Source organism: Pseudomonas sp. P7548, assembly GCF_013386585.1.
In the GTDB taxonomy this organism is placed as follows: Bacteria; Pseudomonadota; Gammaproteobacteria; order Pseudomonadales; family Pseudomonadaceae; genus Aquipseudomonas.
In genome coordinates this window covers 1-47,736 of the sequence record NZ_JACARO010000041.1, presented here as the reverse complement: position 1 = coordinate 47,736, position 47,736 = coordinate 1, and the positions used below count along the sequence as shown (strand labels likewise).

General features: G+C 56.5%; 53 protein-coding genes and 1 pseudogene. 48 read left to right on the top strand and 6 right to left on the bottom strand.

All coding sequences use genetic code 11. The features are described 5' to 3' along the window. Positions 1-104: 104 nt before the first annotated feature. Both HX803_RS17765 and HX803_RS17760 read right to left on the bottom strand, forming a co-directional pair. Positions 105-653, bottom strand: a complete 549-nt coding sequence (locus HX803_RS17765) for a DUF4863 family protein (protein ID WP_050572402.1) — start codon at positions 651-653, stop codon at positions 105-107. Between the two features lie 270 nt (positions 654-923). Next, positions 924-1,163, bottom strand: a complete 240-nt coding sequence (locus tag HX803_RS17760; RefSeq protein WP_256262539.1) for a dihydrofolate reductase family protein — start codon at positions 1,161-1,163, stop codon at positions 924-926. A gap of 149 nt (positions 1,164-1,312) precedes the next feature. Here HX803_RS17760 and HX803_RS17755 point away from each other — a divergent pair, with 149 nt between their 5' ends. The 26 genes from HX803_RS17755 (at position 1,313) to HX803_RS17635 (ending at position 24,844) form a co-directional block, all read left to right on the top strand. After that, a complete protein-coding gene (locus tag HX803_RS17755) occupies positions 1,313-1,963 on the top strand; it encodes a flavin reductase family protein (RefSeq protein ID WP_016978854.1) in 651 nt (216 codons plus the stop codon). A 753-nt stretch (positions 1,964-2,716) separates the two neighbouring features. Then, positions 2,717-3,838, top strand: a complete 1,122-nt coding sequence (locus tag HX803_RS17750) for a Re/Si-specific NAD(P)(+) transhydrogenase subunit alpha (protein WP_016978855.1) — start codon at positions 2,717-2,719, stop codon at positions 3,836-3,838. Positions 3,839-3,853: 15 nt separating this feature from the next. Further along, on the top strand, positions 3,854-4,177 hold the full coding sequence (locus HX803_RS17745; RefSeq protein WP_016978856.1) for an NAD(P) transhydrogenase subunit alpha: 324 nt from the start codon (positions 3,854-3,856) through the stop codon (positions 4,175-4,177). Continuing rightward, entirely contained in the window at positions 4,177-5,610 is a 1,434-nt protein-coding gene (locus HX803_RS17740; RefSeq protein ID WP_178922124.1) for an NAD(P)(+) transhydrogenase (Re/Si-specific) subunit beta, read from the top strand. Before HX803_RS17745 ends, HX803_RS17740 begins: the two co-directional genes overlap by 1 nt. A gap of 318 nt (positions 5,611-5,928) precedes the next feature. Beyond that, positions 5,929-6,675, top strand: a complete 747-nt coding sequence (locus tag HX803_RS17735) for a hypothetical protein (RefSeq protein WP_016978858.1) — start codon at positions 5,929-5,931, stop codon at positions 6,673-6,675. Between the two features lie 113 nt (positions 6,676-6,788). After that, positions 6,789-7,019, top strand: a complete 231-nt coding sequence (locus tag HX803_RS17730; RefSeq protein ID WP_016978859.1) for an AlpA family transcriptional regulator — start codon at positions 6,789-6,791, stop codon at positions 7,017-7,019. Between the two features lie 4 nt (positions 7,020-7,023). Further along, the gene (locus HX803_RS17725; RefSeq protein ID WP_016978860.1) at positions 7,024-7,866 is read left to right on the top strand and encodes a ParA family protein; all 843 of its coding nucleotides are present in this window, start codon (positions 7,024-7,026) and stop codon (positions 7,864-7,866) included. A gap of 85 nt (positions 7,867-7,951) precedes the next feature. Beyond that, on the top strand, positions 7,952-8,161 hold the full coding sequence (locus HX803_RS32960) for a hypothetical protein (RefSeq protein WP_080589277.1): 210 nt from the start codon (positions 7,952-7,954) through the stop codon (positions 8,159-8,161). A 14-nt stretch (positions 8,162-8,175) separates the two neighbouring features. Beyond that, the gene (locus tag HX803_RS17720; RefSeq protein WP_016978861.1) at positions 8,176-9,762 is read left to right on the top strand and encodes a ParB family protein; all 1,587 of its coding nucleotides are present in this window, start codon (positions 8,176-8,178) and stop codon (positions 9,760-9,762) included. Continuing rightward, a complete protein-coding gene (locus HX803_RS17715) occupies positions 9,759-10,307 on the top strand; it encodes a DUF2857 domain-containing protein (protein WP_016978862.1) in 549 nt (182 codons plus the stop codon). Before HX803_RS17720 ends, HX803_RS17715 begins: the two co-directional genes overlap by 4 nt. Beyond that, the gene (locus HX803_RS17710; protein WP_016978863.1) at positions 10,304-11,494 is read left to right on the top strand and encodes an STY4528 family pathogenicity island replication protein; all 1,191 of its coding nucleotides are present in this window, start codon (positions 10,304-10,306) and stop codon (positions 11,492-11,494) included. The genes HX803_RS17715 and HX803_RS17710 overlap by 4 nt, the downstream gene beginning before the upstream one ends. A gap of 219 nt (positions 11,495-11,713) precedes the next feature. Continuing rightward, on the top strand, positions 11,714-12,469 hold the full coding sequence (locus HX803_RS17705; protein ID WP_016978864.1) for a PFL_4669 family integrating conjugative element protein: 756 nt from the start codon (positions 11,714-11,716) through the stop codon (positions 12,467-12,469). After that, complete coding sequence (locus HX803_RS17700; RefSeq protein WP_016978865.1) at positions 12,466-12,984, top strand: DUF3158 family protein; 519 nt, start codon at positions 12,466-12,468, stop codon at positions 12,982-12,984. Before HX803_RS17705 ends, HX803_RS17700 begins: the two co-directional genes overlap by 4 nt. Continuing rightward, on the top strand, positions 12,981-13,451 hold the full coding sequence (locus tag HX803_RS17695) for a single-stranded DNA-binding protein (RefSeq protein ID WP_016978866.1): 471 nt from the start codon (positions 12,981-12,983) through the stop codon (positions 13,449-13,451). The genes HX803_RS17700 and HX803_RS17695 overlap by 4 nt, the downstream gene beginning before the upstream one ends. A 208-nt stretch (positions 13,452-13,659) precedes the next feature. Continuing rightward, positions 13,660-15,627, top strand: coding sequence for a DNA topoisomerase III (locus HX803_RS17690; protein ID WP_016978867.1), 1,968 nt, complete (start codon positions 13,660-13,662; stop codon positions 15,625-15,627). Between the two features lie 894 nt (positions 15,628-16,521). Further along, on the top strand, positions 16,522-17,103 hold the full coding sequence (locus HX803_RS17685; RefSeq protein WP_016978868.1) for an STY4534 family ICE replication protein: 582 nt from the start codon (positions 16,522-16,524) through the stop codon (positions 17,101-17,103). A gap of 71 nt (positions 17,104-17,174) precedes the next feature. Beyond that, a complete protein-coding gene (locus tag HX803_RS17680) occupies positions 17,175-17,432 on the top strand; it encodes a hypothetical protein (protein WP_016978869.1) in 258 nt (85 codons plus the stop codon). A 99-nt stretch (positions 17,433-17,531) separates the two neighbouring features. Further along, entirely contained in the window at positions 17,532-18,026 is a 495-nt protein-coding gene (radC, locus tag HX803_RS17675; protein ID WP_016978870.1) for a DNA repair protein RadC, read from the top strand. A gap of 52 nt (positions 18,027-18,078) precedes the next feature. Then, positions 18,079-18,825: a hypothetical protein gene (locus HX803_RS17670; RefSeq protein ID WP_016978871.1), complete on the top strand. Its 747-nt coding sequence runs from the start codon at positions 18,079-18,081 to the stop codon at positions 18,823-18,825. A 106-nt stretch (positions 18,826-18,931) separates the two neighbouring features. After that, positions 18,932-19,474, top strand: coding sequence for a PilL N-terminal domain-containing protein (locus HX803_RS17665; RefSeq protein WP_016978872.1), 543 nt, complete (start codon positions 18,932-18,934; stop codon positions 19,472-19,474). Beyond that, positions 19,471-20,142, top strand: a complete 672-nt coding sequence (locus HX803_RS17660) for a hypothetical protein (protein WP_016978874.1) — start codon at positions 19,471-19,473, stop codon at positions 20,140-20,142. The genes HX803_RS17665 and HX803_RS17660 overlap by 4 nt, the downstream gene beginning before the upstream one ends. 9 nt (positions 20,143-20,151) lie before the next feature. After that, on the top strand, positions 20,152-20,871 hold the full coding sequence (locus HX803_RS17655) for a TIGR03759 family integrating conjugative element protein (RefSeq protein WP_038848947.1): 720 nt from the start codon (positions 20,152-20,154) through the stop codon (positions 20,869-20,871). After that, positions 20,853-21,401 carry a lytic transglycosylase gene (locus tag HX803_RS17650; protein ID WP_178922122.1) on the top strand — a complete coding sequence of 183 codons (549 nt, stop codon included), beginning with the start codon at positions 20,853-20,855 and terminating at the stop codon, positions 21,399-21,401. Before HX803_RS17655 ends, HX803_RS17650 begins: the two co-directional genes overlap by 19 nt. After that, positions 21,398-21,913 carry an integrating conjugative element protein gene (locus HX803_RS17645; RefSeq protein WP_025999940.1) on the top strand — a complete coding sequence of 172 codons (516 nt, stop codon included), beginning with the start codon at positions 21,398-21,400 and terminating at the stop codon, positions 21,911-21,913. The genes HX803_RS17650 and HX803_RS17645 overlap by 4 nt, the downstream gene beginning before the upstream one ends. Before the next feature lie 8 nt (positions 21,914-21,921). After that, the gene (traD, locus tag HX803_RS17640) at positions 21,922-24,027 is read left to right on the top strand and encodes a type IV conjugative transfer system coupling protein TraD (RefSeq protein WP_178922120.1); all 2,106 of its coding nucleotides are present in this window, start codon (positions 21,922-21,924) and stop codon (positions 24,025-24,027) included. Positions 24,028-24,112: 85 nt separating this feature from the next. Next, positions 24,113-24,844: a TIGR03747 family integrating conjugative element membrane protein gene (locus HX803_RS17635; protein WP_038848945.1), complete on the top strand. Its 732-nt coding sequence runs from the start codon at positions 24,113-24,115 to the stop codon at positions 24,842-24,844. A 20-nt stretch (positions 24,845-24,864) separates the two neighbouring features. On the opposite strand, the gene HX803_RS17630 is transcribed toward HX803_RS17635, so the two are convergent. Continuing rightward, positions 24,865-25,446 (bottom strand): YniB family protein, encoded by a 582-nt coding sequence (locus HX803_RS17630; protein ID WP_025999941.1) that lies wholly within the window; start codon positions 25,444-25,446, stop codon positions 24,865-24,867. A 282-nt stretch (positions 25,447-25,728) separates the two neighbouring features. Here HX803_RS17630 and HX803_RS17625 point away from each other — a divergent pair, with 282 nt between their 5' ends. The 10 genes from HX803_RS17625 to HX803_RS17580 all read left to right on the top strand — a co-directional run bounded on the left by HX803_RS17625 (position 25,729) and on the right by HX803_RS17580 (position 33,590). Beyond that, the gene (locus tag HX803_RS17625; protein ID WP_025999942.1) at positions 25,729-26,064 is read left to right on the top strand and encodes an RAQPRD family integrative conjugative element protein; all 336 of its coding nucleotides are present in this window, start codon (positions 25,729-25,731) and stop codon (positions 26,062-26,064) included. Then, positions 26,061-26,300, top strand: coding sequence for a TIGR03758 family integrating conjugative element protein (locus tag HX803_RS17620; protein ID WP_016978882.1), 240 nt, complete (start codon positions 26,061-26,063; stop codon positions 26,298-26,300). The genes HX803_RS17625 and HX803_RS17620 overlap by 4 nt, the downstream gene beginning before the upstream one ends. Positions 26,301-26,317: 17 nt before the next feature. Beyond that, positions 26,318-26,689: a TIGR03745 family integrating conjugative element membrane protein gene (locus HX803_RS17615; protein ID WP_016978883.1), complete on the top strand. Its 372-nt coding sequence runs from the start codon at positions 26,318-26,320 to the stop codon at positions 26,687-26,689. A gap of 7 nt (positions 26,690-26,696) precedes the next feature. Beyond that, positions 26,697-27,110 (top strand): TIGR03750 family conjugal transfer protein, encoded by a 414-nt coding sequence (locus HX803_RS17610; RefSeq protein ID WP_016978884.1) that lies wholly within the window; start codon positions 26,697-26,699, stop codon positions 27,108-27,110. After that, positions 27,107-27,748, top strand: coding sequence for a PFL_4703 family integrating conjugative element protein (locus HX803_RS17605; RefSeq protein ID WP_016978885.1), 642 nt, complete (start codon positions 27,107-27,109; stop codon positions 27,746-27,748). Before HX803_RS17610 ends, HX803_RS17605 begins: the two co-directional genes overlap by 4 nt. Continuing rightward, positions 27,745-28,557: a TIGR03749 family integrating conjugative element protein gene (locus HX803_RS17600; RefSeq protein WP_016978886.1), complete on the top strand. Its 813-nt coding sequence runs from the start codon at positions 27,745-27,747 to the stop codon at positions 28,555-28,557. Before HX803_RS17605 ends, HX803_RS17600 begins: the two co-directional genes overlap by 4 nt. Further along, positions 28,547-30,064, top strand: coding sequence for a TIGR03752 family integrating conjugative element protein (locus HX803_RS17595; protein WP_016978887.1), 1,518 nt, complete (start codon positions 28,547-28,549; stop codon positions 30,062-30,064). The genes HX803_RS17600 and HX803_RS17595 overlap by 11 nt, the downstream gene beginning before the upstream one ends. Continuing rightward, positions 30,027-30,443, top strand: a complete 417-nt coding sequence (locus tag HX803_RS17590; protein ID WP_038848940.1) for a TIGR03751 family conjugal transfer lipoprotein — start codon at positions 30,027-30,029, stop codon at positions 30,441-30,443. Before HX803_RS17595 ends, HX803_RS17590 begins: the two co-directional genes overlap by 38 nt. Then, on the top strand, positions 30,443-33,193 hold the full coding sequence (locus tag HX803_RS17585; RefSeq protein WP_016978889.1) for a conjugative transfer ATPase: 2,751 nt from the start codon (positions 30,443-30,445) through the stop codon (positions 33,191-33,193). Before HX803_RS17590 ends, HX803_RS17585 begins: the two co-directional genes overlap by 1 nt. 124 nt (positions 33,194-33,317) lie before the next feature. Then, entirely contained in the window at positions 33,318-33,590 is a 273-nt protein-coding gene (locus tag HX803_RS17580) for an HU family DNA-binding protein (protein ID WP_016978890.1), read from the top strand. Positions 33,591-33,724: 134 nt separating this feature from the next. On the opposite strand, the gene HX803_RS17575 is transcribed toward HX803_RS17580, so the two are convergent. Then, positions 33,725-33,997: a LasR-specific antiactivator QslA gene (locus HX803_RS17575; protein WP_038848938.1), complete on the bottom strand. Its 273-nt coding sequence runs from the start codon at positions 33,995-33,997 to the stop codon at positions 33,725-33,727. 168 nt (positions 33,998-34,165) lie between these two features. Between HX803_RS17575 and HX803_RS17570 the strand changes: the two genes are divergently transcribed. The 5 genes from HX803_RS17570 to HX803_RS17550 all read left to right on the top strand — a co-directional run bounded on the left by HX803_RS17570 (position 34,166) and on the right by HX803_RS17550 (position 38,724). Next, on the top strand, positions 34,166-34,420 hold the full coding sequence (locus HX803_RS17570; protein ID WP_003174132.1) for a helix-turn-helix domain-containing protein: 255 nt from the start codon (positions 34,166-34,168) through the stop codon (positions 34,418-34,420). A gap of 104 nt (positions 34,421-34,524) precedes the next feature. Beyond that, entirely contained in the window at positions 34,525-35,481 is a 957-nt protein-coding gene (locus tag HX803_RS17565) for a TIGR03756 family integrating conjugative element protein (protein ID WP_025999943.1), read from the top strand. After that, a complete protein-coding gene (locus tag HX803_RS17560) occupies positions 35,478-36,860 on the top strand; it encodes an integrating conjugative element protein (RefSeq protein ID WP_025999944.1) in 1,383 nt (460 codons plus the stop codon). The genes HX803_RS17565 and HX803_RS17560 overlap by 4 nt, the downstream gene beginning before the upstream one ends. 3 nt (positions 36,861-36,863) lie before the next feature. Next, positions 36,864-37,172: a hypothetical protein gene (locus HX803_RS17555; RefSeq protein ID WP_016978894.1), complete on the top strand. Its 309-nt coding sequence runs from the start codon at positions 36,864-36,866 to the stop codon at positions 37,170-37,172. 10 nt (positions 37,173-37,182) lie between these two features. After that, on the top strand, positions 37,183-38,724 hold the full coding sequence (locus HX803_RS17550) for a conjugal transfer protein TraG N-terminal domain-containing protein (protein WP_016978895.1): 1,542 nt from the start codon (positions 37,183-37,185) through the stop codon (positions 38,722-38,724). Here HX803_RS17550 and HX803_RS17545 read toward each other — a convergent pair. Then, positions 38,713-39,111, bottom strand: a complete 399-nt coding sequence (locus HX803_RS17545; protein WP_038848934.1) for a DUF3742 family protein — start codon at positions 39,109-39,111, stop codon at positions 38,713-38,715. The genes HX803_RS17550 and HX803_RS17545 overlap by 12 nt on opposite strands. Positions 39,112-39,567: 456 nt before the next feature. On the opposite strand from HX803_RS17545, the gene HX803_RS17540 reads away from it, so the two are divergent. Both HX803_RS17540 and HX803_RS17535 read left to right on the top strand, forming a co-directional pair. Continuing rightward, positions 39,568-39,897, top strand: a complete 330-nt coding sequence (locus HX803_RS17540) for a hypothetical protein (RefSeq protein WP_016978896.1) — start codon at positions 39,568-39,570, stop codon at positions 39,895-39,897. A 131-nt stretch (positions 39,898-40,028) separates the two neighbouring features. Beyond that, positions 40,029-40,988 (top strand): ArdC family protein, encoded by a 960-nt coding sequence (locus HX803_RS17535; RefSeq protein WP_016978897.1) that lies wholly within the window; start codon positions 40,029-40,031, stop codon positions 40,986-40,988. 131 nt (positions 40,989-41,119) lie between these two features. Here HX803_RS17535 and HX803_RS17530 read toward each other — a convergent pair whose 3' ends face one another. Continuing rightward, a complete protein-coding gene (locus HX803_RS17530; protein WP_007901093.1) occupies positions 41,120-41,317 on the bottom strand; it encodes a hypothetical protein in 198 nt (65 codons plus the stop codon). 220 nt (positions 41,318-41,537) lie between these two features. On the opposite strand from HX803_RS17530, the gene mobH reads away from it, so the two are divergent. The 5 genes and pseudogenes from mobH (at position 41,538) to HX803_RS17510 (ending at position 47,426) form a co-directional block, all read left to right on the top strand. Further along, a complete protein-coding gene (mobH, locus tag HX803_RS17525) occupies positions 41,538-43,262 on the top strand; it encodes a MobH family relaxase (RefSeq protein WP_095013550.1) in 1,725 nt (574 codons plus the stop codon). 327 nt (positions 43,263-43,589) lie between these two features. Beyond that, positions 43,590-43,794, top strand: a pseudogene (locus tag HX803_RS32800) (hypothetical protein). 116 nt (positions 43,795-43,910) lie between these two features. Next, positions 43,911-44,987, top strand: coding sequence for a hypothetical protein (locus tag HX803_RS17520; protein WP_016978900.1), 1,077 nt, complete (start codon positions 43,911-43,913; stop codon positions 44,985-44,987). Beyond that, entirely contained in the window at positions 44,988-46,628 is a 1,641-nt protein-coding gene (locus HX803_RS17515; RefSeq protein WP_178922118.1) for a hypothetical protein, read from the top strand. A 156-nt stretch (positions 46,629-46,784) separates the two neighbouring features. Further along, a complete protein-coding gene (locus HX803_RS17510) occupies positions 46,785-47,426 on the top strand; it encodes a restriction endonuclease (RefSeq protein ID WP_200864542.1) in 642 nt (213 codons plus the stop codon). The last annotated feature ends 310 nt before the right edge of the window (positions 47,427-47,736 follow it).

Below are 47,736 nucleotides of genomic sequence, written 5' to 3'. Positions count from 1 at the left end.
CATGGTCATGGTCATGGTCAACACAGAGAGTAACGCGAACGCCGCGAACTTATTCATCACCTGTCCTTCTTTTATAATTATTGGGAGGCTATTAAATAAAATTATTACTTATGCCGTGGGGGATCCATGTATTCAATTTCTCCACCTGGGAGAAAGAACAGCATTGTGACTTTGCCACCTTTAACTGTTGGAAAATGCTGGCTGCCGGGTGCGAACACTTTCCATCCTGCACCGTTGCCACAGAAGGTTGCACCATCGTCCTCCGGTCCGATCATGTTGATCTCGCCTTGGGGGTGAAGGTGATAGTTGCCCAACACGTTCTTCAACATGCCGGTCTCTACGCTGTAACCATTAGCGTTCTCAGTCGACTTGGCCAGTTGCCCGCGGCGATAGTCCGGACCGTCGATTTCGGCGTAGCAGGCCCAGCCTTCCTCTATACCCACGCGCAACAGCCGAAGCAGCTCTGAATACACCTCAGAGGTTGCACCGAAACGCTGATTGAGCTCGATTTCCAACTGCTCATCCAACGGCTTGTCTTTAAGAAAGGACAATACCGAGGCGACTGCCGCCATCATCTCGGGCTTACTCGGCCCTGATGGCAGAACGTCCCCTTTTTCCTGCGAGCTTGGCATTGTCACTGGGGAAATGGACATAATGACTCCTTGCATTAAAAAGATTACCTTGCCATTAAAAGCTTTGTACATAAGGTTCCATGCAACGGTAAAGACAAAGGCAATTAGGCTGGCGAAATTCAGTTTATGGCGTTAAAAAAACAAGGACAAATCAAGATGTCGTGACCTACCATTACCAATGGTAATAGCCAGACCGCCTTTCACCATCAATGCACACAAATGAATCAAAATCACCAACCTGAGAATGCGCATACCGTAGCGCATGCGATACTTCTGACACGACAGAATCCATCACCCATGCCAATCATCAAAAAGGTAAGAATGATTTTCGATTGGACCAAAACTCCGGAGTGGCGATGAGAACGACGCCAGATGCGCTCCGCAGCCATCGACCAGGGGCAGAATCAGCACACTGATTTCATCTACCAGCCCGGCGTTCACGTACGAGCCACTGACGTGCGGACCGCCTTCGACGGTCAGGCGCTTGATGCCGACTCCAAACCTAGGCCTACCCAGACCGAAGGAACCCATCTCTGCTATTACCAATGGCTATATCAACTCCCTGCATTCTCATTGGAATTTGTAATATTCAAAAGCTAAAATCCAACCTAGTTGGTAATGTTGCTTCTTACAATAATTAGTTGATCGTGTGGCGCGAGAGCGCGAAACTGGAGATACGCATGACGCACATAGCCATGTCGGAACTGACCAATATGCAAAAATATTGGCTGATTACCGGGAGCGTGGGCCCCCGCCCCATTGCGCTGGTGACAAGTTTGAACAGCGAAGGGTTGTGCAATGCGGCACCTTATAGTGCCTTCAATTATATGGGCGAAGATCCCCCTCTGTTTGTTATTGCTGTCGATCACTATGGTGAGGAGAGTCATCGCCCAGGTGAAAAGAAAGACACTCTGAAAAATATCATCGAGCGCGAGCAATTCGTAGTCAACATGGTTGACGAGACCATCGCCGAACGAATGGTATTGTGCGGCAGTGATTTTCCCTCTCACATCTCAGAAGCAGACACGGTAGGTTTTGGCTTGACTCCTTCTACCTCGATTGATGTACCGCGCATCACCGATGCTCCCATCGCTTGGGAATGCAAGCTGTATAAAATTCTCGAGTTTTCGACACGGCGCTCCATCGTATTTGGTGAAATTGTCGCGATGTATTTTCGTGAAGACTTAATCGACGAAGAGAAACTTAGGGTTCGAGTGGATCGCTTTGAACCGTACGGACGGCTCGGCGGACCAAACTACTGCCGAACTACTGATCGTGTACGTCTAACCGTACCAACATTCTTGCCTTCAGCCGGTAAACCGAGAGAGTGACACCAGTCGTAAGTTTTTCGTCCAAAGTACCCGAACCGCATTACGCACCTTTTATCTTGCCCCTCTCTTGGCAAATACCTGATCCTACGCAGACTAAAGGCATTCTCAATACAACCTAAGAGTACCTTTTGTCTGCGTATCTCAAGAATACAACGGGCAACGACCTGCATGGGTTGGCTGCCCCTAGCCAGACTACAAATGATACGAACAGCGCCTAATGACTACGTCAACTATGCTCTCAACGGCCGTTGTAGCGGTTTTTTCCGATCAAGCAACCCGCATATAATTGATATTTTATCTCACCCATGTTCAGGTTTCATTAAACCGTATCCTTTTGGTTTTCGGTACTATCCTGTTGGTGTTGACCTCATGTCACAGGGGAAACACACGTTACACATACCACTATTACCAATAGTTATACACGACACCAGCCTTAGAATTGGAACATGTCAAATTTTTAGGATAACCTGCTACTGCTCATATTCCGTGCAACATAGACATCGGGCCGTGTCTAAAATGTCACCATTGGAATACTCATAAATCAAGCCCATCTTTAAGATCCCGATTCTTCATGTGAACATTACTTAAAATCGAATTGTTGTGTAAGTAAGAAACCAGAAAAAACATACTGCCTTTAAGAGGTTACGTCTGCCTGCATGCTGTGTCAGGGAAATTCAGCCCAGTCTCACCTCCAATACTGTTAGTCGCTGGCATCCCAAAATACAAGAAGATTAGCTCAACAGGAGATTTGACGTGCACATTGGTGTTCCTCTCGAAACCCAGACGGGTGAAACACGGGTTGCTGCAACCCCAGAAACCATCAAGAAGCTGATCGGCCAGGGTCATAAGGTCACTGTGCAAAGCGGCGCCGGCATTAACGCCAGCGTTGTCGACAGTGCCTATGAAGCGGCAGGCGCAACCATTGGCAGTGCCACTGATACCTTCGGCGCCGAGCTGATTCTCAAGGTCGTCGCCCCCAGCGACAGCGAGCTGACCCAGATCAAGAGCGGCACGATTGTCGTCGGCATGCTTAATCCGTTCAACAACGAGACCATCGGCAAAATGGCCGAGTGTGGAATTACCGCATTCGCCCTGGAAGCCGCGCCGCGCACCTCGCGCGCGCAGAGCCTCGATGTGCTGTCCTCGCAAGCCAACATCGCCGGCTATAAAGCCGTGCTGCTCGGCGCCCATCACTATCCGCGCTTCATGCCGATGCTGATGACGGCTGCGGGCACGGTGAAGGCAGCTCGCGTGCTGATTCTGGGTGCCGGTGTAGCGGGGCTGCAGGCCATCGCCACCGCCAAGCGTCTGGGCGCGGTGATCGAAGCCTCGGATGTGCGTCCTGCGGTGAAAGAACAGATTGAATCCCTGGGTGCCAAGTTCGTCGACGTGCCTTACGAAACCGACGAAGAGCGCGAGGCTGCGGTGGGTGTCGGCGGTTACGCCCGGCCCATGCCTGCCAGCTGGATGCAGCGCCAGGCAGTCGCGGTTCACGAGCGCGCCAAATTGGCTGACATCGTGATCACTACGGCGTTGATCCCCGGTCGAAAGGCCCCGGTCCTGCTCAGTGCCGAAACCGTTGCGCAGATGAAGCCAGGCTCGGTGGTGATCGATCTGGCGGCCGCGCAAGGCGGCAACTGTCCGCTGACCGTAGCTGATCAAGTGGTGATCGAGCATGGCGTGACCATCATCGGTCATACCAACCTGCCGGCCATGGTCGCCGCAGATGCGTCCGCGCTGTACGCGCGCAACCTGTTGGACTTCATGAAGCTGCTGTTCACCCCTGAAGGGCAGCTGCAGATCAACCTCGAAGACGACATCGTCGCCGCGTGCCTGATGTGCCGCGACGGCCAAGTCATCCGCAAGAACGCCTAAACAGGGATTCAGACGATGGAAGAGCTTATCTCCCCCGGTATCTACAACCTGATCATCTTCGTGCTGGCGATTTATGTCGGTTATCACGTGGTCTGGAACGTTACACCTGCACTGCACACGCCGTTGATGGCGGTAACCAATGCGATTTCGGCAATCGTGATCGTCGGCGCCATGCTGGCGGCGGCTTTGACCGTGACGCCACTGGGCAAGACCATGGGCACCCTGGCGGTGGCTCTGGCGGCGGTGAACGTGTTTGGTGGCTTCCTGGTCACCCGCAGAATGCTTGAGATGTTCAAGAAAAAAGCTCCGAAAGTCGCAAAAGAAGAGGCGCCGAAGTAATGAGCATGAACCTCGTAACGACGCTCTACTTGATCGCGTCGATCTGCTTCATCCAGGCCCTCAAAGGCCTGTCGCACCCAACCACGTCGCGGCGCGGCAACCTGTTTGGCATGCTCGGCATGGGCCTGGCGATTCTCACCACCGTGGGCCTCATCTATAAGCTGGGCGCTGAGCTCGCGACTGCCGGGATCGGCTACGTCATCGTCGGCCTGCTGATCGGCGGCACCGCCGGTTCGATCATGGCCAAGCGCGTTGAAATGACCAAGATGCCGGAACTGGTCGCTTTCATGCACAGCATGATCGGTCTGGCGGCGGTGTTCATTGCGATTGCTGCTGTTGTCGAGCCTCAATCCCTGGGCATCGTCAAGCAGCTGGGCGATTCGATTCCGGCGGGCAATCGTCTGGAGCTGTTCCTTGGCGCGGCCATCGGCGCAATCACCTTCTCCGGTTCGGTGATCGCCTTCGGCAAGCTCTCGGGCAAGTACAAGTTCCGCCTGTTCCAGGGCGCACCGGTACAGTTCAGCGGTCAGCACAAGCTCAACCTGCTGCTGGGTCTGGCGACGCTGGCCCTGGGCATCACCTTCATGTTGACCGGCAACCTCAGTGCCTTCGCGCTGATGCTGGCCCTGGCCTTCGTGATGGGCGTGCTGATCATCATCCCGATCGGCGGCGCGGACATGCCGGTGGTGGTGTCGATGCTCAACAGCTATTCCGGCTGGGCAGCGGCGGGTATCGGCTTCTCGCTGAACAACTCGATGCTGATCATCGCCGGCTCGCTGGTGGGTTCGTCCGGTGCGATTCTCTCCTACATCATGTGCAAGGCGATGAACCGATCGTTCTTCAATGTGCTGCTCGGCGGCTTCGGCAACACAGTCGATGCAGGTCCTGCCGGCGCCAAGGAAGCCCGTCCGGTGAAATTCGGTTCAGCTGACGACGCGACCTTCCTGCTGACCAACGCTGACACTGTGATCATCGTTCCGGGTTACGGCCTCGCGGTTGCTCGCGCGCAACATGCGCTCAAGGAACTGACCGAGAAGCTCACCCACCGTGGTATCACCGTGAAGTACGCGATCCACCCGGTGGCCGGGCGGATGCCAGGGCACATGAACGTATTGCTGGCCGAGGCCGAAGTGCCTTACGACCAGGTGTTCGAGATGGAAGACATCAACTCCGAGTTCGGTCAGGCCGATGTAGTGCTGGTGCTCGGGGCCAACGACGTGGTCAACCCGGCCGCGAAGAACGATCCGAAATCACCGATTGCCGGTATGCCGATCCTTGAAGCGTTCAAGGTCAAGACCATCATCGTCAACAAGCGCTCGATGGCCAGCGGCTATGCCGGTCTGGACAACGAACTGTTCTACCTCGACAAAACCATGATGGTCTTCGGCGACGCGAAGAAAGTCATCGAAGACATGGTCAAAGCCGTCGAGTAAATAACCTCTGCTTCATTTTCGCCCGATTTGTCGGGCGATATGAGGCCGATCTGCTTTCTTGAAAATCTCATTGGAGATGGTAGTAGCTTAGGTATCCCAGGCAGGTATGATCTATGGTACCGCCAACTGATTTGCGTATGCGCCGTCGACATTCTGGAGCTCCTCTGATCGGTTTGGTTTTTTTCATGCCATTCGATGAGACTCTGACTCCTACTGGCTGCATAAACCTGTTCGGCCCCGGTGGCGCGGTTATTCGCCACTCACTAAGGCGTCGGCTGACTTCTGCACCTTAAACAAGGAAGATAACTGGTACTGTCAATGGATGGGGACAATCAGGCCAACAAGAAACTTTTCTATCGTCCCATCGAGATTGCGATCAGATGGTGCGAAATGATGCCCGTCGAAGCAAAAATTCTTAGCAAAATCGAAGATTTGCTTCCTTTGGAACGGACGTTAGCATCATGGCCTGGCCTTTTAGAAAAATTAGAATTGCTAAACGATGCAATCCGTAACCAGGAGCTAGCTTATGGATGTATGGGGGTGACGGTTAGTTCAGGTGAAACGATAGAGCAGCCGCTACTGACAATTCGACATAATGATCTCAAACGTTGGCTTATCGAATACCATCCAGCAGAACAGCCGAACTTCATCTTTGACGAATCCGAAAAACAGTCAGTCTCACCGCACACCATCGAAGTTTATAAGGCGTTGCTCGTTGAGTTAGACATCTGTAAAGCTGAGCGTGAACGCACACGAGGCCTCCTCCAAGAATTAACGAAAGAGCGTGATTTGTTGCGTCGTGAAAACGCAAAATTAATACTGCACCGCAAAAGTGCCATGGAACCAAATGAACGATCTGAGCGTTCTTACCTGCGTCTCATCGGCGCGCTCATCAGCCTACTACTAGGTAAATCCCCAGGCGGCAAGTCTTACTCCAGCTTCGTCAGCCAAGCTTCCATTATTTCTGTTCTCACAGCACGAAATGAAGGCAAACCTGGGTTTAACAAGCGCACTCTTGAAGAAAGATTCGCAGCAGCCAGACGCACCGATGAAAACAACGATTAGGCACCGAAAATTGCGGTCCTGCTTATCGTAATTCGCGGTGCTTTTCATCTCATTGTGATTTTGAATGCCACTCACATCCTCATCAAGCCAATATTTGCTATGGAGTGTTTGTCATGAAAGATCCGTTGGTAACGTCCCCCAGTAGCGCCTCAGCTAGTACTGAACGCCACATTATGCGCCGAGACGAGGTGGAGCGAAAAACCGGCTTCAAGCGTGCGCACATTTACAATCTGATGAAGGAAGGCAAATTTCCTCAAGCCAAACGTATTGGCATGCGCGCAGTCGGCTGGGACTCAGAGGAGATCGAGCAGTGGATTGTTGAACGCTTAGGTCACCAGGCCTGATGCCATGCGTGTGGTATCGGTGGTTTCCACCAAAGGGGGCGTGGGTAAAACCACAGTAGCCGCCAATCTCGGCGGTCTATTGGCTGATGCCGGCGTCCGCGTCCTGCTGCTCGATCTGGATAGCCAACCCACCCTCTCCAGCTATTACGCCTTGAGCCAGAAGGCTGATGCAGGTGCGTACGAGCTCATCGCACTCAACCTAAGAACTCCTGCCCAGATTATTTCCAGGACAGTAATTGCAGGGCTCGATCTGATCCTCTCCAACGACGATCAAGGCCGACTGAATACATTGCTGCTGCACGCCCCCGACGGGCGATTACGTCTGCGCAATCTGCTCGACAATCTCCGTCTCAATTATGACCTGCTTTTGATTGACACTCAGGGCGCACGTAGCGTGCTGCTGGAGATGGCCATCCTCGCCTCCGATCTCGCCCTCTCTCCCATCACGCCGGAAATGCTCGCCGCTCGCGAACTGCACCGCGGCACCTTGAAGCTGCTCAGTGAGCTCGAACCGTTCCGCCTCCTGGGAATTACACCGCCCCCATTGCGACTGCTCTTGAACCAAGTGAATGCCATTCGAGTCGACAACCGGATGATCATCCGTGGCCTGCGCAAGACTTTCGCTGGGGCTACCAATATCTCGGTGCTAGACACCGTAATCCCGGACCGAGTGGCGTATCTCAATGCCGCTTCCCTCGGTTTGCCGGTCCACCGAATCGAGACGCGCCGATCACGTGAACGACGCTCGCCATCAGCGCTGGAAACCATGCAAGCGCTGGCCATTGAGTTGTTTCCGAAATGGCGCGAGGCGATCTCTACGATGACCAGATGCGCGGAGGCTCAGTGAGACGAAGCACCAGGCTGGCATTTCTCGCCAAGTCATTTTGTTTGTTCGACCTTGAGGCCAACAGCGGTTGGCTAGGAGTCTTTTAATGTTGGGTCAACTTCCCATCATCGTTCAACCATCTATTCGACCACACCCCTCACCTTGCGAGGAGTACTGCACTGTGGTCTTTCGCCTGCAGCGTGGACACTCGGCTATGGGTTGGTTCCTCGCAGAGCTTTCCCGACATTTCGAAGGTTCGGGGACTGCCGAGATCGTGAAATTCGAGGTCAGTGACCATTTGCGTAACTGGCGTTAACTGAGGCAGTTCAAATGAAGAAGCTCAGTCAGGAGGAAATCACCGACAAGCTGCACCAGGACCACTTCCCTCCGGGTCCAGAACTGGAGCGGCTGTCCGATCCAGTAATTGAGACACCTATGCTGGTCACCCTGGAGCAGTTGCGGCCCTACGAACACAACCCGCGTTTCATCCGTAATCCGCTTTACGACGATATCAAGGCCTCGATCCGTGAACGCGGGCTGGACCAACCGCCACCGATTACCCGTCGCCCGGGTGAAACCTATTTCATCATCCGCAATGGCGGTAATACCCGCTTGGCGATCCTCGGCGAACTGTGGCAGGAAACCCACGACGAGCGCTTCTTCCGCATTCATTGCCTGTTCCGGCCTTGGAGCAATGAAATCACCGCCCTACTCGGCCATCTGGCCGAAAGCGATCTGCACGGCCAACTCACCTTCATCGAACGGGCTCTGGCGGTGGCCAAACTCAAAACAATGCTCGAAGCAGATGGCGCTATGCTCTCGCAACGTGAACTGGCACGACGTCTTGCCGCTGGGGGTTACCCTATTTCACAGTCGCACATCAGCCGGATGCTCGACACCCTCGAACACTTATTGCCCGCCATTCCACAAACCCTGTATGCCGGTTTGGGCAAGCCCCAGATCGAACGCCTAATCGGTCTGCGAAGCCAGGCCGAACGAACCTGGAACCGTTATTCAACCGCTACCGTTGCGTTCGCCGATTTTTGGCTCGATACCCTGTGCTATTTCGATACCGACCCCGAGTCCTTCGACCTTGAGCAAATCCAGGATGAACTGCTGGAGCGCATGAGCCACTTGCTCGGACAGTCCTACCGTATGTTGGTCCTGGATCTGAGCGATACCCAGCGGGTCATCTCGACGCCGGCCGTTGTCCTCACCAAGCCCTCGGAGAACAGCCATCTGCCGAGCATTGATGTCGCCACGGCAGGAGCTCCCTCCTCCGAGCCCCATTCCCAATCAACGGATGCCAGACCCCAGACCGAACCAACGCGAGAGGAATTGCTTACACCGACTGGAACGAACGTCGTATCAGCGGTCAGTCCTCCATCACGCGTTCAACAGATTCGTGAACAGATCGATCGCGAGACAGCCACCGACACAGCATCTCCGGTCGACACCTATGCGATCGACGACATCTGGACCATCGCACCAGCACTGGATAGCCCCGAACAACTGCGATCCGCCATTGCCACACTGGCGCGGGAAATGGCCTCTTATGCCGGAGACCCCGAGAGCATCATCGGTCAGCCGCTTGGCTTGGGCTTCGCCCTCAACATCGAGCGAGTTGATCTTGGCACGCCTCGCGCAACCAGCGTTCACCTTCTGCTCCTGGCCCTGTCGCGCGCTCAAGACGACGTCAACTGGGAGGATCGCAAACAATTGCCCTCAGCCCTGTTCGGCCAGCTGTTGTTGGGGGTCTATCAACTCCCGCTGCCTGATCGTCCCGCTGTGGATGTGGGACTGGAACGACTGCCCGACGGTCTTCTCATCAAACTGTATCGGTTAATTCGTTTGGCCCGGCGCCTGATCGACTTAACGCTTACCCCTGAAGATGACTCGCCGAAGGAGCTGCCATGAACCTGTCCTTCAATGTGCTCAACCAGGCCATGCTGACCCAGGTGCTGCATGAGCTACGCCTGGGTAACCTGCAGCGCTGCAAGGCACTCGGCCTGGGTGAAGACGACATCTACTTGTTGCAATCCTTACCGCCCACCACCCTGTCGCGCCTGGCCCATGCCACCGTACCTTGGGTTGAGGTCAAGATTGACTCGCCGGTGCTGCACCGGTTGATTGAGCAAGCCGAACGTGACGAACAGAATGAGCGCTTGATCAACCGGGCGCTCAAGCTAGGCGCCAGCAGCACCATCATGTATCAGTGCTTCGGCTTGGCGCATTCGGAAACTGCCCTGCGCCGACGTCTGCTCAAGATAGAAACCCGTAAGGGCCGCCCTCAGCATTTGAGCGAAGCGCAGGAACATGCGCTCTGGCAGCGATGGTGCCAGCTACGCGCTCACTACGGTACCGAGGATCAGCTCGACGCCATGATGATGCTAGCGGAGGAGCAACAGATCAGCTTGACCATCGTGTGGCAGCAGATCGACCATTACAGCAACGAAACATGAACACTGTCCCTTCCGGCCGCTGGCAGCGTGTCCTGCAGCAATGCACCCAGCAGTTGAGTGAACGCTGGCCCGCACGCCCTACCGCCGAACCACCGTCTAACCAGGCTCTGCAGGCTGGCTTTATGTTCAGTGGCCAATCTCACGAAGTCGTGCCACGTCGCCTGCTGTTGGACAATCGGCTGACGCCGTTGGAACGGAATGCCTGGCAAGTGTTTCGCCTCATGCTGCAAGGCCAAGGCGTGGTCACGCCGCGCTATGAGGATTTGCAGCCCTACCTGTCGAGCGTGCCCTACAGTGCGTCATCCTCCCGTGAAACCATTGCTCGCGTGTTGACGATGCTCAGGTTGACACGCTGGCTCAGCTTGGTGAGTCGCGGACGCGATAAGCTCAGCGGACGCCTTCAAGGTTCTCTGTACGTTCTGCACGATGAGCCGTTAACCCCCGCCGAAGCCATGGAACTGGATCAGGATTACCTGGCGCTGGTCGGACATGCCCTCGGCCATGCAACCAAGGCTGTGCGCATTGTCGCCCAGCACATTATGGAAGAAATCCGCCAGGACACGGACATCGAGCAGGGTCGACTACCGACACGGCTCGACAGCTGGGGCGAACACTGGACGCAGCCAGAATTGGATCAGGCGACCGATGCCGCTCTGCACGATTCCGAACGGGGGGAAGATGCCCTCGTTCGGAATCGTGCAGGCCCTCGTTCGGATTCCGAACCGAGTCTGAACGCCAGTGTTTCCCGCACCGTTCGGAATCCGAACGCCGCCTGTACTGTATTAAAAGAAAGTATTTGTACTGTACCGCGCGCGACCCCAGCGGTGGATAACCTGCACTGGCCCGCTGCACTGCACCTGAACCCAAGCGAGCGTCAGGCCGTCGCCGTGGCGCTGAACAAGCTCAAACCCGCGGATCGTCAGGCGGTGCTCAACGAAGCGGGAGCACGCTGTTTGGCCGGCGGTATCCGCAAGCCAGCGGCGTATCTGATGGGCCTGATCCAGCGTGCGCTGAAAGGTGACTTTCGTCCTTGGGCAGGTCAGGCCGAACCGTCACCCATTGCAGAACCACCCCCACCCGCCCCCTCGCGGCCATCTCGACGACAGGGCGAACCCGCGTCAGCCCTGGCCCAAGCGTGCCTGAATGAACTGCGCCAACTGCGTGGCAAACACGGTGGACGTCAGTAGATTTGATGCCAGTGGCATCAAATCCATGGAGGTCCACTCTACGAACATGTCGGACCAAACTATGAAACTCTTCGGGAGAAGCTGAAACATCTCCTCCCACTGACGCCTCCATAGTTAGCCTTCTCAAACCAAACCGAACAGACCTCATTCAGCTTTTTGGCTGCCCTTAACCCTCATCTGTCGCAACGTTTCCGTCCAAGCCGATGCGAGGACACCACCGTGGCCGATCACTATCAACTCAATCTGGGTTCATTGCGCAGCAGCATCACCCTGACCCTGCACACTCACCACGCCGCGCGTATCTGGCAAGGTCGGGCCGCACGTGAAGGCGTCCACTCGATCATGGGCATGGCCGGCTACATCAGTGTCACCAACCTGATCAAACAAACCGCGGCCCAGGACGATCCCTATGCGGACTGGGCCATCGTGCAACTCGAAGAAAAACTGATGCAGGCCAAGGCTGGGATGCTGGAGCTGACCCAACAGCTGGACCGAATCAGACAGGACCTGCCGACACAGATCGACATGAGCGACAACCTCAACATCCACCCCGTCACCTTGCCGTTGTACATCGGCAGCCAGCTGGGTTTTCTGGCGGTCTACCTGCTGACCGACTACGACACCCTGGTGCGTCGTGCCCTGTTGTCTCATCACACCGCGTTGATCGGTCGCAGGGACATGGAAGCCTGGATCGATGATGGCGCCCATCTGCTGCGCAGCCTATTCGGCCAGGCCCAGCGCTATCGGCATGCCGGCGTCACACGCGATGACATGGCGGCGAACAACGCCCGAGCCATTGCGGCCATCGAGAAGATGGGTTTGCCCCCGATGGACATCCTGGAGGGTCATCGCCGCTCCCAGTTCGCGCCGCCAATCACTCGCCGTAGTGCGGTGGCAGTGGATGACGCCGACGCGTTGGCAGAGGACGTGGGAGCGTCGTCTGCGACAGTCAATGAGCCGGAGGACGACGCATGAATCCCATGATCCCGGCTCAACCAATGCCCTTCAAAGCGTTAACACCGGATGCCTATCGACAGCTCGAACACGCAGCCTCCCTAAAAGGCCTTTTAAAACCTTTTAAGGGTAAGGGGGAGTTGGAGCACCTGGCGCAGGTCGCGAGGGAAATCGAGGCGCAGTTACGTCACCTGATGGAGGCTGTGGTGCAGCAGGCCGGACAGCCCCCTTACTCGCTGCTGGACATTCGTTTAGTGCTGCAGAACACCAGCGCAGGCAGCACCTTTTTGCGTTGGCGCACCCGTGACTTTGCCCGTATGGGGGTGGCGGTCTGGGAACGCCAGGTGAGCAACAACGCCCTGCCGCTGGCCGTACACGAAGGATTGTACCGTTTCGAATGCAACCGCATTGCACTGAACCTGCAGATGAGCGTGGTGCATTCGCTCTACCGCCAGGCCTCGACCTGCGCGATCAATATGGCCAGTGCCGAACGGCTGCTGCGCCAGTTCACACCCGCAGTGGAGGTATCACAATGAGTACTTTTTTCGTTGGCGAAGGCAATATCGGCAGTGCGCCAGAGTTCCAGGAATTCGCCTCAGGCAATGACGAGCCACGGCGTTTGCTACGGCTGAATGTGTACTTCGACAACCCTATCCCACGCGAGGGCAGCTATGAAGATCGAGGCGGTTATTGGGCGCCGGTTGAGCTCTGGCACCGTGAGGCTGAACACTGGAGCACGCTGTACCAGAAAGGCATGCGCGTGCTGGTCGAAGGTCGTACCGTGCGCGATGAGTGGGAGGACAGCGAAGACAACGCGCGGGTAACCTTCAAGATCGAGGCCCGTCGAGTCGGTATTCTGCCTCACCGGGTACACGGCGTGGTCATGCGCGAGCGTTCCAGTGAACCGGCGGCCTCTCAAAATACAGAGCCGACCAGTTCACCGGCGTCGAAATCCAAGAAACGCAGGGGGCCGCCTACGTCTGACGGACAGACTCAGGCATAAAAATTGCACCTTTGCGCGAAGTTGCTGACCCGTCATTACACTCTGCTCGTGAAGCGCCATACTGCCGGTCAGTTGCAATGGGCTAGCAGCCTCGACCATTTAAGGCTGCCCTCTCCGACTAATATGAGGAACCTGCCATTCAGGTTTCTCATATCTCGCCACTGCTGTTTCCAATAACGCTGCTCCGAACTCAATCTGGAGCAGTTCTATGCTTCTCTTCCTCTGCGAGAAACCTTCCCAAGGTCGGGACATTGCCAAAGTACTCGGAGCCACCCGGCGCGGTGATGGTTGCCTGATCGGCGCCGACTCCACTGTCACCTGGTGTATTGGCCACTTGCTGGAGACAGCCCCACCTGAAGCTTATAGTGATCAGTACAAATCCTGGTCGCTGGATCATCTACCGATCATTCCCGTGCATTGGCAGGTCGAGGTCAAACCCAAGACAGCGGCACAGTTCAAGGTCATCAAACGCCTGCTCAGTGACGCTACCACCGTCATCATCGCGACCGACGCCGACCGCGAAGGTGAAATGATTGCCCGCGAATTGATGGAGCTTTGCAGGTATCGAGGACCCGTTCAGCGCCTCTGGTTGTCCGCCCTCAACGAGGCGTCGATTCGCAAAGCATTGTCCTCGCTGAAATCAGGTCAGGAGACCTTCCCGCTTTATCACTCCGCCCTCGCCCGCAGCCGCGCCGACTGGCTGATTGGCATGAACCTCAGTCGTTTATTTACCTTTCTCGGTCGGCGGGCAGGCTACGATGGCGTATTGTCAGTGGGACGCGTCCAGACACCCACTTTACGTCTGGTGGTCGATCGGGATCGTGCCATTGCCAGTTTCGTCCCGGTACCTTACTGGAATGTTGAAGTGCACCTATCGTCGAATGGCCAGCGATTCATCGCGTCGTGGTTACCGCCATGTTCAGGACGGGACGAGGCAGGTCGTTGCCTGCAGCAGGCGCTTGCCAGTCAGGCCGTCCAAGCGATCTCTAGCAGTAAGACCGCCACAGTGGTCTCGCTCCAGACTGAGCACTCCCGCGAACCGCCGCCCCTGCCCTTCGACTTGAGCACACTGCAAGAAGTCTGCTCACGCAAGCTGGGACTCGGCGCTCAGGAAACCCTGAACATCGCCCAAACCCTGTATGAAACCCACAAAGCCACCACCTACCCCCGCAGCGATTGCCGCTATTTGCCAGAGAATATGTTCAACGAGGCACCCACGGTACTTGATGCCCTGCTTAAAACGGATCCTGCACTCAGAACTGCATTTGGGTGCCTGGATCGATCATTACGCTCCCGCGTATGGAACGATACCAAGGTCACCGCGCACCACGGCATCATTCCCACCACCGAGCCGGCAAATCTGGTGCGGATGTCCGAACAAGAACGCCATGTCTACGAACTGATCCGTAGCCACTACCTCGCGCAGTTTCTTCCGCACCATGAGTTTGATCGTACCCAGGTCGAACTGGAGTGTGGCAAAGAGCGATTGGCTGCTGTCGGCAAACAAATCCTGGTCCAGGGCTGGAAAGGCTTGCTCACCGAAAACATCGAGGAGGATGAGCCCAGTCAAAAATCCCAAGTATTACCCATCTTGAAGCAGGGCACGCACTGCGCAGTGGACGATGTCGAACTCAAGTCCATGCGCACTGCCGCTCCCAAACCTCTTACCGAAGGCGATCTGATCAAGGCGATGAAAAACGTGGCCAAGCTGGTCAACGACCCACGCCTGAAACAAAAACTTCGGGACACCACCGGTATCGGTACCGAAGCCACGCGAGCCGGCATCATCAAGGGGTTGATTGAACGCGGCTATTTGCTGAAGAAAAAACGCGCTTTAATGGCCTCCGCAGCGGCCCATACTCTGATCGAGGCGGTACCCGCTGCAGTCGCGGATCCTGGTATGACCGCGATCTGGGAACAGGCGCTGGACGAAATCGAAGCGGGACGTCTGACCCTGGATGCGTTCGTCGCCAAGCAGGCGAACTGGATTGCGCAATTGGTCGCACACTACCGCTCGCTCACTTTGGCGGTACCGGTCGAAGCCGGCCCGGGCTGCCCCATGTGCAACGCCTCAATGCTTAGGCGAAAGGGAAAATCAGGGCCGTTCTGGTCATGCTCCCGCTATCCAGATTGCAAGGGCACTGTGTCGATCAGTAAAGATACGCGTCGCTCATGATGTGCCATGGGACGATCATCAGGAGAACGGTGAGTTCTCTGCCTTGACGTCGTCCCACCCTCTCTGCTGTAGTGCCCCAGGATCATCGCCAACGGCGACCCAAGACCGAATCGCTCCGGGCAGCTCGGTTGGACTCCTAGAGTTCGGAGCCTTCTTTTCTGCGGAATTTAATTCCCGTTTTGTGCTCGACCTGATCGTGGTGGCGGATGACCGCTGTTGCCTCTACCCGGCAATAGCGGTCATCCGCTTCGGCGATCGTATTCAGTCCCGGAGCCCACCGGGGAAACACGGGGCACCCTTTGTGCGCGGATGCGTGCCAGCATGTTCCGACCCAGGCCACGACAAGGGTCGGTTGGCGAATCATCGCGCAGTTAAACCAAGTTTTGCGAGGAGCTTGTGACTGCGTAAGACCGTCAAAGGTGGCTTTTCTGTTCCTCGCCTGGCGCCTCGCCAGGCCTACTCTTCATTTTTTCATTCCAGTGACTGCTACCGTATTCCAGGCGTAAAAAATCGGGTGGCAGCGCCTTGACGCTCCCCTGTGACAGGCTTATATAAAGGGCGTGGTTCGCTGTCGTTGACAGCCCAGCCCAGGTAGCTTGAACCTTCAAGGCTACGCCACGTTCGTGGTGGTTTACCCAAGTGCGATCAGCGTTCGGAAGCTCGCGCGATTACCGCTTCAGCGGTGATGAATGCCCACTACCCATGCCTGCGGATCACCACCGCAGACGCTCCTCTGCTGCACAGCTATTCCTCCAGACGCATCGTTCGGATCGTCATCGGCTTGCCGGTAGCGAGTCGTTCATTGCTCACCTTCACCTTACCCACCCTGACGGGGGCTCACTTCCCTGTTAGGGATTGTGCGTCGCCGTTTTCCCTTGAAACAGGAGAACCACCATGGCCCACGCCAACCACTCCCAAGAAGCGACCACTTACTTCAACCTTCACACCGTCGGTATCGGCTACCTCAATCGTGTTCGTGAAGTACAGGTCCGCCGCGGCCAACCCTTCATGGCCTGCGATATCGCCGCACTGCACGGAGCCACCGATGCGGTGGAGTACACCCGTTTCGACTGCAAAGTCGCTGGGGGTGAAGCTGAACGCTTGATTCGTCTCTATATGGACGCCGTCAAAGCCGAGAAAAAGGTCTTGCTGTCGTTCCGTATCGGCGATCTGTGGATCGATCCGTTTCTCTACGAGAAAGGCGATAAACAAGGCCAACCGGGCGCCAGCCTGAAAGGTCGTTTGCTGTTCATCGACTGGATCAAGGTCAGCGGCACGCTCGAGTACAAAGCACCCGCCAGGCAGGAAGCAACAGCACCTGCTGAGCAGGCGCCAAACAGTGAGCCATCCCCAACGTCGGCCGAAGCCGAAGCTGAGGAGATCGAAAGCACAACTGAGGCCCAGGTAGAACCTGACTCTCCACCCGCTCCCCGCACGGCCCGCCGTGATGCCTCCCGTACCGATCAGTCCGTCTGAACGGCCCACGATGTTCCTCATCAAGGCGCTCCCTCGAGCGCCTTTTCTTCAATCAGCACAGGAGAACCAACATGGAATCCTTCTGGCTTTGCGACGACTGCCTGTTCGCGGCTGCTTACGAGGACTACAGCACGTTATCGCTCTACTACACGACGGATGAAATCGAGAAACGCATCGCCGGTATCCATCGTGGACTGGTTCGGTTAATGCCCATCAGTGCCGACTTCGATCCCGAAACCGGCTGGGGAATAAAAGCCTTTTCCCCATTGCCCTGCGACGGTTGTGGTTCACACCTACACGGTCAACGCTACCGATTCACGCGGCTGTAACAGCGCGTCACCTGCTAACGCCCACAACTCTATACCTACCTCGGGGATACCACTCCCCTCGGGCGTGTACCCCCGATTGTTCCCTTCGGAGGTACCACCATGAGCACCCCACTCACTCTGATTGAGACCTCGGATTTCGAGGCTAATCGTATCGTCCAAGAAAACCAGGTGATCGACGAAGCACTGCATATTCTGGATCGTCGGCTGTTCGCCCGCGGCCCTAACCTGACGTCGCCTGACGCCGTGGCTTCATACCTAAAGCTGCATCTTGTGCAACAAGAGCATGAAGTCTTCGGTGTGATATTTCTCGATGCCAAGCACCGGGTGTTGGCGTTCGAAGCCCTCTTTCACGGCAGCATTGATGGCGCCAGCGTTTACCCCCGCCAAGTCGTTAAGCGTTCCCTAGCGCATAACGCTGCGGCGGCCATTTTTGTGCACAACCACCCTTCGGGGTGTACAGAACCCAGCCAGGCGGATCACGTCTTGACGGCACGGCTGAAAGAGGTCTTGGCCTTGATCGAAGTGCGCGTACTGGATCACTTCATCGTGGGTGAAGGTCGTCCACTTTCTCTTGCCGAACATGGCTGGCTTTAACCCTCACAGGCGTCTTCGGGCGCCTTGTCCATTATCATTCTGGAGAACCTTCATGAACCCCACACACCAAGCTGCAGCCCTGCTGACGGCCTCCAACCCATTTGCTCGCGGTTACGACAACCTTCATATCGAACGGCTGCTACTGATCACCTACGAAGACGACTGTCCTCCCTGCTGTCGACCCGTACACGACGCACAGGCCCATCTGCCCGACGACGAGCTGCAGCTGTTCCCCTGCCTGTTCAATGACGATTTCGCCGTGATCAGCGAAGGCCAATCCATTTCGGATGATTTGGATGAACGCTGCCAGTCCACCGGGCTAGTGCGCCAAGTAATCTACGCTGTGACGGGAGAAATGCTCAACGAGCGGCATCACCTCGGTGATCTGTACTCCCTGGAAGAGGCACAAGCCATGGTCCATCGCTTGAGCTTCGAAACGGGACACTACAGTCGAGCCTGGGAGATCAGTACCGCACACCTTCCTGAAGAAGCGATGCTTTATCTGGAGGGGTGGATCAGTCACTCCGCTCCGAGGCAAACCGGCCTCTTGTTCGAGTTTTTTACACTGCATGATTGCTCAGGCATAGGTTGCAAACTGATCGGCACGCCCTGGACCGACGATAACTTAGTAAAGATCGAGGGCCGTCCTTACTCATCACTGCGGCAAGACCAACTCGACGCCGGCACACCGGAAGCCTTGGTCAACGTACTGTATCTGGCGGCATTGGCGGATGTGCGCTTGTTGATCTTCGACCCCGACGCTGCCGTTTTGGATGGGCTCGCCATTTTTGATGAGTAGCAACGTGTTCAGCGTTAACACGACCCACGTTGAATCAACTTTCTCACTGAATCGCTCCTTCACCTCATGTCAGGTTCTGCACTGAATCTGACATGAGGTTTTTTCCATGGAGCGTTTTTTCACGCCTGTCTGCCTGCTGGGTTTGTTGAGCGCCTGCACCGCGCAAATCCCCAACCCTTTGCCGACCCATCCAGCGATCGACAGTGGCTCCAATCGGGCCCAGCACCCGAGGGGCATAGCCGAAGAAAGCCATCCGGCAGAGCTTCGTTATGGCCGCTACACGCTGGTCAGCACCGAGCCCACCACGGAACAACGCGATCTTCTTGCCCAAATCATCGAAGTGAACATCCCGTCCAGCCTGCACCCCTCGGTGCAGGATGCGTTGCAGTACGTGCTGCTGCGCTCTGGTTATGCGCTTTGCCCTGTTACTGCGTCGGTGAAGGTGCTGTTTACCCGGCCTCTGCCTGCAGCCCATTACCGGCTTGGTCCAATCCCTTTGCGCAGCGCGCTACAAGTGCTGGCTGGCCCCGCTTGGCAACTCACGACCGATGAAGTCAGCCGTTCGGTCTGCTTCGAACAGCAGAAAACGGAGGCCGGTGTCGCGCTGAACACACCCGTCGTGCCCCATCAATCGGAGACGCGGCCATGAAAGCCTCAACGTATCAAACCCTCATCATTGGGCTGCTTTGCCTGGCGGACGCCGGTCTGAGCGGTGGTTTGTATAACCAGTATCAGCGCGTGGCCGAACTACAGAGCACAAACACCCAACGCCTACAAACTCTGGACTCCCTGCAACGTGATTCAAGCGCCCTCAAGGACGCCCAGGAGAAGCTGCAGTACGCGCTGAAAGACCTGAAGCAGATGGTCGATACTGGTGAGCAACAGGCCAATACCCTCGATCCCATGCTGGATCAGTGGGCGCAAGAAATACAGGCGCTGCGCGATGGTCTGGCAGCCCGCGCCACCGTGGCAGACCTGACAGCGCTGCGCGCACGCCTTGAACAGGTCGAGCAGCAGTTCCAGGAGCACAAGACCCAGCCATCACCCCCACCGCCATCGCCTTCCGCGACCAAACCTAAACAGACCGCCCGCCCCAAGCCCGTCCCGCTCTCGCCACCGTTCTCGGTGTTGGGGGTCGAATCCCGTGGTGGTGAGCGTTTTTTGGCAGTCGCACCTCATGACAGTCGCTCTCTCATAGAAGTTCGGCTGCTGCATAGCGGCGAGCAGCTCGGAGCCTGGCACCTGAAAGTGCTGGAGCCGAACTCAGCCATCTTCGCGGTGGCCGCTCAGCCAGACCAGACCGTGCACCTCCCTTGAGAAACGATCATGAACAGAGCGCTACTGCCCACCGTCGTCTATCTCGCTTCGCTACTGGCCATGGGCGCTGCGATGGGCAACCCCATCACGACACAGTCACGGTTCCAGGACACGCAGTCCGCGCCCCTGGGACGCTCTGACTCTGAACAGGCTGCGAGCTGGGGGTTGACGGAACAGGAGTGGACGCGCTTCGAACAGATCCAAGCCGGCCCGCGTGGTTTCTGGAGCCCGAACCTCGATCCGTTGACTGCACTTGGAGTCGAGGCCCAGACCGACCAAGAGCGCCAGCGCTATGCCGAATTACAGGTAGCGCTGGAAGCCAAACGCGCCGAGCGTGAATTGGCCTACCAAAACGCTTACACCGCGGCCTGGACCAAGCTGTTTCCCGGGCTGCTGCCGATCCAAGGCATGGCATCTTCGTCCCCTACCAGCTCATCGGTCGCGCCGCGCCCAGCCCTTTTTGTGGAGGACCACTGCCCTGCATGCACCGCTGAAGCACAACGTTTGCAAAACAGTGATACGGCGTTCGATATCTACCTGGTGGGCAGCCAAGGCGAGGATGAACGCGTCCGTAGCTGGGCTCGGCAAGCGGACATCGATCCGGCCAAGATGCAACGACGGCAGATCACCCTGAACCATGACCGTGGTCGCTGGTTCAGCCTGGGTGCCCCGGGGCCATTGCCTGCCACATTTCAACAGGTGAACGGACAATGGCAACGCCTCGACTGAGTAGTCTTGCGCTGATGTTGGCGATGCTGGCGGCTCAGGCCGAGGAGCTCCCGCCTCCTGCCTATCAATTGGCGGCGCATGACGCCGACATCCCTTCGACGGTGCTGTTCGCGATTGCCCTGCAGGAGAGTGGTATCCGCGTCCGTGGTCGACTGCTGCCCTGGCCATGGACCCTGAACATCGCCGGTGGTCCTTTCCGCTTCGCCACTCGACAGGCTGCCTGTCACGCCTTGCTTCAGGCGCTCGTTCGGCATGATGCCAAGCGGGTCGATGTCGGTCTCGGGCAAACCAACCTGGGTTACCACGGGCAACGTTTTTCCAGTCCTTGCGAAGCCCTCGACCCCTACCGAAATCTCGCCGTGACCGCCGCGCTGCTGCAGGAGCATCACGCCACCACCGGTGATTGGGTGTTGGCTGCAGGACGTTATCACCGTCCGGCAGGAGGCGCGCCGGCCGCACATTACCGCGCAGGTTTTTCCCGGCAACTTGAACGGCTGCTGACTTCCTTCGAACAGGGCACACCACCATGAAGCGAATCTCCGTTGTCTGTTATTGCACCCTGCTCTTGGTACCGTTCGCTCAGCCGGAACTGAGCGTAGCTGGGGATCGGCCTAGCGACTTCAACCGACCCCATTTTCAGGTTGCCAGGCCGCCAATCAACAACAAGATCCGGCCTGATCGGGCCATGCATGCGGACCTGTCCACGTTTACCGATGAAGCCTGGATACTGCCCATCCGCAGCTCCTACTTGAGCCCCGGCCAGATCACGTCTCGCGCCCTGAACATGCCGGGCTTGCGGCCATTTTTTCTGGTCGGTGACGATCCCCAGTCTCTGACTTGGCTGCGTCAACGCGCGGCTGAACTGCAGGAACTGGGTGCAGCCGGCCTCGCCGTCGAGGTGGCCGATACTGAAGCTTTGGCCCGGATTCGAGCAGCCGCTCCGGACATCACCATCCTGCCGGTCAACGGCAACGACATCGCCACCCGCCTGCAGATTGAGCACTACCCCGTCTTGATCACCGCCACCTTATTGGAACAGTGAGTCGGGTCATGGCCGAGCATGCGATGGAGTCCAAGCTGCGGCCAGCGGTGGAGCTGTACACGGTAGCGATCTGCGTCGCTGCCGCAGTGTTGTGCGTGTACTCGCCCTGGGCCGTGGCCCTGTCACCGGAGATCGGTCTGATTGCGGCGCTGGCCTATACCCTGTTCGGCCTGATCCGCCTGCGACAAGCCTGGGAGGTGCTGCGCTATCGGCGCAATATCCGACGGCTCCCCCGCTACGAACTGACCAGCCGGCAGGTTCCGGTTAGCCGTAAGCGCCTGTTCACGGGCCGCGGCTTTCGCTGGACCCGCCTGCACACCCAGCGCCTGGTCGAAGCCCAGGATCCGGCGGTCGCCCACTATGTCGACCAACCGACCTGTTACCGCTTGGCCCGTGGACTCGAACGTCGTCTGGAGCATGTACCGTTTCCTCTCTCTACATTGGCGCGTGTCACCGCTTGGGACAGTGCCTTCAATCCGTTACGTCCTTTACCCCCAGTCGGTGGCTCGCCGCTGTTGCATGGGGTCGAGCCCAATGAAACAGAAGTCAGTCTGCCGCTGGGCGAACGGGTCGGACACACCCTGGTGCTAGGCACTACTCGTGTCGGCAAGACGCGACTCGCCGAGGTGTACATCACCCAGGACATTCACCGCGTCGAACATGAAGTGGTCATCGTCTTCGATCCGAAGGGCGATGCCGACCTGCTCAAGCGCATGTACGTCGAAGCCAAACGCGCTGGTCGGGAGAAAGAGTTTTATGTCTTCCATCTGGGGTGGCCAGAAATCTCGGCCCGCTACAATGCGGTAGGACGCTTCGGGCGTATCTCGGAAGTGGCGTCACGCATCGCCGGGCAGCTCAGCGGCGAAGGTAACTCCGCGGCCTTTCGCGAGTTTGCCTGGCGTTTCGTCAACATCATCGCCCGTGCCCTGATCGAGTTAGGCCGGCGCCCGGACTACCTGCAAATCCAACGGCATGTTGTCAACATCGACGCGCTGTTCATCGAATACGCCCAGCAGTTTTTCGCCAAAACCGATCCGAAAGCCTGGGAAGTGATCGTCCAACTGGAAGGCAAGCTCACCGAGAAGAACATTCCCCGGCATATGGTGGGCCGCGAAAAACGCGTGGTGGCCATCGAGCAGTACCTGGCGGTGAAACGGGTATTTGATCCGGTAATGGACGGACTGCGTTCGGCGGTGCGGTATGACCGTACTTACTTCGACAAAATCGTTGCCTCGTTACTACCGCTGCTGGAGAAACTTACCACCGGCAAGACCGCCCAGTTACTGGCTCCTAACTACACCGACCTGGATGACCCGCGGCCAATCTTCGACTGGATGCAGATCATCCGAAAACGCGGCATCGTCTATGTCGGCCTGGATGCGCTGACCGATGCCGAGGTCGCTGCCGCCGTAGGTAACTCCATGTTCGCCGACTTGGTCTCGGTCGCCGGACACATCTACAAACACGGCGTCGACCATGGCCTGCCCCAATCAGGTAACTACAGTGACAAGTTGCCGATCAACCTGCACGCCGACGAGTTCAACGAGTTGATGGGCGATGAGTTCATTCCGCTGATCAACAAGGGTGGCGGTGCCGGTATCCAGGTAACCGCCTACACCCAGACCCTTAGCGATATCGAAGCGCGAATCGGTAACCGCGCCAAGGCCGGCCAGGTGATCGGCAATTTCAACACCCTGCAGATGCTCCGCGTGCGCGAAACCGCCACCGCTGAACTGCTCACCCAGCAGTTACCCAAGGTCAATGTGCTGACCAAAACCCTAGTGTCGGGCGCCACCGACACCTCCGATCCTGAGGCCAATACCGACTTCACTTCGTCCTCGCAGGATCGCGTCAGCAGCACCAGTGTGCCGTTGATCGAGCCCGCTCACATCGTCAGTTTGCCCAAGGGGCAAATGTTCTCCTTCCAGGCCGGTGGCCAGCTCTGGAAAGTCCGTATGCCTTTGCCAAAACCCTCCAATGACGACGCCATGCCCAAAGACCTGCAGGAACTCACTCAACGCATGCGGGCGATCTACAACACGCAGGCGGGGCAGTGGTGGAGCGCCAGTGGTGGCGGCCCAACTCCCAACTTCGATTTAGATCAGGTGGGGTAGCCCTACCCTGATGGTTTCGATTCAGCAAAACATATACAGAAGGCGCGTTAACGCCATCAGCCATGTGGCACTAATGGAGTGAATGATGGTGACTTCCGTACAGAACACGCCGCCACAACCGATCCAGCATCCGGGGATGATCGTCTCGGCCATCAGCCTGGTCCTGCGCATCATCGGCTTGCTGGTTGCCTCACTGCTGTTCTCGATTCTGATTGAGTTCGCCGGTTTGCTGCTGTTCTGGAGCGATCAGGGCTGGCGGCACAGCCAAGCCATGCTGAATAGCGAATTGAGCTGGCTCAGCGAACACTTCAAATATTCACTTATCATCCAACAACCCGGACAGGCGATTGTCCAGTGGCTGGATTTCCTAAATCAGTGGCTGTTGGTCAAGACTGGATTTGCGGATTTTGCCCGGCAGGCGCGGGTATCGAGCCAAGGCAACGGCTTCTGGAGCTGGGCCAATCAGGTCTACGTGAGCATCGAAAATTTCGTGCTGGCCGCGGTCTACGTCACCTTCACCTTTGTGGTGCGGCTGATAATTCTGGTCCTAGCCTTGCCGCTGTTCTTGCTGAGTATGTTCACTGGCTTTGTCGATGGCTTGATACGCCGCGACCTTCGCAAATTTGGCGCGGGGCGAGAAAGCAGCTTCGTCTACCACCGCGCTAAGCGAGCTGTATTACCACTGCTGCTCGTACCCTGGATTATTTACCTATCCCTACCGTTTTCGCTCAACCCCATGGCGGTTTTTTTGCCTTGTGCAGTGATACTTGGAATAGCAACCGCTATCACCGCTGCGACGTTCAAAAAATACATTTGATAGAGCGCACTGCTGGCGTGCTAAACCATTCCGGTAAATTTAGCCAACACTGCGACGATATAACCGCCAATGATAGACAAACCAACGATACCCCACGGCCGCTGCCACCAATCACCGTTGGACGATTGCGGCATTGATTGCTGGTAAAAATTGATGTGGCCGATCTGGTTTGCGTTGACTTGGGTTGCGGCTCCATTCTGCATCGAGTTGCGCCACTGGGCCTCCTCAAGACGTTCGAGCTGGGCCTGAACACGCCCTCTGAGATGTCTAGCTGAAAGCAGCAATTGCTTTCCAACAATCATCACACCCAGCAACCCGAGAAACAGCAAATTCCCATAGCTGAGTGGTTTTTCCTGATTGAGAGTAGGCGCGTTGTTCCATACAAAACCGATGAAGGGCGATGTGATTTGATAAATATCAGCTACCAAGTTTTGCATCAGCCCACCCAGATGCCCAAAAATCTCTGACTCAGCGAGTTTCTCCGCTTGACGGTGTAGAGAAATCAACAACGAGACAAAATAAAATAACGCACCGAAGACCATCAATGAGAAGCCCACGCCCTGCCGAATACGATACCGCCGAATTGCTTGTTGAATGTTCACTCTTTGCACTCACTCTTCGTTAACTGATTCCGTTGGAGCTTATCTGCGCCCCGCTAGCGACGTTGTTAGCGGAATCAAACGTTAACGGCCACCGATCGTTTTTCATGAGCAATCGAGACAGTGCTTGCAGTGTAATCGCGTCACTTTTCCGTTTTTATAGCCTTCGATACGGTGCCCCAAAGAGCTGTGTCGAAATAAATGACGCAGCGTGTTTCATATTTCTTACTGCTGAGCCCTGGAGGTTAGTTGAATGCTGGCTCCATCTCCAAATGGGCTACCCACATGTCAACCAAATTTTTCAGAATCTGCCCACTGGTCGTACTGATGACGTTCCATAGGGGCAGCTATGCCGCCTCTACTCATGAGCAAGATCAGTTCAGTTTAATTCTGCAGCAACTCGACACTATCGAACGCCTTGCGACACGGGCCGAGACAGCCAACACGGCTGAATCAGTCGAGCGCTATCGGTTCGACTATCCCCGTCTGTCGCAAGACATCCAACGCATCCGCCACGGAGTGCAGGGCTACCTGTCTCCCTCCCGCGCTCAGCCCCGAGATCCCAGTGAATTAGTCGGCGATTACCGCCTCGACACGCCGCCCACGGAGCCGTCGCCATGAGCATGACCGACGCGCAGAGCGCTGCCTTTCAAAACGCTTCCGGCTTCTCGCCGCATAGCAGTTCGACGCTGTGGCAGTCCCTGGTTCTCGTTCTGGCGTTGCTTTGGTGTGCCTGGGTGATGTGGACGGCTTACCGAGGTTGGGCCACTGGCAGTGTGCGCTTTGGAGCCTTCGGCGGCAGCGCCGCCCGCGTGCTGCTCGCCTTGCTGGTTCTGATGTTCTTCACCCTGTCCTAACACCGGAGATCACCATCATGCTCAAGTGCCTTGCCCCCCTGAAAAACAACCTGCGTAATCGTGCCAGCCAGCGCTTGATCGGGCTGCTCCTGGTGCTCGGTCCAAGCCTGGCTTTTGCCGAGCTCCCCACCATGGAAGCACCTTCTCGTGGTGAAGGTTCCGGGTTGATCGAAACGATCAAAAACTACGCCTACGACGGCGGCATCCTGCTCGGTCTGCTGATTGCCCTGCTCGCTTTTTTAGGAGTGGCCTGGCATTCGCTGACGGTGTATGCCGACGTGCAGAACCAACGCAAGACCTGGAAAGACTTGGGTGCGGTGGTCGGTATCGGTGCTCTGTTGGTGGTGATCATCATCTGGTTCCTGACCAAGGCTGCCGCGATTCTGTGAGGTTGGCATGAACAACGCTATCGAACGCCTTGCCGACGGCACCTTGGTCTTTCTGCCGGAGCGACTCAATCGTGATCCCGCCGTACTGCGCGGGTTGACCAATGATGAGATGTGGATGGCGCTCGGTGCCGGCGCAATCATTGGACTACTGCTGGGCGTTCCTCTGGTGATCGCCACCGCCTCCATTGCCGTAGCGCCGACCAGCATGATCGCAGGCATGACGGTGGTGCTATTTGCCGGTGGCACACTACTGCGTCGGGCCAAACGGGCCCGCCCCGAGACCTGGCTGTACCGCAAACTCGAATGGATACTCGCCAGCCGTTGGCGCCTGGGTCGCGGCAGTCTGATTCTCCACTCCGGCGCCTGGACGGTTCGCCGTTCGCGTCGACTGCGCCCTGCCCTGTCTCGGTGGAAGTCATGAGCCGATTTCGAAACAAGGTCGATGCCCAACAGGCCCACATCTTCAGCCTGCGCCTGGCGGTAATGATCCTTGCCCTGGTCTGTGCCGGGCTCTGGTACGGCTGGCGTTCGGCACCGACCGATCTGACCGTGCATGTACCACCGGATCTGCGTTCGGGCAGCACTCGCAAGTGGTGGGATATCCCCTCAGAGAATGTCTATGCCTTTGCCCTCTACATCTTTGGCCAACTCAACCGCTGGCCCTCGGATGGCGAGCAGGATTATCGCCGCGCCATCTATGGCTTGCAGTCCTACCTGACCCCCGCCTGCAAGGCCTTCCTCGACGGCGACTACGAGTACCGCAAGGCCGCCGGCGAACTACGCCAGCGGGTGCGTGGCGTCTACGAAATTCTGGGCCGAGGTTACAGCGAAGATCCGGAGCTCAGGGTCAAGCAACTCGACCGCGACAGCTGGCTGGTCAAGCTCGACCTCAACGCCGATGAGTATTACGCCGCCGAACCGGTGAAGCGGGTGGTGGTGCGTTATCCATTACGCGTGGTGCGTTTTGATCTTGATCCCGAACGCAACAAGTGGGGACTGGCACTCGATTGTTATCAGGGCACTCCGCAAAAAATCTCCCTGCCTGGAGGTGAGCCATGAAGCGGATGTCTACCCTGGGACTCACCGTCGTAATGATGCTATGGGGAGTTGCGGCGCAGGCCGTCGAGCTGATGCACTGGGAACGCCTACCCCTCGCGATCCCTCTGATGATCAATCAGGAACGAGTGGTCTTTATCGATGAGGATGTTCGAGTCGGCGTGCCCTCAACCCTGACAGGTAAGCTGCGCGTGCAATCAACTGGTGGCACGCTGTACCTGCGCGCGTCGGAAGCCATTGCACCGACCCGACTGCAACTGCAATCAGTCACGACGGGCGAGATCATCCTTCTAGATATCGCGGCCACACCCGGCGATCAACCGCTGGAGCCCGTGCGTATTCTCAAAAATGCTCCGGTGCAGACTACCGAGACGGAATCTAGCACCGTCCCTGCTCCAGATCGTACGCCAATCCCAGTCGTTTTGACGCGCTACGCCGCACAGAGCCTATACGCGCCGCTGCGCACTGTAGAATCCCTGCCCGGCGTACGCCGCGTATCGCTCAAGCTGCGCACCGAACTGCCAACCCTGCTGCCGACCGAAAACGTATCCAGCACACCTATCGCCGCCTGGCGGCTCGGTGATTACTGGGTGACGGCGGTGAAGTTGCGCAATCGTGGTTCAGAGACGGTACAACTCGATCCGCGTCGGCTTCAGGCCAAGCTGTTCGCTGCGGCTTTCCAGCATGTTTTTCTCGGACCGGTCGGCAGTGCTGAAGACACCACGATCGCCTACCTCGTCACTCGCGGTGCCGGCCTCGAGCACGTCGTGCTGCTCTCACCCGTTGATCGAGGTGCGGACGATGAAAGCTAACGCCTTGCTCAAATGGCTGGTACCGGCTGCGCTGCTGGCCGTGGTGTTGATCATCCTGAAAACCTGGGTCGCGGGTGGCAGCACGCCTTCTCCAGAAAACCCAGTTGATCAGGACAACCTTCAATTATCCACCGAGCAAGCCAAGTCGCTCGGCATTGCTGGCGATACTCCCCGGGATACGGTCGCCACCCTGGTCGGCCAGGTGAAAGCCATGCGCAGTGACATGCTCGGTTTGAAGAAACACAATGACTCATTGCAGACGGAAAACAACCGCCTTCGCGAGCGGGAAAACAGTGTCGATTCGCGTATCCAGACTGCGCTTGGCAGCGTAACCCAGCAGGTCGACGAAGGCCGCCGCCAAGTCAACGAGGCCCGACTCAAAGCGGAACAAGACAGTCGTCAGGCTCGCGGCCTGCTGACGCAATTGCAGGAACAGTTGTCGGGGCTGACCGGCAAAAGCAAGGACATGCCGATCGGATTGGGGCTTGAGCCCGACGACGGCGCTCAGTTTGAAGGGCGACACTCTACCAATGATGCGCTGCAGTGGATTGAACCCTCGGACGTTCCGTCCACAGATGCCCAAGGCAAAACCAAGACCTCCCGAGCATTGAGTCTGCCTACTACCTTCAACTCACTGGAAGGCATGAAAGATAACGCCATTGATCGCAGCCAGAAACAACTACGTGCAGCAATCCAGGGTGAACGTGACCTGACGAGATCCGTGGATCGTACCGAAGGCGCGAAGCCGGTCTACACGATCCCCGAAAACGCGACGCTGATGGGCTCGGTCGCCATGACCGCGCTGATCGGCCGAGTCCCGGTGGACGGCACCGTGAATGACCCCTATCCCTTCAAGGTGCTGGTCGGCCCGGAGAACCTGACTGCCAACGGCATCGACCTGCCGGACGTCGCGGGGGCCGTGATGAGCGGCACGGCGTCCGGGGACTGGACCCTGTCTTGCGTACGCGGACAGGTCGAGTCAATCACCTTTGTGTTTACCGATGGCACCATCCGTACTGTGCCTCAGCCGAAGGCGGTAGCCAGCCGCAATGCCTCCACCACCCAGAGCTCGAACACCGACAAGATCCGCGGTGGACTCGGTTATCTGTCCGATCCGTATGGCATCCCGTGCATCGCTGGCGAGCGCCGCTCGAACGCCCAGCAGTACCTCGGCAGCCAGAGCCTGATCACTGCGGCCGGCACCGGTGTCGCCGCCTTGCTCGGGGATGAGCAGAACAACAGCAGCGTGATCAGTTCGGGCGGCAGTACGCTCGGGGTCACCAGCAGCACGGGCAACAGCGCGCTGAACTCAATCCTCAGTGGTGGGGTCAGCGACATCCGCGAGTGGATCAACAAGCTGTATGGCGAGGCCTTTGCTGCCGTGTACGTGCCACCGGCCGCACAGGTCGCACTGCACCTCGACCATGAGATCACCATCGACTACGAGCCCAAGGGCCGGAGCGTTCGCCATGAAAAAGACCATGTTTCCCTGCCTGACCTGGATTAGCGTGTTCTGCTGGGTCCTGACGGGGTGTTCCACCGACAAGGAGACACTACTGCCCCATGGCGAGCAAACCATGCTGGACATCTGGAACAGCGCCGGTTCGCAAGGCACTCAGCAGCAACTACTGGATGCTCGGCAGCAGTTACGCCGTCCGCTCGCCCAGGCGAATTTATCCGCTTATCGCCAAGAACCGTACACGCGCACAGCGACGAACGAGATCCAAAATTTGTTCCCTCGCCTGCCCAATCCTGATCTGGTGCTGTACGTGTATCCGCATTTGAGTGGTACCGAGCAGGCACCGGTCCCAGGGTACTCGACTGTCTTTCCGTTCTACCAACGGGTGCAGTACGCATTGCCGGGTGAACGTCAGGAAGACTTGTAGTGCGTACTGGCGATTCGGGCAACCGCACTGCTGCGTGGAAAACTTGGCGCAATCCATTGCGCCCTCGCGCCACCCTGGCTGATGAAGCCGCACTGTACGCGCACAACCCCAGCTTCACCGATCACCTGCCGTGGGTCGAATACCTCGACACCGAACAGTGTTTTCTGCTCGATGACAATCGCTCGGTGGGTGCGGTGTTCGAGTTGCTGCCTATCGGCACTGAAGGGCGCGAACCCGATTGGTTGATGGCCGCCCGCGACGCACTCGAAGACGCCCTGCAGGATAGTTTTGATGAGTTGGATCAAGCGCCTTGGGTGGCGCAGTTTTTCTGCCAGGACGACAACGACTTCACCCCTTATCTGAACCGGCTCACTAGCTATATCCAGGACAGCGCGCGAGGGACGGTCTTCACGGAAGCGTGCCTAGAACTCACTCGCCGTCATCTGAAGGCCGTTGCCAAACCGGGTGGGCTGTTTGAGGACAAGGTCGTCACACGCCTCCCCTGGCGCGGCAATAACCGACGGGTGCGCCTGGTGGTCTATCGCTGGCTTGAGTCTGACGCTGAGGAGACGGGACTCACCCCGGTGCAAGCCCTGCAACAGGCTTGCGAACGTATCGCGGCTTCGTTGCAGGCGTGCGGGGTGCAATCGACGCGAGTCGATGGCCGAGGTCTGTATGCCTGGTTAGTGCCCTGGTTCAATCCAGCCCCCACGCTCACCGATGAATCGCCCGAGGAGTTCTACCGCCGCGTGGCCTATCCGGAGTCGGGCGGCGGTGAGTCGCTGGAACTGCCCTTCGACCATGACTTCGCCGAGCGGCTATTTTTCAATGAGCCGCGTTCGGATGTGCAGCGCGGACTCTGGTTTTTTGACGATCAGCCCCACCGGGTCATGGTAGTGGACAAGCTGCGCCGAGCGCCCTTGATTGGTCAACTCACCGGAGAAACCCGCAAGGGTGACGCGGTGAATGCCCTGTTCGACCAGTTGCCCGAAGGCACGGTGATGAGCCTGACCTTGGTGGTCAAACCACAGGATGTGCTCGAAGAGCAGTTGAACCGCCTAGCGCGCAAAGCCATCGGTGAAAACCTGGCCTCGACTCAGACCCGCCAGGATGTTGAAGAGGCTCGCGCGATCATCGGCCGCCAGCACAAGCTGTACCGGGGAACCCTGGCATTTTACGTGCGCGGTCACGATGAACAGCAATTGCACCAGCGCTCGGTCAGCCTGGCCAACGCACTACTGGGTGCGGGCCTGCAACCGGTACGTGAAGGCGATGAAGTCGCCGCCTGCAACAGTTACCTGCGTTGGTTACCAATGGCTTACAACCCGGCCCGCGACACGCGCAACTGGTACACCCGCCTGATGTTCGCCCAGCACCTGGCGAACCTGGTTCCGGTGTGGGGCCGCAGCACGGGCACCGGCCACCCGGGGATCACCCTGTTCAATCGTGGTGGCTCGCCGTTGAGCTTTGATCCGTTGTCACGCCTGGACCGTGCCATGAACGGCCATCTGTTGTTGTTCGGCCCCACCGGTGCCGGCAAGTCGGCCACCCTGGTCACCCTGCTGATGCAGGTCATGGCGGTGTACCGCCCTCGCTTATTTATCGTCGAGGCCGGCAACTCATTCGGCTTGCAGGGAGACTACTTCGCGACACAAGGCCTCTCCGTCAACAAGGTCCAATTGAAACCTGGCGCCTCGGTCAGTCTCGCCCCCTTTGCCGATGCCTGGCGCCTGGTCGAGCAACCGGATCAGGTGGCGAGTTTATCGATCGATGAGCTGGACGATGAGGCGGTAGCCAGTCGGGAAGACCAGCGCGATGTTCTCGGCGAATTGGAAATCACCGCTCGCCTGATGATCACCGGCGGCGAGGCCAAGGAAGAGGCGCGCCTGAGTCGAGCCGATCGCAGCTTGATCCGCGAGTGCATTCTTGATGCGGCGCAGACCTGTGTCGCGGCGGGTCGCCAGGTACTGACCCGCAACGTGCGCGACGCCTTACTGCGCGTCGCCGCTGACACACACTTGCCGGAGAAGCGTCGCGAGCGTGCCCAGGAAATGGGTGAGTCCATCGACCTGTTTTGCCAAGGTTTCGAGGGTGAACTGTTCGATCGCGAGGGCACGCCTTGGCCCGAGAGCGATGTGACCATTGTCGATCTCGCCACTTACGCTCGCGAAGGCTACGAGGCGCAGATGTCCATCAGCTACATCAGCCTGATGAACACCGTGAACCACCTAGCCGAACGCGACCAGTACCTGGGAAGGCCAATCATCATGGTCACCGACGAAGGCCATATCATCACCAAAAACCCGCTGCTGGCGCCCTTCGTGGTCAAGGGCACGAAGATGTGGCGCAAGCTCGGCGCTTGGTTCTGGCTGGCGACGCAAAACCTTGCCGACTTTCCCACGGCCGCGCAGACCATGCTCAACATGATCGAATGGTGGATTTGTTTGAACATGCCGCCGGCGGAAATCGAAGAGATTGCTCGCTTCAAGAAGCTTTCACCGGCGCAAAAAGCCTTGTTGCTCTCTGCCAGCAAGGAGCCGGGTAAATTCACCGAAGGGGTCGTGCTGTCGAAGAAGCTCGAAACGCTGTTTCGGGCCGTGCCGCCCAGTCTTTATCTCGCCCTGGCCATGACGGAACCGGAGGAGAAGGCCGAACGCTGGACTTTAATGCAGGAATACCAGTGTTCAGAGCTAGAGGCGGCTTTTCGGGTAGCTGAGCGCATTGACCAGGCCCGTGGAATTTGGAGGTAAGTATCGATTTGAAGCCCCAATAGCGTTACATCTACACAGGGCTGGAGAGCGGTTTTGTGCTGGATATGCCCGAACTATCTGAGTAAATTACTCGTCACCATTCAGCCAGCAGAAGGAGTCATACATGAATAAAAACGATCTCGTCGAGGCCATAGCGAGCTCCGCCGACCTTCCGAAGTCCACTGCCGGACGCGCGCTGGAAGCCCTCACAACCATCATATCCACTGCGTTGCAAAGCGGTGAGAACGTCACCTTGGTTGGTTTTGGTACCTTTACGGTGAAAGCGCGTGCAGCGCGCGACGGCCGTAACCCTCAAACTGGGGCCACCATCAAGATCGCAGCCGCGAAGACGCCTAGTTTCAAAGCCGGTAAGTCGCTGAAAGACGCGGTTAACTAGACGTTGGTGGCGATTACCCAATACCAACTCTGCGAGGGCGCTGGTATTGGGGCTTCAGTAGCCGAAACGCTTGCTTGCTGAACTCCGGAAGCCGTTTAGCCATGAGTATGAACGCGTCTTAAACGTCGTTTTTCTCAGCTTTGATTGGGGCTGGGTGACACACCGCTTAGCCGCTGCTGAATCCTCAACAAGAATCCGGCTTCAAAGGCATCCTGGCAGTCACCGACAGGAAAGGTCTTACGTGTTTGCGCCAGCTCCCACCACAGCGGAATCTCGCCGGGCGTATCAAGCCAAACCTGAGCGCATTGCACGCCACGTTCGATCATCGGAGCAAATTCGTTGCCCCAAGGTGTCAGAAGACTTGGACAACCATCCGCCGCGGGAATTGAAATGTAGTTTTCGTCCATACACACCCTAGAGTTCTGATTTTATTGTTAGACGCTGGACCCAGCCTCGAAATCTTAACGACACCAAATGAACGCTCGATAACAGGCCTGAACACCAAATGGCTAGATCAATGTCAATGTAGACTATATCCCGTGGATTGAGAGTCCCTCAAGGCGCAATTTGCGCGCATGACTCAAGACTACGAACAACTTCGTCTGCAGCTGGCGGAAAACATCCGCTTGATGCGGCGCGTAAAGAACCTTACCCAAGAGCAGCTCGCGCTCATGGCGGAGGTGGATCGCACCTACGTCAGTCAAATCGAACGATGCACGGGCAATCCGTCGCTGTTAGTCCTGTGCAAGCTCGCCAATATTTTCGAAATTACCGCAGATCAGTTACTTGTGGAACCCGATATCCTGCGCAGCGCCCTTCACGTCAAATAATAGTCTCACTGCTCACAAACCCGATAGATCCGCCTTCATAATTTCCACTGACAGTCTTCAGTCTCTAACCGAACCTGCCCAGGCATACACCGAGAGCCTGGATCATGCCTGTTGTCTGCTCGTCAATCCCGCCCACAAAGTTACGGCCCTTAGCGCTAAGCATCCTGCTGACGTGCGGCCCAAGCGTGGCGCTGGACAGCGGCAGCATCACGTCCTCTGTGCTTTCTCCAAACTGTCTCGAATACAGGGTCGTCGGCATTTGTTTCTGGCTCCTCTGCACGCCCTTCGGTTGTACAGTCAAAACCTCGACCAAGGTGCGTCATTTCATTCCTGAACTCGTGGTCTCAAGCTACTCCACCACGGGCAATAACCCCTGGACCGAGATGGCCACCCTCTCCTCTCCCGTCAGCGGTGCGGAAGGTGGCGGCAACCTGATCACCCCAAACACCCACCGCGATAACCTGCCCCGCTTCAAGAACGTCGATGGCATCGGCCACCCCGGTGGCTGGCTCGCAACGCAACTGGCTTCGCAATCCGGCTACGCCTGCGCCAGCGGCGCAACTGCGGTCATGCCCTACTACCTGAGCACCCTGGACTCACTGGCCTGGCGTCATGGCATCCCGGAAAGCTTCTACCCCGAGTCGCTCATGCCGGGGACCCGTGAAGTCGGTCGTCCGGCTTCGGGAAACATGTGGGGCAATGTTTATCCCCGGCAGGGCTTTCTGGTACAGCCCGACGATTTCAAGGCGGCCGCCGTCATGGCGCAACGGGCCGGCGATGTGATTACCCGCAACGGGCAACCGCATGTGTACTTACCCCTCACGCCCGCCAAACGCGACGGCTACTGGCCGCCTAGCCCGATCGTTGAAAACGACGCTTCGACCCACAAATGGCAATTGCTCTACCCTCGGACTCAGCCTACGTGTGCCATCTTCCCCAGCGATCCGGTACAGAGTGCGGATGGAGGATACGCCTGGTCGCTGTGGCGTCCCTATAGCTGCTGCAAACGTGAAGGTCAGACCTTTCTGTTCAGCATCGACTTCGAAGGAGGTGCTTCATGAGTCGGCTTCTCGCACGACCATGGTTGGGCGTGATGAGTCTGTTGCTCTGCGGACTGCTCGTCATGGCCACACATGCCCACGCTGCCGAGGGCGATTACCGCCTGGGCACTCAAGGCGAAGTACTCGACGACCGAGTGATGTACACCATTGGTGGCGGCTCGGCAGTTGGCTCTCCGAGTTCGCTCTACCGACCCAGTGGTCTCGGAGTCGGCGGGTCATGGCGAGCGAACATGATGTGCGGAAACATGAGCCTCACCAACACCCTGCAAAACCAACTGAACGGTGCCACCGAAGGTTTCCAGCAGATCATGGGCAGCATCGTGCAGAACGCGACCCAAGCCGTGATGTCTCTGCCAGCATTGATCATCCAGCGCGCCAACCCTGGTCTCTATGAGTTGCTCAGTAACGGGGTGATGCAGGGGCGTATCGACTTCGACCGCTCCAAGCTGACCTGCCAGGCCATGGCCGAGAAGATGGCGGACAAGGTCGGTCAAGCCAGTTGGGGCGCGCTGGCCAAGAACCAGGAAATGCAGGGCAATCTGGAGCAAACCGGCGGTGATGCGGTGGCAGCAGTGAAAAACACCGAGGCCCATAACGGCAACAATGGGGTGGCCTGGGTCGGCGGCTCAAAGGCTGGTGGTGATGAGCAGACGCCCATTCGGGTGACCGCCGACGTGGTCCGTGCAGGCTATAACCTGCTGCATAACCGTATGGTGGATGACAGTGCCTCGATCAGTAGCAGTGATTGCCTGGGAGGGGCTATTTGTCAGACCTGGGCCTCACCGCAGGAAGAATCTGAGTGGGCTGTTCGCGTGTTGGGCGAGAGCGAAGTCGCGACCTGCGACAGCTGCGAAACCCTGCGTGCGACCGCTGGCAGCGGATTGACGCCGCTGATCCAGGAGGCCTACAGCGAACGCCTCAAGGCCCTGCAAGGTTTGCTGTCGGGCTCTCTGCCGCCTACCCCTGACAATCTGACTAAAGCCTCCAGCCCGATGCTGCCGGTGACCCGTGGTGTGGTTGAAGCCCTGCGCGACGATCCCGACCAGGATCTGCTGGCGCGACGCCTGGCCAGCGAGACAGCCTTGTCCAGCGTACTCGACAAGGCATTGCTACTGCTGCGCACGCTGCTGGCGGGCAGTCACGAACCGAACATCGCCTCCGCCGAGCCGGCTCAAACCGCCTTGACGAAAAACATCGACGCTCTGGAGCGCGAAATACGCCTGCTGCAGACCGAACTGCAGGTCAGGCAGATGCTGGCCACCAACACCGCCAGCCTGGTGCTCGATCGGCATGCCGGTGGTGCCGATGCTTCGCGTACCGTCGAGCAAGGAGATCCTGAGCCGGGCCGACTCAATGATGCTGACGCTAGGCGCAAGTGAGCCATGAAACGCTCACCGCGATTCACTCTGTTTTCAGGTCTGGGGATTGCCGCAGTGATGATGCTGACCGTCGCGCTGGTCGCCTGGACCGGCCGCACTGCGCTGGATAGTGTCGAGGTCTGGCAGCAGGCATTCGAATCCGCACGGCCTTATCTGCGGTGGTGGCGCGCCCTGCTCTACGCCGCTCTCTTTGCGCTCTGGTGGGATCTGCTTCGGCGCTACCGATATCGACCACAGGATCGACTGCGCGTGAAACGCATCGGGACATTAGGGCTCGTGCTCTTTACCTGCGTCGAACTCACCCGACTGTGAGGTCACCACCATGCTCATGAGCACCAACAGCTACCTGGAGTTTTACCTCTCCCTGCTGTCCTGGATCATCAACAACGGCCTCTGGAGCGTCCTGTCCGACACCGGGCTATTCGCTGCACCCTTTGGTGCGATCATCTTGCAGGAATGGCTATCGGCCCGTCAGCAAGGCGCGGATGAAGGTAACAAGGGACTGCTCTCAGTTCCGCGGATCGAGAACCGGTTGTGGCTGGCCTACATCGTGGTGTTGTTCGGCTGCGCGCCGGTCTTTCCGTTGAGCCTCTCGTCAATGACGTTCGATGATGCGGCGAGCCAGCGCTGCGGCGTGAGTGTGGCCCAACCGACGGAAACCGCCTGGGGGACGACCTTCAATACCATCGGCGAACGCTCCGCCAACGTTCCGATCTGGTGGTTTCTGGTGCATGCCTTGAGCAAAGGGGTAACCGCGGCGGCCACCGCTTCCATTCCCTGCACACCGGATATCCGACAAATGCGTATGGAGATCGACAGCTCGCGTATCGACAGTCAGGTACTGCTGCAGGAAGTCGCCGATTTCACTCGCGACTGCTACGGCTATTCCCGCTCTCGGCTATTCACCAACCGTCCGCTGTTGGACAAGGTACAAAGTCACGACGCCTCCTGGATCGGCTCAAGCTATTTTCTCGACACACCCGGCTACTACGATACGGATCGCTCACGCACACCGAGAGTCAGCTGGCCGTATGACGACAACCGCGATGTTTCCTTGCCGCGGCTGGAGAATGGCGCGGGCTACCCCACCTGCAAGCAGTGGTGGAGTGATAGCGGTGTTGGCTTGCGCGAGCGCTTGATCGAGCAGGTCGACCCCTCGCTGCTGACTCAGCTGAAAGGTTGGTTGACTGGGCGTTCGAGCAACGAGATCGAGGATGCCACCCTGCGCGAGCTGGTCAGCCCGCGCCAGCAATCGATGTCCATGTCGCCCGGACAGGTGTATCAGGACTACGGCTCCAGCGCTCGTGGCGGTTCGATCAATCAGGGGCTCAATAACCTAGCCACCAATACCGGGCTGGCCCTCGGTTCCTTCAGCAACTTCCCGGCAATGAATGCACTACGCGCCGCCTTGCCGATGGTGCAGGCGTTCCTGATCATGGGCGTCATCATCAGCTTGCCGCTGATCCTGCTGGTCAGTACCTACCAGTTGAAAACTGTCATGACCGTGACGTTCGCGCTGTTCACCTTACACATGCTGAGCTTCTGGTGGGAACTCGCTCGCTGGGTCGACTCCAGCATGCTCGATACGCTGTACAACCAGGTTTCGGCTTCCAATCAAGTGCTGTTATCGCTGCCCACATCCGGCTTCATGGATGGAACCGTCACGGCACAGGTGATCGAGTATGTGATGGGGGCGATGTTCATCGTGCTACCAATGCTGTTTCTAGGGGCCATGAGCTGGGCAGGATATTCAGTCGGCAACGGGATTCAGGGCATGTTGGCGAACGGTAGCAAAGCCGCAAGTGATTCAGCGAGCAAAGGTACGGATCAAATATTGGGTGCTGCTAAACGTTCAATTAGATGACTTGCTGTCGCCTATATAATGCCCATTGTCATCGAAGTCACCGATGTAGAGATCAGCACCTAGGTAGTCTGGTCCTGGACTTTCCTCTTGATGATCGGAACCAACAAAAGCCCTGAACCATAGCAAAGTGATGACAGCCAGCATCATCACAAAAAAAGTAACCAGCCAAACACTGACAAAGAGCAATCCTCCGATCAATGCCAGTTTGGCAATCAGAAAGCTCCCGCGAACAAGTAATTTACCTGCGGGCATACCTGCCGTCACCGCACGCTCAGCCAGGCGGGACTCAAACGCTTTCAATTTGCGATAACCACGCTTTACCGACGTGCCACATGCGTACGCCCAGCTGTGGCCACGTGAATTCTGAACAGGTTGCTGAGTCGGCATGCTCTCGCCCTCTTCTGAGCGTTTTCATGGTTGAGACAGGAGTAACAGCCTACTACTGAAAACTGTCTGTGCCTGACCGTTTATCAGTTTGCCCAGCCGAAAAAATCTTCACTGGAAGACAGAAGACAAGCCCCGTGAAAAAGCCTATCTACAGTGATTGACCCAGATAAATCGTCCAGCTAAATACAAGGTACGGATCGCTGTTATCGACAGCACTTTCCCAGGTAGCCAGAACCTTCAAGGCTCCGTCACTTCGATGATGGTTCTCCCCAAGTGCGATTAGCGTTCGGTGGCTCGCACGGTGACCGTTGCTACGGTGATGAACGCCTACTGCTCTCCTGAGCGCCTTTCGAGCGCTGCTCGTGAGATAAGCCCTCTTGATTTTCTTCAACCCACTGCGGGGAAATCTTTCCCCGCACAGGGCAGGTTTCTTCGCGTTTTCAACGGAGACATACCATGCCCGACTCACTTACACCGCAAACACTGAACACCCTTCGGTTGCCCATCGTGTTCACCCCTGGCGCGTGGCAACGCGCAGTACTGCTCGAGCAATCCGATCACGCTGAGAAGCTGCAGGTCGATCGGTTGAGCCACGTATTGCGCGCAGCCTTCGAAGCCCACCTGGCCTATCCACACAAGCCCTACGTGCTGTTCGAGGTAATCCACATTGAACCAACCGATCACTTACACCACGACCCGTTGCTGCAATTGAGTCTGAGCCTACTCCAAGAACCGGGTCAGCCTGCCGCCTTGCTGATAGCGCTTGCAGGAGAACACCAGCGCTAAGCGCAATGGGCGGCGCCCACCTCCACATTCGGGCGGCATGCAAGACCTGCATCAATCCAACCCATCACCCAACCGGGGAACCCTCCCCCGACGGGCAAGGCGTTCCTCCGTTTTCTCTCGAGGAAATTGCCATGCGCGATATCTACCAAGACGTAACTGACAAGATCGTTACCGCGTTAGACCAAGGCGTTGCTCCCTGGATCAAACCCTGGTCCTCAAGTGGCTCCGCTTACATCGGTCATCAACCCTACCCCGTCAACGCCATCACACGACGTCCGTATTCGGGCATCAATTTACCGCTGCTCTGGGCCGAGGCCAGGTTGCAGGGGTTCACTCAAGATCGTTGGCTGACCTTCAACCAAGCCAAAAAGACCGGTGGGCACATTCGTAAGGGTGAGCACAGCACTCTGGCGGTGCTCTACAAGCCGATGGAGCGCGAGGAACAGACCGAGTCAGGCCAACCCGTACTCGATGAAAACGGTCAGCCCAAGGTCGCTCACTTCGGCATTCTCAGGACACATTTTCTGTTCAACATCGAGCAAACGGAGGGGCTCGAAATGCTCAATGAAACCCTGCTCGAGACGGAACAGAGTGATCCCTTCCAGCCCAACAGCGCCGCGGAAAATCTGCTATTAAGTTCAGGTGCACGCATCGTTCATCGGCCTGCCGACGAAGCCTTTTACCACCCGATCAGGGATCTCATCCAACTGCCGACAAAAGCACAATTTCACGATGAAGGCGGGTACTACGCCACGGCACTTCATGAGCTGACGCACTGGACCGGGCATCACTCTCGGTTGCAGCGCGAAGGCATGACGTCAGCCTGTCCGTTCGGCTCGCCAGGCTACGCGTTTGAGGAGTTGATCGCCGAGATGGGCGCTGCTTTTTTATGTGCCTACGCCGGTATACAGGGGGAGCTGCGGCACGAGGGCTACATCGACTCCTGGCTCGGCCTGCTCAAAGCTGACAAACGCGCGATCTTTCGCGCCAGTGGTCTGGCCCGAAGCGCCTCGGAGCATGTACTCAACCTGGAGCAGCAGCTGAAGCAGATGGTAATGGATGACTCACGATGCATGAACGATGGAGTTTGATCGTTAACTCACCGTTGCAATCGCATCACAGGGCCCAACGCGAGTTGGGCCCTTTTTCTGCGCCCAGAAAAATCCCCATGCCGCGGGGCTCTGATGCAAAGAGTCAGGGATGGGCACACACTCGCAGCCTGTCATTCCGCATCCAGGTTCTGCGCCAGAAAATCCACCAGCTCGAGCGGACTTCGGCTATCGATTACCTTGTAGATCAGATCACGCTTACTGCGCGGCAACTTCTTGACCACGCTCTTCGCCGAGGCCCGGACGGCTTCGTCGGTCCCATGGATACGTGCCGCGAGCAGCAGCACGAGCGTGGCGTCAGTGAGGTTCATGGCAAGACCCAAAAAATAGGCACCGCAGTGTACCGACTCTTGTCTTTTCCGTACTAGCCCCAACAAAACGATGCCTAGCAGTATCCATATTCCGATTGCCGCGCAAAGGGACACGCGCCAAAAGGACGGTAAGGGTTGGAAAGGAATGGGGGGTCAAGGGTAAGAGCCCTATCCGAAAAGGCTAAAAGGCCACTGACCCAGCCACTTCCCGGAGGTCACGATGCTCAGCCTGTTTCGCCGCAAAAGGCAGAAGCCCTCTCCGCCACTGACCGTCAACGTCGCCGAAGGTTACCTGCCCATCGAGTCGGCTCACAGCTTGTTAGCTGCGGAGCACCGCCGCCAGTTGCTCGATCGCATCTGGCAGTACACCGCCCTCTCCCACGCGCAGTTCATCCAGCTCTATTTAAATCCGATCCATCGCTACGCCGAACAGGTCCAGCAACTCCCGGCCAGCGAGACCCACCACCATGCGTATCTCGGCGGTATGCTCGACCATGGACTGGAACTGGTCGCTTGCAGTTTGAAACTGCGTCAGTCGTATCTGCTTCCCACTGGCGCCGCGCCCGAAGACCAGGCGGCCCAGACCGACGCGTGGTCGGCGGGCATCGCCTATGGCGCGCTGCTGCATGACATCGGGAAGATCGCCGTGGACCTGGTGGTCGAACGCCAGGATGGCCGTCTTTGGCATCCTTGGCAGGGTTCCCTGGATCAACCCTACCGTTTTCGCTACCTCAAAGGCCGCGACTATCACCTGCACGGCGCCGCCGCAGGCTTGCTCTACACCCAGATTCTCGACCGCACGATCCTGGACTGGCTCAGTGGCTTTCCGCCGCTATGGGCCAGTCTGCTGTATGTCCTGGCCGGTCAGTACGAACGTGCTGGCGTGCTCGGTGAGTTGGTGATGCAGGCCGACCGTGTCTCCACCGCGCAAAACATCGGTGGCAACCCAAGCAAGGCGCTGCAGGCCCCGATTCATTCGCTGCAACATCACTTGATCAGCGGACTGCGTCATCTGGTTCAGCACGAGCTGAAACTCAACCAGCCAGGTGCCGCAGGATGGCTGACCCAGGACGCACTCTGGCTCGTCAGCAAGACGGTCACGGACAAGCTGCGAGCCTATCTGCTGTCGCAATCGATTGAGGGCATTCCCTTCTCCAACATCGCGGTGTTCGACGAACTCCAGTCGCATGGGTTGGTCGAGTCCACCCCGGCAGGCAAAGCCATCTGGACCGCTCTTGTCGCACAAGGGAACTGGCAGCAAACCTTTACTTTTCTGCGCATCCAACCGGCTTTAATTTGGGGGAGCGAAGACCGCCCCGAGGCTTTCAGCGGAACGGTGAGCATGGCAGTCGATAACCACTCGACTGACGCTCCGGTATCACCGCCAGCACCCAAAGCTGTCAATACAAGATCAACTCAAAGCCCATCGCAGCCAGATCCCATTGCGATGGAGGATGCCGACTACCTCGGAACGCTGCTCGACATGTTCGAGCGGGAAGAGCCTGAGCTCAGCGACGCATCGTCAGCAAGCACTCTCGAAATCTCAATTCCCTCGACGGATAACCCTGGTCAGGTTTTCCTGAATTGGGTCAGGGAAGGCATTCAAAGTCATAAGCTGATCATCAACGACAGCAAGGCCAAGGTTCACACTGTGGACGGCATTGTGTTTCTGGTAACACCTGGCCTCTTCCAACGCTACGCTCAGGAGTTTCCTGGTATCTCACAGGGTGCCGAGCACGAAGGTGAAGAATGGCGCTGGGTGCAGAAGCAGTTCGAGAAACTGAAGGTCCACAGGAAGCGAGGCAACGGTCTAAACATCTGGATTTGCCAAGTACAAGGCCCTAGGAAAAAAACCACATTGAAGGGGTATTTGATTGAGGATCCAAAGCTATTTTTTGAATTGATACCGCCCGATAATCCCTTTCTTAAAATCGAAAAAGATTAAATTTCCAGAGTGCCCCACTAATGGGGACCGAAGCGCAGAGCTGACTCTGGAGTGACTCGCTGTTACACCGCTTTATTACCCATCGTGGGTGGTGCATTGCGTCCATGATGGATTGGATCCACCGCAGCCCCGGCTCGCCTAGCCTGTCCTACTTTATCTCTTCACCTTGTAGCAATTTTTGAGCAGGCTTTCACACAGGCCTGTCACGAGCACCACCGGTTCTTTGTTTGTCGTCTTGGGGAATCGACCCTTGTATAGGAAGGGGCGGCAGTAAATCACCCTATCAACGTTCGACTGCTACGCCGAGTTCTTCACGGAGGATTCGCGATGCCAAATTCAGACCTGCTCCCTTCACTGCTCGTCAAAATTAACGAAAACCAGCTCGCCCTTGAAGCGGCGATTCTGGAGCTTTCCAATTGGGTGGAGCGGCTCGTCAGAGGTAGCCGACAACGTTCGCGGCGCCTTGGCCGCGATTGACCGCAACGAAGAGTTCATAAAGATGACGCTTGCGCTCCTACTTACGCCACCGTGACCCCGGATCAATCAGGGATGATTTCCAAGTGATATCAAAATGTAATCGCTGACCGCTGGCAAAAGCGCTAGGATCAGACATTACATTGGCGCACTTTGTTTTCAGAAGGAAAAATCATGAATGGAATCGCTTCGGTGCTCGAGGCCAAAATTCTCAGCACAAGCCTACATCACCTCGATATCGAGACTGAGACATGTAATTCCGTTGCCATTCCCGTAGATAAAGCAGATCTCGAAGCCTATTTGAGCGCCTTGCTATTAGAAATTCATGGGCGTCCGCAGAACCGCCTGTACACATTGGCCAGTCCAACAACCGAATTCGCAACTTCCCTGAATGCATTTTTCGGCAGCAAAGACCTGGTAACCGCGCCTGAGACCCAGACACTAGCCGAACGTTTGCTGCGCATCGAAGTAAATACTGAAGAGCGTTATGGGCACCTGGATAGGTCAGGTAAGGGGCTTCTCAATAAAGGGAGTTTTCTCCAATTCCTTTATGTAGATGGAGGCTCGCTATCCTACTTAGGGGTGAAGATCGAGCATCAGCGATTTATTGATGAAACCGATCTGAAACAAAAAATTGGCCTTGGTGAATCCAATAAAATTTACAAGGCTTGCAAAGTAAGCATGGATGCCCAAGGAAAATTGGAACAAGTCTTCGTATTTGACACGCACTCCCGACCGTCAACCTACTGGTGGAAGGAGGTGCTGGAGCTACAACAGCTACGCAGTGATGCGCTCAATACCGAAACCGCTGTCAAGTGGGTGGTGAAGACACTTGGCAAGGTCAAGAGTGTATCGCCGGTCGATTATACGATCCTCCGCAACGCCACCATCGCGGCATTTAAGCAGACCGAAACGTTGAACTTCGATGATTTCGTGACCAAAACGTTTGCCAGCTATGCTCCACTGAGCACCACACTTGCCGAGGAGCTGCCAAACCTCGTGACCACGTTACGCTCGCTTCCGGAAAAACGAAAATTTGATGGGCAGTTCACTCTAGTCCCGTCAGCAGTACCCTTTCGCCGTCAAACTATCAAAGTCTCCGATCAAATCAGTGTGGCGTACGACGAGGATATTCCTGATCTTCCCGACAAGATCTGGTATTCGAAAACTCCAGCGGGCCAATCAGTCTTGGTGCTGGACGCACCTAATGTTGCAGGAATCTTCACCGAAAAGCCCTGGGACCTGAAATAAATGCTCAGCAGCCTTTTCACCTCTCGCCTAACTATTTCATCAGCAGAGGAACGGCTCGACCAATACAGACTTAACGCTGGTGAGCTCTGCACTATCTCTAAAGCTCGAGACATAGTAGATGATGCGTTTAAGTACTGGCGACTGCAGATTTCGCCCCGTGACAGGTTCTCCCTGACAATCGGATACGACGAGGACTCAAGGTGTGTAACGGACTTCTCCGAAGCAAGCTGCGCGCGCGTAAACGAGCTCTTCGAACTGAATGACGAAGATGACACATGCCGCATGTCAGTGGAGCTCATCGTACATAAAACGGTGCAACATCAACGACTGTCCTTATACGCACCGGCCTTGCTCGGCGCTTACTTAGAAAGCACCCCTACTCTCCAGGTATTAAAAGTTTTGGCTGGACGCATGGAGGGTGCACTGATTTTTGAATGCTTTGCTCCAATCGCGGCGGCTACCAGTTCAAGCATCTCGTTTCAATGTTCTGCGGATACGGCAGCCAATACCGGTGACCAACAGCAGGAGATCAACCGGAAGTCTGTCTTCGAAATTTTCCAGGACAATTGTTTTAGCAGAACCTTGCCGGGCATTTTTGTGCCGCAGGACTTCAATCTTACGACAGCAACCGGTGTGAGAGGCATTGATAATTTCTTTAAAAAAGCGCGAACTCTAGTCTCAGCGATATTTATTGCCAGCTCCGCAGAGTTAGATGATAAGGACCACCTCGAATATCGTATTTGTGGATACAAGACAATAGCGGGAACGGGACCACTAGATGACTTGACCGAAGGATCCGACATACTCTATAAATTGGTAACTTGGGCTTACGGAGATGGTGGAAACGCTGACAAAATCGGACTCGCCCGCAATGTCTTGTCGCTGTATATAACCGAATTGAAAAACCTATCCAATCATCCAGAAATAATTCACGCGACCCACTCAAACTATCAAATTTATTTAAAAGAAAACGTAGAAAGCTACCTTGAAGTAAAGGGCAAGATCACCGATATCCTCGTCGATGCAGTAAAAAAAACCCATGACCTCGTTGATTCGTTTATCGACTCGCTTAAAAATGGTATATTTGTATTATTAACATTTGTGCTAACCGTCGTGGTAGTCAACGGTCTCAAAGACACCAGTACCAGCGCGATATTCTCCTCGACCTACATTTGGGTCGTGGTTATCTTGTGCCTATTAATGAGCATTTGGGTTTTTAGTGCGCGTTCCAGTTCGCTCAGCCAGTTTGACAGGGCGTTCGACTCAATCGAAGAGTTGCTAAAACGAAACTACCATGGAGTACTTCAACTGGCCGAGGTTGACAATGCTTTGAACCCTGTTCGGATCAGCAACCGGGATTACTTGAGGAGTCAGTCGACACATTATGTCAGGGTGTGGTTGCTCATCGTCTTACTTCTGATTACCGGTTTCGTCATAGGAAACGTGCTTTTCGTTCAAGCGTCAACAGCGTCTAATTCAGCGCTCCCGCTTACACCAACCCAAGTACCAGTGCCGAACCCTGTAAATAAACAGGCCGCACCGTCTCCCGGTACGTTTGAACATACTAATCAACTGGATCGACTCAAGCCTACCAATGCGCTCGATCGCCGCGTCAATTTACGACATGGCAAATCCGATTAACAATGTATTTCTCCATCCCGGTTAATGTCGTGTACGCTCACTTTGAGCATTTTGAAAAAAACGTAACATTAGAGTTACCCAAGGAAATATTTAAAAATGTGGAATTTTTGCGGTGATATTGAGTACGAATGTCATAAGTGCAAAATCAAAAACACCATGCCTATTGATGACTTCAGCATTGAGTGCACAGGCGGCTCCGAAAGATCAATGGGAGCCGAAAGCATCTACGAGCTTATCTGCGAACTATCCTGTGCCAAATGTGGAAACAATATCTCATTAAACTTTGAAGCATCAGAATACCCGTCAGAAATCCTAAATTTCATCATTGACAACTCAACTGGCGCGAACACTTTAAACGAACCAAGAATTGAGTACTTACAAGAGTTCTACCAAGCCGATGACCTCGACTTGCTTTGGCAATCGATCCCCGAACTGATCACGACACTTAAAAGCAACCCAAAGCTAATAAGAGAAATATCACCTCGTGAATTCGAAGAGTTGATCGCGGAAATATTTCGAAAAAAAGGTTTTGAAGTTGAGCTTACCAAAAGAACTCGAGATGGCGGAAAAGACATTATTGCGATATCCACCGACCAACTTGGAATCAAAAACAAATACTTTATTGAATGCAAACGCTATGCGGAAGACAACAAAGTCGGTGTAGAAGTTGTGAGAGCGCTACATGGCGTGAAAAACATGAAAGAAGGACCAAATAAAACAGTCATAGCAACAACCTCTTTTTTACGAAAGACGCTAGAGATTTTGTTGACAATGAAATTTCCAGCAGTTGGGACATGACACTTGCAGATTTTGATGAAATTATGAAATGGATTAACGACCATTAAAAAATTTCGGCGGAGGAACCTCGCCCCCGCCTTTACTCTATGCCATCCATTGCGCTGGAAACGTAGGCGCGCCCGTAATTTTTACGATGAAGTCACTCACCGATAACAGTATGACCATCTGAGAATTCGGCCGGCTTCGTGCACACTCCATTTTCTAGTTATCACTCGAAAACAGATACCTTTCAACAGATATCAAACCCGAGCTCAACCATTCGCTGTTTCTCGTTGGGTTTCAGCACCTTCGTAAGCGTCCGAACTACACC

Coding starts and splice junctions, on each gene's coding strand:
- HX803_RS17765 (WP_050572402.1), bottom strand. CDS start 653: ATGTCCATTTCCCCAGTGACAATGCCAAGCTCGCAGGAAAAAGGGGAC.
- HX803_RS17650 (WP_178922122.1), top strand. CDS start 20,853: ATGGCAACGCCTCGACTGAGTAGTCTTGCGCTGATGTTGGCGATGCTG.
- HX803_RS17610 (WP_016978884.1), top strand. CDS start 26,697: ATGAACAACGCTATCGAACGCCTTGCCGACGGCACCTTGGTCTTTCTG.
- HX803_RS17520 (WP_016978900.1), top strand. CDS start 43,911: ATGAATGGAATCGCTTCGGTGCTCGAGGCCAAAATTCTCAGCACAAGC.
- HX803_RS17725 (WP_016978860.1), top strand. CDS start 7,024: ATGCGTGTGGTATCGGTGGTTTCCACCAAAGGGGGCGTGGGTAAAACC.
- HX803_RS17745 (WP_016978856.1), top strand. CDS start 3,854: ATGGAAGAGCTTATCTCCCCCGGTATCTACAACCTGATCATCTTCGTG.
- HX803_RS17670 (WP_016978871.1), top strand. CDS start 18,079: ATGAACCCCACACACCAAGCTGCAGCCCTGCTGACGGCCTCCAACCCA.
- HX803_RS17695 (WP_016978866.1), top strand. CDS start 12,981: ATGAGTACTTTTTTCGTTGGCGAAGGCAATATCGGCAGTGCGCCAGAG.
- HX803_RS17655 (WP_038848947.1), top strand. CDS start 20,152: ATGAACAGAGCGCTACTGCCCACCGTCGTCTATCTCGCTTCGCTACTG.
- HX803_RS17635 (WP_038848945.1), top strand. CDS start 24,113: ATGGTGACTTCCGTACAGAACACGCCGCCACAACCGATCCAGCATCCG.
- HX803_RS17545 (WP_038848934.1), bottom strand. CDS start 39,111: ATGCCGACTCAGCAACCTGTTCAGAATTCACGTGGCCACAGCTGGGCG.
- HX803_RS17740 (WP_178922124.1), top strand. CDS start 4,177: ATGAGCATGAACCTCGTAACGACGCTCTACTTGATCGCGTCGATCTGC.
- HX803_RS17645 (WP_025999940.1), top strand. CDS start 21,398: ATGAAGCGAATCTCCGTTGTCTGTTATTGCACCCTGCTCTTGGTACCG.
- HX803_RS17580 (WP_016978890.1), top strand. CDS start 33,318: ATGAATAAAAACGATCTCGTCGAGGCCATAGCGAGCTCCGCCGACCTT.
- HX803_RS17590 (WP_038848940.1), top strand. CDS start 30,027: ATGAAAAAGACCATGTTTCCCTGCCTGACCTGGATTAGCGTGTTCTGC.
- HX803_RS17700 (WP_016978865.1), top strand. CDS start 12,466: ATGAATCCCATGATCCCGGCTCAACCAATGCCCTTCAAAGCGTTAACA.
- HX803_RS17600 (WP_016978886.1), top strand. CDS start 27,745: ATGAAGCGGATGTCTACCCTGGGACTCACCGTCGTAATGATGCTATGG.
- HX803_RS17560 (WP_025999944.1), top strand. CDS start 35,478: ATGAGTCGGCTTCTCGCACGACCATGGTTGGGCGTGATGAGTCTGTTG.
- HX803_RS17665 (WP_016978872.1), top strand. CDS start 18,932: ATGGAGCGTTTTTTCACGCCTGTCTGCCTGCTGGGTTTGTTGAGCGCC.
- HX803_RS17680 (WP_016978869.1), top strand. CDS start 17,175: ATGGAATCCTTCTGGCTTTGCGACGACTGCCTGTTCGCGGCTGCTTAC.
- HX803_RS17730 (WP_016978859.1), top strand. CDS start 6,789: ATGAAAGATCCGTTGGTAACGTCCCCCAGTAGCGCCTCAGCTAGTACT.
- HX803_RS17615 (WP_016978883.1), top strand. CDS start 26,318: ATGCTCAAGTGCCTTGCCCCCCTGAAAAACAACCTGCGTAATCGTGCC.
- HX803_RS17540 (WP_016978896.1), top strand. CDS start 39,568: ATGCCCGACTCACTTACACCGCAAACACTGAACACCCTTCGGTTGCCC.
- HX803_RS32960 (WP_080589277.1), top strand. CDS start 7,952: ATGTTGGGTCAACTTCCCATCATCGTTCAACCATCTATTCGACCACAC.
- HX803_RS17710 (WP_016978863.1), top strand. CDS start 10,304: ATGAACACTGTCCCTTCCGGCCGCTGGCAGCGTGTCCTGCAGCAATGC.
- HX803_RS17565 (WP_025999943.1), top strand. CDS start 34,525: ATGCCTGTTGTCTGCTCGTCAATCCCGCCCACAAAGTTACGGCCCTTA.
- HX803_RS17625 (WP_025999942.1), top strand. CDS start 25,729: ATGTCAACCAAATTTTTCAGAATCTGCCCACTGGTCGTACTGATGACG.
- HX803_RS17720 (WP_016978861.1), top strand. CDS start 8,176: ATGAAGAAGCTCAGTCAGGAGGAAATCACCGACAAGCTGCACCAGGAC.
- HX803_RS17530 (WP_007901093.1), bottom strand. CDS start 41,317: ATGAACCTCACTGACGCCACGCTCGTGCTGCTGCTCGCGGCACGTATC.
- HX803_RS17735 (WP_016978858.1), top strand. CDS start 5,929: ATGGATGGGGACAATCAGGCCAACAAGAAACTTTTCTATCGTCCCATC.
- traD (WP_178922120.1), top strand. CDS start 21,922: ATGGCCGAGCATGCGATGGAGTCCAAGCTGCGGCCAGCGGTGGAGCTG.
- HX803_RS17575 (WP_038848938.1), bottom strand. CDS start 33,997: ATGGACGAAAACTACATTTCAATTCCCGCGGCGGATGGTTGTCCAAGT.
- HX803_RS17515 (WP_178922118.1), top strand. CDS start 44,988: ATGCTCAGCAGCCTTTTCACCTCTCGCCTAACTATTTCATCAGCAGAG.
- HX803_RS17510 (WP_200864542.1), top strand. CDS start 46,785: ATGCCTATTGATGACTTCAGCATTGAGTGCACAGGCGGCTCCGAAAGA.
- HX803_RS17595 (WP_016978887.1), top strand. CDS start 28,547: ATGAAAGCTAACGCCTTGCTCAAATGGCTGGTACCGGCTGCGCTGCTG.
- HX803_RS17555 (WP_016978894.1), top strand. CDS start 36,864: ATGAAACGCTCACCGCGATTCACTCTGTTTTCAGGTCTGGGGATTGCC.
- HX803_RS17660 (WP_016978874.1), top strand. CDS start 19,471: ATGAAAGCCTCAACGTATCAAACCCTCATCATTGGGCTGCTTTGCCTG.
- HX803_RS17570 (WP_003174132.1), top strand. CDS start 34,166: ATGACTCAAGACTACGAACAACTTCGTCTGCAGCTGGCGGAAAACATC.
- HX803_RS17550 (WP_016978895.1), top strand. CDS start 37,183: ATGCTCATGAGCACCAACAGCTACCTGGAGTTTTACCTCTCCCTGCTG.
- HX803_RS17605 (WP_016978885.1), top strand. CDS start 27,107: ATGAGCCGATTTCGAAACAAGGTCGATGCCCAACAGGCCCACATCTTC.
- HX803_RS17685 (WP_016978868.1), top strand. CDS start 16,522: ATGGCCCACGCCAACCACTCCCAAGAAGCGACCACTTACTTCAACCTT.
- HX803_RS17755 (WP_016978854.1), top strand. CDS start 1,313: ATGACGCACATAGCCATGTCGGAACTGACCAATATGCAAAAATATTGG.
- HX803_RS17620 (WP_016978882.1), top strand. CDS start 26,061: ATGAGCATGACCGACGCGCAGAGCGCTGCCTTTCAAAACGCTTCCGGC.
- HX803_RS17535 (WP_016978897.1), top strand. CDS start 40,029: ATGCGCGATATCTACCAAGACGTAACTGACAAGATCGTTACCGCGTTA.
- HX803_RS17715 (WP_016978862.1), top strand. CDS start 9,759: ATGAACCTGTCCTTCAATGTGCTCAACCAGGCCATGCTGACCCAGGTG.
- HX803_RS17760 (WP_256262539.1), bottom strand. CDS start 1,163: ATGGGTTCCTTCGGTCTGGGTAGGCCTAGGTTTGGAGTCGGCATCAAG.
- HX803_RS17690 (WP_016978867.1), top strand. CDS start 13,660: ATGCTTCTCTTCCTCTGCGAGAAACCTTCCCAAGGTCGGGACATTGCC.
- radC (WP_016978870.1), top strand. CDS start 17,532: ATGAGCACCCCACTCACTCTGATTGAGACCTCGGATTTCGAGGCTAAT.
- mobH (WP_095013550.1), top strand. CDS start 41,538: ATGCTCAGCCTGTTTCGCCGCAAAAGGCAGAAGCCCTCTCCGCCACTG.